The sequence below is a fragment of the Pseudoalteromonas sp. SR45-6 genome (assembly GCF_014163545.1).
Classification (GTDB): Bacteria; Pseudomonadota; Gammaproteobacteria; order Enterobacterales; family Alteromonadaceae; genus Pseudoalteromonas; species Pseudoalteromonas rhizosphaerae.
This window is the reverse complement of sequence record NZ_JACJDM010000009.1, coordinates 57,672-115,342: the sequence shown is the minus strand read 5'-3', so window position 1 is coordinate 115,342 and position 57,671 is coordinate 57,672. Positions and strand designations below refer to the sequence as shown.

Here is a 57,671-nt window from a genome sequence, read left to right as displayed (position 1 = left end):
AGCGATTAATCTACGAATACGATTTTCATAAATTTGTGCTTTTAATAGTTGCGCAGGCATACAAGCTTTAATATCTTGCGATTTTAATAACTCAAGTTTAAGTACAAGGTGTTCAAATTCACTCTTAACAACGTCCTCGGGCTGAGTGAAGTTTTCATCGTACTGCTCATCGGCTAATGGATAGTTTTGATACTTTTCAGCTAAGCCACCTTGGCCGTCATCAGGCCAAGAAGCACAGCCGCCTAAAAACATTATAATAACAATTACTATGCGTGCCTTCATTGTACTCTCCCTGATACCTTTTATATTGAGTCAATAAATGGAATGGTTTTATCGACTCTTAATAAGTTCATTAGCTTAAACGGCTGCCCCGTTACATTAAGTAAAGATAGCTTATTACTTTGTTTTTCAATTCTTTTGTATAGAAAAACAATAGCACCTATTCCTGAAGAGTCGATAAATTCGGTCTTAGTAAAATCGAGAATCACGAAGTGTGTGCCTTGCTCGACTAGCTGTTCAAACTGATCTTTTAACTCATCGACAGCAAAGCCGGAGAAATCATTAGGAAGTACGACAACTGTTTGTTCTACTTTATTGGCTAAATTTTTCATCTGAATCACCTATTAAAATATAAATACAAATAGACTATTACAAGAAGAATGCCAGAATTAACAAACTGATATTTAAGGGTTTTAAATTATTTGATACTATTTTTTAGAGGAGGGATGCATAATGCAATTGCTTTTTGAGTGCACAATTGCATTATGCGAAACAACGTTACTGACCTTTACCAGTGAATATAACAGCCAACGTTTTAAAGAAAATAGTAAACTCCATATAACACCAACTGCGTGCAGATGAAGTACTTAGCATATAGGCGTAATCCCAGCCTATTTTGTTGCGCGCATCGTCAATGCTCTCATCGTAACCATTCATTACCTGCGCGAGTCCCGATATACCGGGCTTGATCCCATAAGTACGCTGACAAAAGTACGGGATGTCTTTCTCAAGCTTTGAATAAAACACTGGTCGCTCAGGCCGTGGGCCAATAAGAGACATTTCACCGATCAATACATTCCAAAGTTGTGGTAATTCGTCCAAGCGTGTTTTGCGAATAAATCGTCCAACTGCAGTTATACGAGGATCATCTTTACTTGCCCACACCGCGCCATTTTTTGCTTCTGCATCAACAACCATAGAGCGAAATTTTAAAACATTGAATAAAGCGACAAAATCATCATCACTTTGTCCCACTCTCAGCTGTTTAAATAACACAGGGCCCTTTGAAGTCAGTTTAATCACTAATGCAACAGCTAACATAACTGGTGAAAGTAATATTAATCCAACCGCAGAGCCAACTACATCAATAGTGCGCTTAATGGTTTTGATGAATATTTTGTTTGATTCTTGGGTTTGATGAACGCGCTGCCAATGCTGGTTATAATCACCACGCTCAAACTTAACAATCCCCCACAGAGCCATAAAATAAGCGCTGATAATATAATTTACACTATCTACAATTGGTAACTTAGCCCTGATATTAAAAGCTTTTTTTGCTACTCCTAAGCCATGAGTACAGACTATCGCAACACATACCACTTTAGGTATTAACAAGCTTGAAGATAGTGCAAGTGAAAAAAGTAACGCGTAAATCAGCAGCAGAATAATTGGCATGACCCCACGCAATACTTTATGTGAAAAATAGTTAAAACTTACCCAGCCTAATTTCGGATTTAATAATTCAAACAACATTTTTATTTGCTGCCAGTTACCCGCACCTAATCTTACTCTTCTGGCATAATCATGACTTTGTTCATCACATTCACGCTCAACGATATTTATTTCACTGTTTACAACGGCTTTCCCACCTTGGTTTAACGCTTTCATAGAGATAATAAAATCGTCATTTATGGTGTTTTCATCTAATAAAGCCGCATGAGCTGAGCGTATCGCAAACATAGCACCTGGCACGCCAATAACAGCCCCTAAAGACGACTCCATACTCTTCACTTTGTTTTGATATTGCCAGTACTGTTGCTGCTCAGCAGTGGCTAAATCATCTAAAATATATACGCCGGTGATAACATTAATATTAGGATCTTTAAAATCGGCATCAATTTTATTGAGCACATCAATACTCAGTAGCGCACTAACATCGGTAAAGAGTAAAACATCATAATTTGGCTTACTCAGCTTTATCAGTTCATTGATGCCAAATGATTTGCCTTTATTCACTTTACTAAAATGCAAATGACAAACTACATTTTGCTTTGCAAGATGCGACTGCGCTAGCATCGCTTCGTCATAAGTTTTATCGGTGCAGCCATCAAGATAAACATGAATGGTGTATAGCTCAGTGCTATATAACATTGAGCCTAAGTTATAAAGCTTCTCTGCTATGTGTTCTTGTTCGTTATAAGCACACATTAAAATACCAAAGTGAGTACTGGGTTGAGTATTTTCAGTCATCTCAATCGGTTTACTGTTACTAAATAGCTTTAATAACAGTAAGTAACCAACATGATGATATAAAGCCAGTGTAATTAAAACAGCCAATGTGATCAGTAGAAAAGTCATTGCATTCCCCTTATGAAGCTAAGCCATTATAGAAGTGGTCATACGCTTCACTCATTTTGTTTGCATCTGCAATTGAGAGAATATGCTCTCGAATACACAGCCCATATTTCATGTCTAATGCTTTCAATAGCGCAATTTTTAGGCCAAAAGAGTCATTTGGCTTGACTAATATGCCTTGCTCTTCTGTAACGACCTCGCTGATACCGCCAACATCAGTCGCCACAATTACTTTGCCACACGCCATTGACTCTAAAATTGATAAGGGCAGTCCTTCTCTTTGTGAATAAAGACACATAACGTTAATAGCTGAGTAAAATAGCTGCATATGCTGTACATTTCCTAAAAAATGCACTCGTTCTACCACCCCAAGCGATACTGCCGCACTGAGTAACGAAAAGCGTAAGCTACCATTACCAGCAAACACTAATTCGATGTCTTTAGGCAGCAAAGGCAGTAGTTTAATGAGATCCAAATGCCCTTTCCCCGGCTCTAATCGTGCAGAGCAACCAATTAACTTTTTATCAGCAGGAAGATCAAGTTTGAGCCTTGCGGTTGCTTCATTGATGTGATTAAACTGCTGTAAGTCGATACCGTTCAGAATGGTTTTATCTGCCGTGATCGCTGTTTCATTATAAAATTCATTCGCGACCACTTGTGCATCTGCAACCCAGTGAATTTTAGTTAACTTATTAAGTGTTTTGGTAATTAAACGCTGTTTAAAGCTCTTTAAATACCAAGCATCATGAATAGTTGAGACATGCTTTACCTGAGTATTTGTAAGACAAGCTAGACTCGCGTACAACATGGGACCAATGTGATGACTATGAATCACTTTAATCTCGTGTGTTTTAATTATTTCAGTGAGCTTTTTGATAATACTTAGATCAAACCTAGGCGCTTTATCTAAGCTAATCAGTTTTTGTTCAAATAAAGCTAAAGCAGGCCACTCACTAACTGCTTCTTGCTCATTGCCCTCTAGCGAAACAATAATACTGGTGCTTGCGAATTGGCTTTTTTGCATTAAGGTCACAGCCATTTTTTCAAGGCCACCTATTTTAAAGTGCTGAACTAAATGTAGGACGTTCATGCTAACTCCCCTTATTAATAAAGTGCATTGATGGGCTAGCAGGAACATGTAATGAACCTTTGCCAACAATAGGTAAAATAGTAACTACTTCCAAAGCAGATAGTTTTTCAATGGTTTGAATATCTTTTAAGTGACTATCAAATAATGTCGCTACAAATACACAGGTGGTGCTTGTAAATATGCCTAAAACAATCCCCAAAATAATCGCCACTACTAAAGAGGTATTGATTGGCTGGGTTGGGCTGTAAGCTCGTTCTATGGTTTTTACTTTGTCAGGCCCTTCATATTTAACTAATTTACCCGTTACTTTTGCCATTTCGTAACGTCCCAGCATATCTTTATAAAGTGATTGCTTAACGTCGTAATCCCGCTCTAGCTTTCTTAATTGTTTCTCTATATCGCTTGTAACTAATAACCTTTCACTCACCGTATTAACTTGCTGCTCCAACATGGCAAACTCTTGTTGATGTTGGAGCACAGTGTTTTTTGCTTCTTCTAATGCAAGTATCTGTGAAACAAGCACATTACTTTCATTGTCTTTGCCATCAGGAAGTGTATTGGCCATTTGCCAAAGTTGATCTATGTTTGTTGCATCTAGATTTTTGCCACTTTCTATTAAAGCCTGTTGGCGAGCTCGAATACTCAGCAGTTCACGTTTTTTCGACACGACTTTACTGTGCTTTTCGGTATAACGGGTTTTTAAAAAGCTCAACTGTGATTCGGCATTAATGATTTTTTCTTCTATGCGTCCTAAAATTGGGTTTGCTTGGCCCATTTTTGTTGTTAGCGCTTCAAGCTTGGCTTTTGCACCTGATAAGACGATAGACTTTTGTTGTTGATCACTCAGTAACTTATCGAACGTTTGTCTATTGCTATGTAAAACAGCAGGTAAAGTGTTGCTATTTTTAGCTTTAAAATTAGCTAGCGACTCTTCAGAAACCTCGAGTTCTTCTCGTAAACTGACTAACTGTTGATAAAAAAATTGCTCAGACGTATCAAGCGAGGCCTTGGTTGGTGCTAATAAACTCTCTATAAATTTCTCAACCACTTTTTCTAATACTGCTTTCATTTGAGTTTGGTCATGCCAAGTAAAGTTAACTCGCACCAATTCATCACCAACCAGTGATAAAGAAAGCGCTTGTGAGAGTTCTTGATGAATTTTTTCAATAGCAGCAGGGCTTGCATCTTTAGCAACTAAGTTTGTTTCTTTAGCAACAGCTATCAACACTTTTCGACTTATTACAAGCGTGCGTAATGCAGCCATACGATTTGATAAATCAAACGAAAAAGACAAGTCATCTAAATATGGGTTTAGTAATGCAGATTCTTCTATTAAGATTGTTGCATGGTTTGTGTACTGCTTTTGCGCAGTTGCAGCGAGTAAAATAACCACAACAGGTACGATGAACAGAGGCAAAACAAATAGTTTCGCCCTTGTATAAACTGCATACAAAGCTAAATAAAGTAACCTTTTTATTTGCTCTCTAACTAACATAATCCCTACCTATTAATTTGCATATTGCAATGCGAAATTTAACGGCTATTTGCATAATAAAAATTTACACTGTAAATAGCCTAGTTTAATAAGGTAGTTGCACAGGGCGCGCCAAGATTACATTTTAATGCTCAATGTGGAGGATTTAGTCGCAGCAGGTCTTCGTTAACAATAAGCGCCTTTGCCTGCCAGCTGTGCGCTTTTGCTAGATTCTTTTGTACGCTGTTTAATAATGTTAATTGTGGCTGAGTTAACGAAAGCGCCTCATCGACCTTGTTAATAAAGTCATGACTAGAGTGAGCAATAAAAATATGCGGCGTATAATTACTAACTGCAGGAAAATCAGTTGCGACAATCGGTTTACCTGTCGCTAAATATTCTTTAAGTTTTAGCGGATCGCACGCTCTGATTTGCTCATTATTCACAAAAGGTAAAATCGACACATCCCAATGAGCAGAAAACGATACTAAACGGTCGTGGCTAACTGCGCCAATATGCGTAACATTTTTAAACTGCAATAGCTGTGTAACAGGAGTCACAATATCTCCGATAAGCACGAGTTGATAATGCGGCCTTGCAGCCACCAAGGCGGTTAATAACGCAATATCTAACCAAGCATTAATACTGCCGTAAAAGCCAATAATAGGTTCTTTTATAGTTTGTATTTCATCGGCTTTTTCAACGTCGCTTGTAAATAGCTCATAACTTACGCCGTGGGTCAGCATTTTTGTTTTTGTAGCGGGCATCTTTGCCAGCAATAACTCACTGATCACATAGATAAGATCTGCGCTATTAATAAGCTGCTGCTCAAAGGGGGCAACGAGTTTAGCATCAACCCCTGCCAACGCAGAAAAATCATCGCCGCAATAATAAATTAATTTATCAGTGGTTTTTTTATCAAATAAATAGTGTGCAGTTGGCACACTTAACCAATACATAATCGGCTCACTACAAGTTGAGGGTGCAAGGTAACGAGAAAAAATCCAGCGGTTAAAACATCGAATGAGTCGATTATCGTGCCAAGGTAATACAGGCAGCTTATAAATAGTCATATTGTTGGGTGTGGCTATTGCAGCAGTTTTAGACTGTCGAAATAACTGCTTTAACTTGCTGAGCATACGTTTAATATCATGAAATTTAGCGCTTGGTTTTCGCATACCAATGGAGTTTATCCAGTGTACTTCATGCTGCTTAGCAAGCTCTGAAAATAAATGTTGAGTACTGCTTGGATGACTCGCCCAGTCTTCACCAAATACAATAAATTTCATACACTTACCCCTTAATTTTTTTAACTACTTTGGCAGGGTTTCCCGCAGCAATAGTAAAATCAGGAATATCTTTAGTAACCACACTTCCCGCACCAATTATCGCCCCCTCACCGATTGTGACACCGCCCAGTACAGTCACTCCAGTGCCCAGCCAAGCACCGCGTTTTATTATAATGTCACCAATTTGAGATTCATCATCGCTTTCAGAGTTAGCGCGGCGATCACAGTCAATTGGATGCCCAGGAAAACCGGCTAAAAAAACTCGTCCTGCCAGCCTGACATCGTCTTCAAGAATAATGGTGCGCCCTACAGAAAAAGCATTTTGCCAACCAATGTCAACATTATTGCCAATACTTAGTAGCGGCTCTCGCTCATTACTCACCCGCCCACATAAGGTGCTGATCCCTGAAATTCTCACATCGTCTTTGCATTCAATTTTTAACTTGCCAAGTATTTGCGGCATACCTGAATATAAATATAAGCGCTTTTTACTGCCCTTAATTTGGCTTTTAAATAAAGGTGTATAATAAAAAATCCGAACTAGCTCATGGCATAACTCTTTTATAAAATAATGCAAATAGTAAAGTGAAGCATGTAGCACAGGGATTACGATGATTTGCGGATTGCGAAGCGACTTTGCAAATTGAAACAACCATGTCGCTAATGGATTATTACTATTTTTTAGCCAAAGTTTAAGCTGTATCAACATATTGTTATTCCTTATTACTTTCTATAGTAAGCTTTTCTAGTGCAATAGTCAGAGCCAGAATAATATACAGTGGCCATGTAAAAGCTTGAGTTAAAAAAGTGCCAGCAACCATAAAGCCAATTAAACCGGCCTTTAATGCGTTAGCGTTCACCATCACTTCAGGATTAAAACTACGTTTATTAATACAATAAACCCGCGACAGACTTCGATAAATACTGGCTATCACGAGTAAAAAAATACAAAAGCCAACAAAGCCAGTTTCACCTAACACCTGAAACCATGTGCTATGTACTGCATGATTCTTGCCATCCCAATGAGGACTGTAAAAATAGTAATTTACAAAAAAATTATTAACTCCAACGCCAGTTAATGGATTAGACAACGCCATATTGATTGCAGCCTGCCAAGCATAGAGCCTACCCATAGCTGATTCATCGACACCTCCTTCTGCCGCACCACCACTTTGTCGGTCAGAAATACCAGCAAAAATCATCATGGCAAGCATAGCGACACCACCGCACATAGCCACTACGAAGGGATTTTTGACTTTTTGATATAAAAAGAAACTTAAAATAGCGGCTATTCCTAATAAACCACCACGACTTTGAGTGGCAATAACACCGGAAATAGCCAAGATCAAACCAACTCCGGCAAAAGTACGTCGATACTTATTACTATTTGTATCAAAAAGTTCAGCTGCTAAAAATGAAACAGGAAACATCAACACCAAAGATAAATCATTGGGATCACCTAATTGCGAGCGATATTCCCGTGAAATAGTCACTCTAGTTCCTTCAACTAACCCCACACCATTTATTTTGTTATTCAACGCCACTAAAGCGATAGTGACACCTGAGATCATAATACCCAGCCTAATGTAACTAAAATGCGAAAACCGCGTTAACCACCAGCTAATAGCAAATACCATAATAAATACTTTAACCAACACACCAGACCAATACTCAATAGCAACGCCTCTATTTGAAGCTGAAAATACGCATACCGTGAGCCAAGCGAACCAAATTACAAAAATAAGATGCGTAGAGCTCCAATGTGGTTTTAAAGTTTTAGATACAAATAAATGCCATGCAATGGCCAGTAAAGATGCTAAAGCAAGTAATTTAGGAATTTTAAGCGGCATTAGAAAAACAAACGCCTCGTGGATTCTAAAATAGCTAAACAAAATAAATAATATAATAAACACGGTGCTAATACGTATCGCCAAAAAACCCGCAAACGGTAATAGCAACAAGGCAAAAGCGGCTATGGGGCCAAATAGCGAATACAAACCTAAAATGAGCACAGTAATCACCAAGCCATTTATTAAATGGCAATGCGCTTTATACCAATTAACCATGTGCTTTCCTTGTTACATACTGATTCAGTATTGCCATTATTCTGTTTTGATACTTATTAAATAAAACGCCTATTAGGCAAACTAAAGCCGCGATTTGCCAAATTACATAATGAATAATTTCACTTACGCTCAGGGCAAAAACACTAATAAAACAGAGCCAGCTAGGTACTAATCGCTGAATACTAAATGCCAGATTTTCGAGCTTTTGGCTAACAACAACAAACAACACTGTTTTAAGAGTTTGTGCAAATACTAAGCTGACCACTGCACCAAGCACTCCCCATTTAGGCACTAGAATACCCAATGCTATTAGTACGCAAGCTGCACTAACAGCATTAATAATAGTGACAAATAGTGCGTTAAAATGAATATAACAACCAATATTGAGTAGATCGCTGTGATGCCTAAGTACAACAATAAATATTAAACTGGGTAAAAGCCAAGAATTTAGTAAGTAACCTTGTGGTAAAACCAAGATAAATAAATGAGGCGCAACAATAAGCATTACTGCACACAACGCAATTGCGATTTCTAAACTTAGCTCACATAAAGAAACATAACGAGTGCGACAAGAAGTTAATTCATTAAAACGACGAGAAAACCACCACATTCTGATCGGTTCAAAGGTAAACGAAGTCATAACTGCAAATTGCATTGCCACATAATATTGGGCAAGCTTTTCTTTTCCGACACTGGCTGCAATAAACCAGTTTTCAGCGCCATTATTTGCATACACAAACAGCGATGAAGCAATAATACTTAATAAAAACAAACTATTTTTATAACTTATATTCCAAGGAACATAGTTAAAACTAATCGTAATTGTGCGGCCAATGACGCATAACGAAATCATCAGCACAATAAAGCTCGACACAGCACCCGACACCATAACCCCCGTTACTCCATAGCCAAGGTAAAGTAATATAATGGTGAGTAGCGTTTGCCCCACTCCTTGTAAAATAGCTAAAAAGCAGAACTGCTTAGCCATTTCGTAATATCTTAAAAAGCAAAACACAATGGTCAGCACAGCAGAAAATGCTAAATTAACCGCTAATAACTGCAGATCAAGTTTATTAATGGAGATGGGTAATAACACACTAAATGAGCTGGTAAATAACACCATGATAACAACAAACAACGCACTCAAAACGCTACATAAAATAATCGCGTCTCTAAACAAAGCTTGTTTATAAACCGCATTTTTCATTTGTTGCTTGAACAATAATTCGGGTAACCCTAAACACAACAACAAAGACATAATAGCGGAAATAGAAACTAAAAAGTTTAGTTCACCAAATTGAGCTTGGCTTAAAAGACGAGTAGATATAGGCAACAAAGCAAAGCCAAGCCCCTTAAGTAACAAGGTTGATAGTCCAAAATAGGCGATTTGCTTTAATCCATTCATCTTTATTCCTTAAGAGTTTTGCACCCAAGATGACAATTTTTTAGCTTGTGAGCTGGCGTTAAACTTATTTGCAACTAAGCGTTTGGCGTTAATTCCTTTGGCGTATCTCTCATAGGGATTTAATTCACAAAACTCCGTTAAAATTTTCTCCAACCCTGAAATACTCGACGGCTCACACTTAAAGCCCACCGAGTCATTAACAATTTCTTTGGCTCCCATTAATTGAGTTGTGAGCACTGGAATACCACTAGCCATAGCCTCTTTTAAAACCACCGGACCAGTATCTCTATCTCCGTTACTTGAAATGCAAAATGGCGCAACTAACGCAGAGTAATTACTGGTGTTTTTTGATAGCCACAGTGGCGTTTGCTTGCCTAAAAATCTAACTTCTTTTTCAATGCCTAACTTTTCACATAAAAACTTTAGGTCGTTCATCAAAGGGCCTTCACCAACAACATCTAAAAATATTGAGTATTTTTTATTTAATTTTTTTATTGCGGGTAGTAAAAATTGTAGTCCCTTTTTTTCAACTAAACGGCCAATAAATAATAGTTTCACAGACTCATTAAGTCGGTTAGGCGTTGCGTTAAATAAACTTAGATCAACTCCACAATGCAGCAACTCAACTTTACCCGCTTTGTATTTACCTAACTGTTCAGCCATATCTTTGCACACGGCCACGGAGAAATTACACAATGAGAGTTTCAGCCTAAGATCAGTATCATTAACGTATACGTCATGCCCGTGGCCAATCGAGGAGATACTAATGCCTGCAATTTTGCTGGCTATAATTGAGTACGCCAGAGGCGCATGCATAAAGTGGCAGTGTATGTGGGAAATACCATGTTGTTTGATTATGTCAGCAATATTTAATCCGTAGCCAAGCAGTGAAGTGACCGAGATTGAGGTAAACCTTGTTGCTGTTAATGCCGCTTTAAATGCTGCCAGCGGTTTTTTCATGGCAAACTTGGCCGCATATAACAACGATTTTTCAATAGTAATGACGTTTACACTGCTATCAAGATTGGTACAACTATTTAAATTTGCAAAGGTGATAACACTGACCTTGTGCCCAGCTCTTACTAATGCGTTTATCTCAGTTACCACAAAGGTTTCTGAGGGGATATGGAAACTCGGTACCACAATGCCAATATGTTTCATGCTCAACACTCCAAATATAACTTATGGTTATTTCGCAAGAAGCATGCCCAGTTAAAACACACCAAAAACATGATTAAAAAGTCAATTTGCGAACATCTGTTGCAAAATGCAAAGCATTAGACAAAAACCCCCTCGCAAACCTATTAAAATAATTGGCGCTGAACTTGCGTAGTACTTAGTTAGTTAATTTATAAAACTAGGATGCGGATCATGAGTATAGAAATAAGCGTTATTATCCCTAACTACAATTGTAAACAATATTTAGCCAAAGCCATTAGTAGTGTTGTTAAACAAAAAAACGTGAATTTAGAAATTATTGTGGTTGATGATGGTTCAACAGATGGTAGTGTTGAGTGGTTAAAAACCGCCCAAACAACAATTCCCCAGTTAATTGTTATAGAGCAAGAAAACACTGGCGTTGTCAATGTAAGAAATCGCGCTATTGCCGCAGCAAAAGGTGATTACATTGCTTTTTTAGACGCTGATGATTACTGGAGTGATGATAAGTTATACGAACAATTAAGCTATATGAAAGAGCACTCAGAGTGCGTTTTAAGTTTCACAAACTATATGCATATTAACGAAGAATATGAACCCATTGTCGATTGTTTTTCTTTTTGGCCTGAATTTTCAAAATTTGTTGATAAAAATAATATGGGTTATCAAAATTTAAAATGCCCAATTGATTTACTGATTTTTGCTAATGTAATTGGCACATCTTCGGTTGTGGTTAAGCGTTCAGCGATTAATTATATTGGCCGATTTGATAACCAATTAAATAGCGCTAGCGACTGGGATTGCTGGTTAAAACTTGCAAGGATCGGTGATGTTGCGTTTTCACCGCGTATCGCAATGGATTACTTGATGAGAGCGGGTTCTATTACTGCAAACCGTAAAAACAGACTCAATGCAATGAAAGAAATTGTCTCGCGTTGTAAACATGATGCTGGCGTTATGGCAAAAATAAAAGCACAAGCACGCATTTTAGAATGCTATGGTGAGTACTATCGAGAAATAGGTTCTAAATTTAAAGCCCTATCGATTGCAACTGCTGCATTCACACTTTTTCCACATAAGCGAAACCTACGTCATTTACTACATGACTTAAAAATGACCTTTGCCATTACAGTAAAATAAATCCGCATTGGTTTATTTAATCAAATAGCATGTGGTTAATCCTGCATGCTATTTTTATTAACTAACTAAGCTGAACTTTGGTTAATCATGAAGGCTCAAACTGTAACTAAGCATCTTATGATCACTTCCTGCAAAATTACTCACTATTAAGCTGTTTAACGTAAATTGCTCGTCAAAAACACAGTGATCTATGGGTAACCCGGTTAGCAGTGTCGGCTTAATATTTAAGGGCATAAAACTGCTATAAGGATTTGCTCCATAACAACTTTGTGTACTTTGCCAACTAAAATAACGTGACCAAGGGACAATATTTAAATCACCTGCAATTAGCCATAGTGTTTGCTCTTGTATTGTTGCTGCATGCAGCGCCGCGAGTAAAATATTTCTATTTTCCCAGTGCTGCTTGGTTCTTGGTGATGGTGGGTGGGCAATATACGTAGTGATAACTTCATTATTAAATAACAAGCGCAGTTTAATGTAACCTAACCTATCCCCTTGAAGTTTTACTTGTTGTCTATAAATTATAGGGAAACGCGAAATAACAACGATGCCGTAAGGGATCCCCTCTACTTCACGATAACCAAATAAACTAGCCTTGGTTAAAAAACGAGAGAGCAAATGCCGATTTAAATCACTAAACTCTTGCAGAATTAATACATCCCAAGATTGTTTTTGTAAGCTAACTAAGTGCGATTCAATAAACGGGTTACTATAATTTAAGTTTATTTGTTTTATCAAAATCGCATTTTTGGTTTGCTCACTTGGTAACGAATGCAATGGTAATAATGAACTCAAACTTATCAAGCATATAATTGATAGCGCCCCACCTAAATATGTTGCTTTTATAATTAAAAGCAACATGGCAAAGCATAAGGCAATAACTAGTAATGGCATACGCAATGATACTAAAAGATCAGCGTAATAATATTGCGAAGGATTATAGGCAATCGCAATTAGCATAAACGCAGCTGCTGCGACAAAAAATTTTACTAGCCTCTTTTTTTGCAAAAGATCGCCATTGTTATCATTAAGAAACTTCAACATAAATCACTACCCTAACTAGTATAAAGAATATACCTAGGTGTATTCTTTAGCTTGATCACTTTACCGTTACTGCTTGCCTTTGACTTTTACTACCTTATTTCAAACATCTGATGTTCTGCTTGTGTATCAAACTGCCATGCAAATGAAAGGGGTTGAGTGCTGGTATCGTAAAACCAAATTTCTGCAATCAGTTCGATATCTTGTCTACTCATTGCAAGCGTAGTTTTTATAGAGCCTTGCGATAAAGGAGCTCTAACTAAGCAGTTTCCATAATCAGCACGTAGGCTATTGGCCTTTTTTTGGCAAATATTTAAGTAAGCTCTTACGTCACCTATAGAGAGATCTACATCAATCTTTAGTTTAAATTTCGTTGATAAATCAAAACGATCATCTATCACTAAACTGGCCATTCCGGCTGAGTCGGTGGTGATAGGAACGACACTCGATGGTAGTGATTCAACAGCTGCAGGTACTGCCGCAGTACTTTCGCTTTCACCACCACCACACGCAACTAAAAATGATGATAAGCATAAAATTACAGTTAATTTTTTCATTACTGTTCCCCTCTAACTGCCACATTATTGCTGTTGTAGCGATTGAACCATTGTGGATTTTGCTTTCCTGACGACTGAGCAAAATTAGCAAAGCTATCGTAGGCATCGGTTATATCTACACCTTCAAGTGGATGTAACCATTGCACTCCTACTTCAATCGCCCATGGTAGGCCGTTTTCAGTTAAGAAAAACAAACCACTTTCTTGCTGGCTCACATCATCTGCACCACTGAGATCAAACAAAGTCGCGTCAAATACTTCTGTGGGCGCTTGATTTTTCATGTGTACTTCCCAGCTGCGCGCATTTTTACCAACTAAAAAATCGCCATGATAAAAGCCCTCTGTAGCAAAAATAAAAGGGTCTAATAATGTTCCGGGGGATAATATTTTCGCTTTAGGGACTTTTAATGGGATAGTCATACTAAAAGTTACTTTGCTGTTAACGTCGCAACTGCTTTCCGTTCTAAAATACTCGCACCCTGATTGCTTATTCACATGCAGCCAAGTGTCTTGCATAAAAATTAAAATAGCCTGCTCTGTGTTTGCTTCCAAAAATGAGCCTGTTTGTAGTTCGCCATTAATCACAAACCGAATATTATCGGCATCGACTTCTCTACTTAAAATTGAGTAAGTTGTATTATTTACCGTCTCTTTAAGGCTTACCGCAAAGCCATTATGATAGGTTGCTCCTACACCAATTAACTGGCCATCAATTTTATAACCAACAACATTAGTGCCCTCAATGAGCTGAGTAGTACGGTAATTTACGACCACGTCATTAAAGTCATAATCACCTGCAAACGGCCATTTATCTTCATAAGCAAGTGTCACCCAATCGTTTTCTCCTGGGTATACAGCACTAGCAAATGTTGTTATTTCATAATCTTCCACCTCACCACCTAAAACACCGCCAGTGGCAGTAATAAGCGAAGCTTCCGAGCCATCAGTTACCCTAAAACGAGCCCATGTCTGCCCAGCTTTAACATTACTAGGTACATTAATTAAAATACTGTTATCGCCTTGATTAAGTTGATATTTAGTTATTATGCGCTCACTTTCACTAAAGCCGCCATTTTGATCCCAATCAAACCATGCATATAAAAAGCTACTCGCAGAGGCGTTTACAATAATTTGGCTATCTTGACCCGCCGATATTGCCGTCACAAAGCTCACCCCATCATCTGATGCATCAACTGGGTTGTTGATTAAGTCGGCATCAGTATTGATATTTTCACCATCGACTGTATCGCCTAAATAAATCAGGTTACTGCCAGTGCTGTTAGGATCGAATAAATGCCTGGCTCCGCTTTGCTCTAAACTGGTGTTATAAGGTAGAGGAGCATCACCAAAATCAATCGAACTATCTGTTACCTCAACTTCGGCAATAGCACAACGAGCCCCATCGTTCTGACTTGACTTAGGGCCCGATGTAAACACATTCGCAACAGGCGTATAACCAACAACAGGACTAATACTTAAATCAACTTTGTGAATTTTTCCGCTTTTATTATTACTAAAATAAAACTGACCATTGATATCAAAATAGGCAGCACCAAATGCGCCCGTATCATCACCAATATCAACTTGAGTAATAAACTTGGTAGTATTTTCTGCAACGTTAATTTCATGCAAATCACCATTTGATTCAACTGCGTATAACAGATTACTTTGCGGATGAAATGCAAAATCAAATATACCTAAGTTCCATGTCTCGGTTGCAGGTAGTAGCCGAGCAGTTATGGGGGCATCTAGATCACCCTCTAGATTGATTTCATATAAACCAAAATTGGGAGTATATACATAATACATCGCACTTTGATTTGCTTGCTCACCAGTCACTTGAATATCACCTACATAAAAATTAGTATCGGGTAGGCCAGTAACATTTAACCGCTTCATTTCGTAGTTGCTACCAATTTGCACCACGCTTTTAGGCGATTGTCGGCTAAAACCGTATAAGTATTGGTCTTTGTAATTAAAACCGACGGCATTCACACTTTCATTATTTGCCTCGCTAGCAAACGTCAAAGCCGATGATAAAATCGTAGGTTTAGCCGACACTAAATCTATACCGTAAAGCTGTGCCTTTGCATCCTGCATCAAAAATGCCTGACTAGGGCAATTATCGAATGGCTGGCTAAATACAGCACAAGGAAGTGAAACTAAACACGCTATGGCTAAATGGGTTAATCTCATTAGTAAGCCCTCAATCATTAAGTAACTGTACCAATGCAGGCATCATTCCAAAAAATAAAGCATTGAAATAAAACAAAATAAAATAAAGTTGAAGATGAAAGATGCAACTTGCAACGACCATTTTTGCATTATGCAACTAAGTACAAATAATCGTTAAAATGCGGGAGTTTTTTAAACAGTCATCATTGCCGTAACAAAAATACGGTTATTAATACGTTAAAATTTAATCACCTCACTAGGATACTTTCGGCAGTTGAGTAAACTTCACTAAATAAAGTACAATACCAAAATTAAGGCGGAGCTTATTAGCAGCTCTAGTCGGTTTATTTTAGGTAAAAACCCATGGCACACTCTCGCGGAAACTTATTTATTTTATCGGCACCATCTGGTGCGGGTAAATCCAGCTTAATCAATGCATTGTTAACTAAGTATAATGATATGAAAGTATCTGTATCGCATACTACTCGCTCGCCTCGTCCGGGCGAAGCAAATGGCGTGCATTACCACTTTGTAAATGTTGATGAATTCAAATCATTAATTGAAAAGAATGATTTTTTTGAATGGGCGCAAGTGTTCGATAATTACTACGGTACATCAAAGCAAGCAATTGAAGAGCAGCTTGCAGCAGGTATTGATGTATTTTTAGATATTGATTGGCAAGGTGCACGTCAAGTTCGTGATCTGGTCGCTGATGTTGAAACCATTTTTATCCTACCACCGTCAAAATTTGAGCTTGAAGCGCGCTTAAATAATCGCGGCCAAGATTCACAAGAAATCATTGCTGGTCGCATGGCAAAAGCACAATCTGAAACGTCTCATTACAATGAATATGACTATGTCGTGGTTAACGATGATTTTGCAACTGCGCTGAAGGAAATTGAGACGATCGTATTGGCAAAACGCTTATCGCTACAAAGCCAAGCTATTCGCCATCAAGATTTACTCGTAGACTTACTGCGTTAAATCCTAATTTGGGTTCAGTAAGTATTTTATTTGTTTAAATTAACCACAAGCTATTGGCGAATCTGACTCGGTGCAGTAAACTACGTCTTTGCTTAAAAATTTATTTGGAGTGCTAAGATGGCTCGCGTAACTGTTGAAGATGCAGTAGATGCAATTGGTAATCGTTTTGATTTAATTTTAGTTGCGGCCCGTCGTGCCCGTCAAATCGCGGTCGGTGGTAAAAAGCCACTGGTTGATCCTGAAAACGATAAACCAACGGTTGTTGCTTTACGTGAAATTGAACTTGGTTTAGTAGATAGCTCATCAATGGATCTTATTGATCGTGAAGAGCAACAACATCAAGAGGCGGCTGAAATGGCTGCAGTTGCAGCTATTGTAGGCGGCAACCAATAATCTGACTTCCTTGTCTGATTTAGCCAACGGTATAGTATTTCTATTCTAGCCGTTGGCAATCCCTTCTTTTCATCGTATATTCTTAACATACCGTTACCTATTTGCTTCACGAGAACATTGGAGTGTGAATGTATCTTTTTGAAGGTCTAAAAAAGAAAATATCAGAATACTTACCTGCTGCTGATGTAGAGCTGGTACAAAAAGCCTATGTGGTAGCCCGAGAGGCCCATGAGGGTCAAACTCGCTCAAGTGGCGAACCTTACATTACTCACCCTGTTGAAGTAAGCCAAATTCTGGCTGGTATGCATTTAGATCACGAAACGTTAATGGCTGCATTAATGCATGATGTGATTGAAGACACCGACTTTAGCCAACAAGATTTAGCCGAAATTTTTGGCGAGACAGTCGCAGAATTAGTTGAGGGCGTAAGCAAACTTGATAAGCTCAGCTTTAAAGATAAAAAAGAATTCCAAGCTGAAAACTATCGAAAAATGATTATGGCAATGACACAAGATATTCGTGTTATTTTAATCAAACTTGCTGATCGTACTCATAATATGCGCACTCTTGGAGCATTACGTCCTGACAAACGTCGACGTATTGCCCGCGAAACGTTAGAGATTTATGCGCCGATTGCTAATCGTTTAGGTATTCACGATATTAAAAATGAGTTAGAGGATTTAGGTTTTCAAGCCCTCTACCCGATGCGTCATCGCGCTTTAAAGTCAGAAGTTGCCAAAGCGCGCGGCAATCGCAAAGAAGTCATTTCAAATATCCAAACCGAGATAACAGCACGCCTTGAAGAAGCTGGCATTACAGCCACTGTTTCTGGGCGCGAAAAACATTTATATAGTATTTATAAAAAAATGCTTAATAAAGAGTTACTGTTTAATGAAGTCATGGATATCTACGCATTTAGAATTGCAGTTGATTCAATGGATATCTGCTATCGGGTACTTGGCGTTGCCCATAATTTATATAAACCAATCGAAACTCGCTTTAAAGATTATATAGCAGTACCTAAAACTAATGGTTATCAATCGTTGCATACCTCATTAGTTGGTCCTCATGGGATCCCTGTTGAGATCCAGATCCGTACTCACGATATGGATCACATGGCAGATAAAGGAGTTGCTGCTCATTGGATGTATAAAAAATCCGGTGATAACGCAGGCCACACTGCACAACAACGGGCACGTCAGTGGATGCAAAGTTTGTTGGAATTACAACAAAGCGCAGGCTCATCATTTGAATTTGTTGAAAACGTTAAAACAGAGCTATTCCCAGAAGAAATTTACGTGTTCACTCCTGATGGTCGCATAGTCGAGTTACCTATGGGTGCAACCGCCGTTGATTTTGCATACGCGGTCCATACCGATGTTGGTAATACCTGTGTGGGTGCACGCGTTAACCGTAAACCTCATCCGTTAAGTAAAGCATTAGATACGGGTCAAACAGTTGAAGTGATTACCAGCTCAGGTGCGCACCCTAACGCAACGTGGTTAAACTTTATTGTTACCGGTAAAGCACGTTTAGGAATTCGCAATTACCTGAGGAGCCAACATCATGAAGAAGCTTTATTACTTGGCCGTCGCTTACTCGACTCTGCTTTAGGTGAAACGAAGTTCGATGATCTGCCTGACGAAAATATTAGTCGCGTATTAGCAGAACATGAACTCAATACTGTATTAGAGCTATTAGTTGAAATTGGCTGCGGTAATTTAATGAGCATGCTGATCGCACGCCGCTTACTGCAAAATGACAATGATGATTTAGGCGATATGACTAAAAATGCTAAAGCGACCATTATTGGTACTGAAGGCATGCTAGTTAATTATTCTAAATGTTGTCGACCAGTGCCAGGGGATGCTATCACCGCACATATAAGCCAAGGTAAAGGCATCACGGTTCACCGCCAAGAATGTAAAAATATTCGTGGCTGGGAAACTGAACGCTCCAAGTACTTGGTTGTTAAATGGGATGATAATCCAGAAAAAGAATATATTGCAGCACTGCGTGTAGAAATCATAAACCACCAAGGCGCACTCGCAAAACTAACCAATGTAATTGCTACAACCCAAGCAAACATAGTGGAAATTGCCACAGATGAAAAAGAAAGTAATTTATACGTGATAGATTTAGGGATCACCGTGAAAAACCGTGTCCATGTTGCAAATATCATGCGCCGCATTCGCGTAATGCCTGATGTGCAAAAAGTCTATCGTAAAAAATAACATAGGATAATCATGAATAAAGCATTTATTTCTACGGATCTAGCACCTGCTGCCATCGGCACTTATAGCCAAGCAGTAAAAGTTGGTACAGCAGTTTACTTATCGGGTCAAATTCCATTAGTTCCCGCAACGATGGAAGTGATCTCTGAAGATTTCGCAGAACAAACACATCAAGTATTTAAAAATATTAGTGCGGTATGTGAAGAAGCCGGTGGCAACATCCAAGACTTGGTAAAAGTTAATATCTATTTAACTGATCTATCTAACTTTGCGACGGTAAATGAAGTAATGAGCCAATACTTCAAAGCACCTTATCCTGCCCGAGCAGCAATTGGCGTGCGCGCATTACCAAAAAACGTGCAAGTTGAAATTGACGGTATTATGGAATTGCCTTCAACAAATTAAGCTTACAGCAATACACCTAAGTATTTATACTTAGGTGTATTAACTCATCAGTCCCCTTTTCCTCGATCTTCTTGACAGTTATTCAAATCTCTAGCACTCTATCTTTATATAATTATAAAAACCTTTAACTTAAGTGTTGTAAAAGGATGATCCGTGTTTAAGCTTGCTCATAACGGTAATGTACTACTCGATGTTATAGAACATTCGCCGCCTAGTGCCGCTTTTGTTATTGAGGCTCTAGAAAAATCAACATTCTGTGAATGTCGCATAGACTATGATGCTATCAATGCTTTTTTTAAAGAGCCTAGTAGCGAACGTAGTTTAGTGGTTGCCAGTAAGCATGACGCCACACTAACTGTTACACTCAGTGATGATAAAATGTTAGCAACAGGCGAACTCACACTCGCACAAGGTGGCAAAGTTTTGGCCCTTGATCAAGCGAAACAGCAGCTGATCAAAGCTGGGGTTGCTCGGGGCTACAAACAAGCATTTTTAGAGCAGCTGCTACAAAAACAATTTGAATTACCCGCTGGCACTACCGTTAAAGGTATCCTCGCTAAAGGTCGCTTACCAGAAGACGGCAAATCATCAAAATTACTCCCTCAAGTATTAACTTTAAAAGAGCGTTTGCATACCCCGAAACTGCGCGAAGATGGCACTGTCGATATGCGCGACTTTGGCAAGTTAGCAAGTGTTGAACCCGGTACATTATTAGTTCGACAGCAACCCGCAACCCCTGGTAAAGAAGGTTTTACCGTAAAAGGCGATGTCCTTCCGGCAAAAGCAGGAGAAAGTAGCCCGCTAGTTGCTGGTGAGGGCAGTGAAATATCAAAAACTAATCCTCTTGAATTAATCTCAAGTATTGCGGGCGTACCAGTCGAAATTCAAAATGGTATGCGCGTTGATGATATTTTTACGATTGGCGATGTCACAGTTAAAAGCGGCCATATAAACTTTGATGGCAGCATTATTGTCACTCATAATATAGAGCCTGGCATGAAAGTAACCGCGAAAGGCGATATAACTGTGATGGGCACGGTTGAATCCGGAGAGCTGACAGCGCAAGGTAATATCACCATTAAACAAGGTGTGATTGGCCACCAGCTAGATGATAAAACGCTTTCGTGCAAAATTATTTGTAACGGTGATATTCATTTATCTCACTCCCAATATAGCTACCTTGAAGGTAATAATATTTTTATTGAGCGCCAAGCTAGCCACTGCGCAATGAAAGCGACTAAGCTTTTACAGATAGGCCAAGCAGACAATCCACAAGGGAAGTTATTTGGTGGCGAGATCCTGGATGCCGGAATGATTATCGCTGGTGAAATTGGTAATGAATCTGGCGCTAAAATGCTCATAAACATGGTTGCCTCAGGAAAGTCTGTTACTACTGAAACCGATGAATGCCTTAAAGAATTAGCTAAAACCGATGAGCAATTAGACACCCTGCAAGCAACGCTAGAAAAGGCCGATTTAGTAAAAGATTTAGATAAGAAAAAACTATTGCTCGCTAAAATAGGAGCTACTCAGCAACATTATTGCCAACAAGCAGAGCAGCTAGAAAAACGCCTAACAACGCTAGAACAAAGTCTATATGAACTACTTGATAATGCTAATTTAGCGGTCAATAAAAAATTGCATTCTGGGGTAGAAATCCACATTTTCGATAAAGTATTAAGAACAAATCGCAGCTATCCTCCTTGTAACGTAAAACTGCAAGAAGGAAAAATAGAGATTGAATTTAAAACCAGTTGATCGCAAGCAGATAGAGACTAACAGCAGATAATCTCTATTCTCTCGTCTACGTTATAAAATACCAGCCACTTGTTGTTTTAACTCCTCCGGCCATACACTTACTTGTACTTGACCGATGTGAGGTTTTTGTAATAACAACATCGCCAATCGAGATTGACCAATGCCACCACCTATTGTCTGTGGTAATTGTTTAGCTAGTAGTTGCTTATGCCAATCAAATTCTAAACGAGCTTGGTCACCGGTAATTGCAAGCTGTGCAACTAATGCTTCTGGTGATACGCGAATACCCATTGATGAAATTTCAAAAGCATCTTCAAGCACAGGGTTCCACAGTAAAATATCACCATTTAAGCCACTGTATTGCTCGCAAGTCTGAGTCGACCAATCATCGTAGTCAGGTGCGCGTACATCATGAATCTTACCATCGGCTAATGCCCCACCAATGCCTATCAAAAACACCGCACCATATTCTTGTGTAATCGCTTTTTCGCGCTGCTTGGCGGTAAAATCAGGGTACATTTGACGTAACTGTTCACTGTGTACAAAAGTAATATCAGCGGGTAAAAATGGTGATATACCAAATTCATCAGCAACAAATTGCTCGGTTGCTTTTAAGCCTTTATACAAGGCTTGTACTGTTTCTTTTAACTTATCAAGAGAGCGCTCAGAACTGGCACAAATTACTTTCTCCCAATCCCACTGATCAACATAAACAGAATGGATGGGGCTTAATGACTCTTCATCCGGGCGCAACGCTTTCATATGTGTGTATAAACCTTCACCAATTGCAAAGCCGTGCTCAGCTAGTGTTTTTCGCTTCCATTTTGCCAAAGAGTGAACCACTTCAAATTGACTCGCTGGAATAGTTTTAACTTTTACCGCAACCGCATTTTCAGTGCCACTTAGGTTATCTTGGATACCATCGCCTACTTTAGCCAAAATAGGCGCTTGTACTTCAATTAACCCTAGCTGTTGTTCTAGCTGGTGTGAAAAATACTGTTTAACTTTACTAATTTGCAGCTGTTGCTGGACAAAGTGTGAACTCATAATAATTGGCCTCATTCCCAGTTATTGTTACTTGCATAAATGCATGATTGCACTATGAGCAACCATGTCGTTAAAGCAATCCTCAATCATTTTGCACTTTAATTCAATAACCAATAACAGAAACACCTTTACCATATTAATTTGATTAATTTAGTGGTATAAAAAATGATGATTCAACAATTTAAAGATGATATTTATATGGAAAATTATCAAATCGATAATCTTGATAAACAGATCCTCCACGCATTAATGGATAATGCCCGCACAGCCTATGCAGAATTAGCCAAACGGTTCGCCGTTAGCGCAGGTACAATTCATGTACGGATTGAAAAAATGAAACAAGCCGGGATCATTACAGGCACCCAAGTTAGCGTCAATGCCAAGCAGTTAGGCTACGATGTATGTTGTTTTATTGGCATCAACCTCAATAATGCTCGAGACTACCCACAAACCTTATTGCACCTAAAGGAACTTGAAGAAGTCGTTGAGGCTTATTACACAACCGGTAACTACAGTATTTTTATTAAGGTAATGACCCGTTCAATTGATCATTTACAAGATGTATTGATCAATAAGATTCAAGCTATCGAAGCTATTCAGTCAACCGAAACGCTAATATCACTGCAAAACCCAATTAGCCGCTCAGTAATGCCTTAAGACGGTAATTCCCGTATAATAGCGGCAATTTTATGAGTTAAGACAAGGCTAAAAATGGAAAACACCCGCTATCATCGCATTAAACACGTACTAGATCGTCGTCAAACCGATTTAACCGTGTGCTTAGAAGATGTGCACAAACACCATAACTTGTCTGCAATTGTTCGCAGCGCTGATGCTGTGGGTTGCCATAATGTTCATGCAGTATGGCCACAAAACCAAAAATGGCTCACCAATAATACCTCTGGGGGCAGTAAAAATTGGATCGCAACTCACTTACATAAAGATATCGACAGCGCTGTGGCTATGATGCGCCTGCATAATCCGCAAGTACAAATACTCGCTACTAACTTATGCCCTGATGCTGTTGACTACCGTGAGATTGATTATACTCTGCCAACAGCCATTATTGTCGGCCAAGAAAAAACCGGGATCTCTCCACAAGCACTTGCCCACGCAGATAAAAACATTATTATTCCAATGCAAGGTATGGCGCAGTCTCTGAATGTGTCTGTGGCCGCTGCACTGATATTATTTGAGGCACAAAACCAACGTCTGCAAGCCGGCTTATATGAGCGCACTATGCTGGATGAGAGCATAAAACATAAGATGCTATTTGAAGGTTGCCATCCAATCATTGCACAAAAATGCAAAGAAAAATCGCAACCCTATCCAGCCCTCGATGAAAATGGTGAAATCATCGCTGATGATGAGTTTTGGCACAAATTAAAACATGCTTGATGACAAGCCTGTTCGCACGTAAACTAAAAAGTATCTAAAAATGAAAGATTTGAGCGTATTGTGTCAAAGCCAACTTTAAGCCGCTACCCAATCACTGACCTCAAAGGCGTTGGTCCAAAGATGGCCGAGCGGCTAAAAAAACTCGGCATTAGCACAGTGCAAGATATGCTCTTTCATCTACCGCTTCGATATGAAGACCGCACCCGTATTTATGCTATCAGTGATTTAGCTGTGCATAGTCATGTCAGTATTGAAGCCACCATAGAAACCAGCCAAATTACCTTTGGTAAACGTAAAATGCTCGTTTGCCAAGTTAACGATGGTACTGGACGACTCACCCTGCGATTTTTTAATTTTACTGCAGCACAAAAGAATACCTTAAGTAGCGGTAAGGTGATCCGCTGTTTTGGCGAGGTACGACGTGGCAGAGTGGGTTATGAAATGACTCATCCTGAATACAGCCTCAGCGATACACCGAGCGAACAACCAACAGCGACCACACTAACGCCTGTTTACTCGACAACGGAAGGGTTAAAACAACTGTCGATCCGTGCATTAAGTGATCAGGCGATTGCATTACTTGAAAAATATCAGGTAGAAGAGTTATTGCCAGTGCAATTCCAACACGCTGGTATGGATTTAACTCAAGCACTGCTACTTTTACATCGCCCCGCTAATGATGTAGATATCACCGCATTAGAGCAAGGCCTGCACCCGGCTCAACAACGTTTAGTGTTTGAAGAGTTACTGGCGCAAAATTTGAGCTTATTAAAATTACGTCAACAAGGACAGCAAGTAAAAGCAGTTGCTCTGAACCCTATTAATCATCTGGAGCATGATTTTTTAGCGCAGCTCCCCTTTGCTCCAACCAACGCGCAAAACAAAGTCGTCGCTGAAATAAAAAACGATTTGCAGTCTCCTTATCCAATGATGCGCTTAGTACAAGGCGATGTTGGCTCAGGTAAAACCCTCGTTGCGGCACTGAGCGCCTTAACAGCTATCGCACAGGGCTATCAGGTGGCATTAATGGCACCCACCGAAATTCTGTCAGAACAACATGGCATTACTTTCGAAAATTGGTTTACGGCTTTAGGTATAACTACAGCATGGCTCGGTGGTAAAACCAAAGGAAAAGAACGCAGCGCAACGCTTGAAAAAATAGCATCAGGTGAAGCGCAAATGATTGTTGGGACTCATGCGTTATTTCAAGAACAAGTAACATTTAATAACCTAGTGCTTATTATTATTGACGAACAACACCGCTTTGGCGTCCATCAGCGCTTATCGCTACGAGAAAAAGGCCGTTTTGGTGATTGCTATCCCCATCAACTGGTTATGACAGCAACACCGATCCCACGTACACTGGCGATGACAGCTTATGCCGATTTAGAAACGTCCGTGATTGATGAGTTGCCACCAGGACGTACCCCAATTAAAACCATTGCACTACCTGATACGCGTCGTGATGAAATTATTGCTCGTGTAAAAACAGCCTGTACCGAGCAAGGTCGTCAAGTATATTGGGTATGCACCTTAATTGATGAATCGGAAGCATTGCAATGCCAAGCAGCAGAAGATAGCGCACTGCAATTAACTCATGCACTGCCAGAGTTAACTATAGGATTAGTTCATGGCCGTATGAAAGCAGCAGAAAAGCAAGCTATTATGAGCGAGTTCAAAGCTGGAAAGATTCATATATTAGTGGCGACAACGGTCATTGAAGTCGGTGTAGATGTGCCGAATGCCAGTTTGATCATCATTGAGAATCCTGAACGGCTTGGCCTTGCACAATTACATCAGTTACGTGGGCGAGTTGGTCGTGGTGCAATCGCATCCCATTGTGTGCTTTTATACCACGCACCGCTGTCTCATACTGCACAAAAACGTTTGGCTGTTCTAAGAGATAGCAATGATGGTTTTGTAATTGCAGAACGTGATTTGGAAATTCGTGGTCCAGGTGAAGTGCTCGGCACTAAACAAACAGGCTTAGCGGAATTTAAAATTGCTGACTTAACCAGAGATAAGCACACACTCAACTTAGTCAGACCTATCGCACTACAAATGCTCCGCCAGTATCCTGAACAAGTAGAACAACTAATCAATCGCTGGCTTGCGGGTAAATCAGTGTATGCACAAGCTTAATAGTAAAAAACCTTACAGCAATAAGTAAGGCTTTTTCAACGGTCTAAAGACTAAAACTTGTATTCCATGCCAACACCTAAGTAATCTTGATCAACATTGCTGTCCATATCAAAATTAGTGTAGAAGGCAAATAACGTGGTGTTTTTGCTCAAGGAGTGATCAACACCTGCAGAGATGGCAGACTTTTTATCACCCGCATCAAAATCCATTACTTGGTATTGAACTTTAAATGTATTGCTATCAAGAGTGTAAGCCGCATTAACTAAATAACCATCGGCATCACCGCTACCATCCACTTTTTCTTGGCTTTGGTACATTGCACCTAATTTAAAATCAGCTACCTTCCCTTGCACGGTAGCGCGTACAACATCATAACCATTAACTTCACTGTCGGCAGCAACTGATGCATAAACATTGCTTTTCTTCAGTCCAGCATCGCCATAAGTAAGTGCTAATGAATAACCGCTATCGCCATCACTGTCTTTTTCTGCAACGTAAGTTGCAAGCACTTTAAAGCCACTTAAATCCTTTGATGAATAAGTAACTGTATCACTAAGACGGTTTTCACCTTTAAATAAATTTTTGATATCACCTTCAAGGTTATCAAATAAATCCAACTTTCCTTGTGATTGCTTTAAAGCAGTATCATTACGGCCAATCACTAATTGACCAAATCCACCTTTTAAACCAACGTATTGATTACGTGATGTAACCGTGTCTTTTGAATCATCAGAAACATTAACTTGAAATTCGAACTTATAAATAGCTTCTAAGCCATCACTGATGTTTTCAGAACCTTTAAAACCAATTCGCGATGCATTGCTTTTAATTTCGCTGAATGACCCTTCACCGTCATCCGAAGATTGCACAGATACATTCGCTTTACCATACACATCAACATCAGCAAACGCAGAAAAAGATAAACCACTTAACACAGCTAGTAATAAGCTCGACTTTGCAAATTTCATATTATTTCCTCAATAAACGCAACAGACTAATTTTTAATTCGCTGCATTTTGCCTGTGGTAAATGACAGAAATATTACAACAGAAACATTTATGACTCATATTATTCATAAAAAGGAACAACAAAAGACATCAAATCAACATAAAACTGTCATATATAGCTTACTTAGCACTAAATTCACTGCTTATTGTTGGTGTTAATTCCAGTAATAAATTAACCAACGTCTCAAGCAAGGGTTTTTGTTCATTATCTCTGTGATAAGCGACAAAAATATCCCGAGAAGTATGTTCCACATCAGACACTCGATGTAGCTCCCCTTTATCTATATGGCTTTTCGCTAAAACTTCAGGAATAAATGCACTACCTCCACATTGTAGTATCAAATCTAATGCAATGCGTCCTGTGCTGGTGCGAAAATATGGTGGAGTGTGACCAGTAAATTGCCGTGCATGCCAAAGAGAGAAGGTAGTTCCCCAGTCAACATAGACATATTGATTATCAAAAAAGTTTTCATTCGCAGCTCCTTCAAATGCACTGATAGGTATAATTGGCAAGGTGCAAATACGCTCAACTACTAATTCATCCACTTTTGGTGGATCAAATAAAATAGCTAGGTCTAAGGTGCGCTCTAATAATAACCGTGTGCTTTCTTGTTGTGCTTTAACTTCAGCCACCAGCGATACCCCTGGCATTGCAGAAACAATATTAGTGATACCAAACTGTAAAAAAGCATCCCAAATATTAGGCGTCCCTGCTAAACTCACTTGCTTATGCATATTATCCGCAAGAGCAACATCGACTTTAGCCCGTTGCATACCAGTAATAATCATTTGCGCATGGGGTAATAAGCGCTCCCCTGGTGCAGTCAATTGGATGTTATTACGTTGGCGGATAAATAAATTAACCCCTAGTCCTTGTTCTAATTGACGAATTCGAAAACTCACCGCAGACTGCGTAATGTAAAGGTTTTCAGCCGCTTTACCAAAGTGACGAGTACGTACCACTTCGACAAAGGTTTTCAATAAATCTATATCCAATTATTTATCCTCACGATAAAAATTTTTTGTTTAATAAATTGCGCAACTTGATCCATACTCCAGCTTGAAAATAGGGTATGAGGAAACAGCCATGAGCAATGATATTTCACTACTTCGCCAAGCATTTGTAAGCCAACGTCAGTTTTATGATGATCAAAACTTTCCGCGCGGATTCGGCCGCAGCGGTAATTTTACCTTACTAGAAGCCAGTATCCTTGAACAACACGGTGTTGTTCTAAAAGGGTTATATAATAAAACCCTTGAACCACAAAATGAAATCCAAGAACAATTTTTTGCCGTTGTCTCTGGTAATCAAGAACCAACCAACGCAATTGAACGTGCGTGGATTAAATACCTAAAGCTAACGACGTGTAAAGCAAAGTTTCATACTCTGTTTGGGCGTTCTAAAATTTCAAGTCCTGCACCACAAAATCCAGACTACTATTCGGAGTCTGATAGTTTATAAAAGTAATGGTGTTATTTGCTTTTTCGTGTTTTAACAGTTACAACTTGTATAACTGAACAAACTTGGCCATGCCAAAAACAAGGTGTTACGTGACACGAAAAATACTCATCATTGAAGATACGCCAACTATAGCGCGAGTGCAAAAGCACATTGCAATTAAAGTTGGCTATGATGCAGATATAGCCTGTTCCTTAGCGCAAGCAAAAGAGTTAATTAGTAAAAATAACTATTTTTGCGCTGTAGTAGACTTTATTCTACCTGACGCACCACAAGGCGAGGCTGTACCCTGCACTATTGAAGCTCAAATTCCTACTATAGTAATGACCGGCAATATAGATGCAAAGACCCGTGATACCGTCGAAAAATATCCAATAATTGATTACATCACTAAAGAGAACAAGCAAGCCTACCATTATTTAGAAAAGCAACTACAGCGCTTACCTCGCAACGAAAACGTTAAAGTCTTAGTCGTCGATGACTCACCATCAGCACGACTACATATATGCAGCTTGCTTAAACGTCATAAATATCAAATATTACAAGCCTGTGATGGCATTGAAGCACTTGCAGTGCTCGAACAAACACCTGATATAGCAGTTATAATTGCAGATAACGAAATGCCTAACATGAATGGTGATGAGTTATGTGGTGAAATTCGTCGCTTATACAGTAATGATGAAAAAGCAATAATCGGTATTTCCGGCTCAAATGCAGCGCATCTTTCGGCGCGTTTTTTGAAAAATGGCGCAAACGACTATTTACGTAAACCATTTAATAACGAGGAATTTTATTGCCGTTTGAGCCAGAACGTTGACATGCTGGAACAAATTGCCACCATTCGCTTACAAGCGAACACTGACTATTTAACTAAACTACCTAATCGTCGCTACTTCTTTGAAGAGACCACAAAATCATTAAAACAACTGCAGAAAAAAGAGTTAATTCCCTCTTTGGCGATGCTCGATATTGACCATTTCAAAGCAATCAATGATACCTATGGCCACGATGCTGGTGATGAAGTACTAAAAGGACTTTCAATTTGTTTTGCAAAATACTTTACAAAAGACTTGGCGGCTCGTTTAGGCGGTGAAGAGTTTGCTGTGTATTTTAATGACACAAATAAAGATGAAATATTAAAACGTCTGGATAATTTTCGTCACTTTGTTGAGCTCAATAGCCCTGAATTTAGCAAAGAAAAAATTCAATTTACGCTCTCTATTGGTTACGCACACGGGCCTGTTTATCAAATTGATGAATTATTAAAACAGGCCGATATTAAGCTTTATGAAGCCAAAGAAACTGGCCGCAATAAAGTCATTGCTTAAACAGGCTTAGTGGGTGCAGGGATATTTTCACGTTTACGCTTTTGTGATTGTCGATAGGAATCCCAACTAAAGATAGCCAGCGCACTCCAAATACAAGCAAATGTTACTATTCGTTCAGGACTAAATACTTCACCATAAAATACCACCGCCAACACAAACATTAAACTTGGCCCAATATATTGGAAAAACCCTAAGGTAGTATACTGCAATCGCTTGGCAGCACCTGTAAAGCAAAGTAGTGGCAGTGTGGTAATAACGCCTGCACTGATCAACAATACATTAGTATGCCAATCATTCGCTACGAAATCAGAGCTATTCGATGGCGCCATTAACCACCAATATACTAAAGCAACTGGCAATAATATTAATGCCTCTAGTAGTAACCCCGGCAATGATTCGATAGGTAACTTTTTACGAAGTAAGCCATACACCGCAAATGACCCTGCTAATGAAAGTGCGACCACCGGAAATGAGCCAAAACTAATAACTTGGATCACCACACCAAATAACGCCAGAGCAACCGCTAGCGCTTGCCATTTGCGTAGTTTTTCACTTAAAAAAAGCATACCTAGCAGTACGTTTAATAACGGATTGATATAATAACCAAGACTTGCATCAAGCATATGATCATTATTAACCGCCCAAATAAATAGCCCCCAGTTAAAGCCAAGTAAGGTGGCCGTAATAACCAGCATAGCAATGAGTTTAGGGTGTTTAAGTACATGCTGTACTTTATGCCATTGATTCATTACTGCAACAATGATGACGATGAATAATACCGACCAAACCACACGATGCATCAGTATTTCAAAAGCTGATATATGCTGTAGTAATTTAAAATAAATAGGTGCTAAGCCCCACATAAAAAAAGCCATACAGGCTAAGATAACACCTTTACGCTGTTCAGGATTAGTTGGCATAGATTGTTTCTGATGTAGTTTAATGGCGGCTAGTTTACCTGCCAGCTACGCTTTATCCAACTAAATAAGTTGCCGTACCAAAAGCTATTTGAATGCCTTGTTCATTATGGAGCTCCATCCGGCATACACATACTTTATTACCGGAGCGAATTAGCTTAGCACTAGCGGTAAATTCAAGCCCTTTGCCTGGACGCAAGTAATCAGTGCGCAAATCGATGGTGCCGAGTGTCGCTAGCTTGGTTTGAATACTAACTATATTAAGCTCAGTGAGCTTATCTATCATCGCCGCCGCCGCTAGCATCCCCCCCACATTATCAAGCACCGCAGAGATCACCCCACCGTGGAGAATTTTTTGAGCAGGATTACCAATAAAGACATCCTGCCAAGGAAAGCTTATTTGCGCTTGTTCCGCATCTAGTGATTTAACTTTTATTTGTAAAAACTGGTTAAACGGCATTTGCTCTACAAAAACTTTAGCAACTTGGTCAATTAATTGGGCTTTATTCATTATTATTATCCGCGACTTTATAACTGGTAAGATGAGTAAAGCACAACTAAAAAGAAAGTGCGATAAAAAGCACCTATGCAAGGTCGTCTAAAAGCTCTAAAATGTCCGCGATGAATACACCAAATCCCACAGCAAGCACCGTAGTGCGCAGTCCCGCAGCTATACTCAAACAAGTGTTTGGTTATAGCGAATTTCGTGATGGCCAAGAAACGGTGATCAATGCAGCCCTTAACGGCCAAGATTCGCTAGTATTGCTGCCAACTGGCGGCGGCAAATCAGTATGCTACCAAGTGCCCGCGCTTGCCTTAAGCGGTCTGACAGTCGTTATTTCGCCATTAATTTCCCTTATGCAAGATCAAGTATCACAATTGCAAGCGCTCGGGGTGAAAGCGGCGTATATCAATAACAGTTTAAACCGCGACGAACAGCAGCAAATATATCAACAACTGCACAATGGTTTGCTTAAGCTACTGTATGTTGCACCTGAAAAAGTGCTGCAACATGAATTTAAAGAGCGCTTAAGTCACCTTAATATTAGTTTATTTGCGATTGACGAAGCTCACTGTGTATCACATTGGGGTCATGATTTTCGCCCTCACTACTGCCGCTTAAGCGAACTAAAACAACGCTTTGCAGATGTGCCTATGATGGCGCTCACAGCGACAGCTGATAAAGCCACGCGGTTTGATATCGTCCAGCAGCTTGGTTTAAATGCCCCCTATATACACACTGGTAGTTTCGATCGACCAAATATTCGTTACACCATTGAAGAAAAATTCAAACCGCTGGCGCAATTACTTCGCTACTTAAAAGAACAACAAAGTCAAAGTGGTATTATTTATTGCACCAGTCGAAAACGAGTTGATGAAATAGCTGAAAAGATCGCTGATGCTGGAATGAACGCAGCGGCTTACCATGCAGGTATGAGTAACGAGCAACGCCAATTTGTACAAACCGGTTTCGCCCGTGACGATATTCAAATAGTGGTGGCTACTGTTGCCTTTGGCATGGGCATTAATAAACCCAACGTCCGTTTTGTACTGCATTATGATATTCCCAAAAGTATCGAGTCTTACTATCAAGAAACTGGCCGTGCTGGCCGTGATGGCTTGGCCGCTGAAGCTATTATGTATTTTGATCCGGCCGATATTGGCCGTGTTAGGCGATTTTTTGAAGACATTGAAGATGAACAACGTCGTCGTGTCGAAGAGCAACGCTTTAACGCCATGGCCAGCTTCGCAGAAGCACAAACATGTCGTCGACAAATACTTCTTAACTACTTTAGTGAATATCAACGCGAACCTTGCGGCAACTGCGATATTTGCCTAAATCCACCAAAAAGTTTTGATGGTACTTTAGTGGCACAACAAGCCCTTTCGTGTGTGTATCGTGCCGAACAACGGTTTGGTTTAGGCTACATAGTTGAGCTACTGCGCGGAGCAAATACCAGCCGCATTAGGGATAACAATCACCACCAACTCAGCACTTATGGCATAGGTAAAGACCACAGTAGTGAATTTTGGCTCAGTATTTTACGCCAACTGATTCACCAAGGCTTACTGAGTCAAGATATCACCCAAGGCTCAGCACTGCGCTTAACCGAAGGTGCTCGCGCTATTTTGAAAGGTCAATACGCGCTGCAAATGGCTGAACCACGTCTGCAAGCGAAGCACGTATACCAAGACAAGCTCGCTCAGTTTAATTACGATAAAAAGCTATTTGCCAAACTACGTGCCTTACGTAAAGAGCTTGCCGATGCGGATGATGTGCCACCATATGTGGTGTTTAACGATAAAACCCTCGCAGAAATGGCGCAACTAATGCCAACCAATGACAGTGAATTTCTCAAAGTGTCAGGAGTTGGCTTTACTAAACTCAATAAGTACGGCAGCCCTTTTTTACACGCCATACGCGACTACTTAGCCCAGTCTTAAATAAAGAGAAAATTGATGACTCAGCTGCAACTAGATAATCAACATAATGCCATTATTATTATCCCCAGCGAAATGCCCAACGATGATGATTTCGAGCTTTGGGCGCAGTTATTTTTACATGGCCCAGAAATAGTAATTGGTGAATTTGCAGCGGGAGCGGATCGCCACCAATGTCGCTTTACGTATGCACAGCAAAGCTTTAATTTAAACTTTGAACACTACAGTAACAGTATTTGGGTTAATGGCGAAGGCATTGAAGCTGAGCATTTATTAGCAGCCTTAGCACACTATTTTCTTACACTATTGCAACAATGAGGTAGACTTATACACAAACTTAGTGTGTAGTGGGTTAACGGTAAAAACCCATAATAAAGGATTTCAATGGTTGTAAATAACGCTTATGCATTTTTATTGTTTAGCTGTTGCAGCACTTTGCTCTATTCATCCTATGGCTTAGCGCAATCATCTGGTGACGAACAGCAAAGTTGCAGTAATCAACGCACAATTACACCCACTGAAAAAAATCTCCGTCGCCAACTTGATGTCGATGAGACACTGCCAGAAAAAACCAACAAAGCCAAAATTGCCCAGGTCGAACTTGATCAACTCAACGTCTTCAATACCAATTTAGAAGCAGAAAATAACGCATTATTTCGCTTTGCCAATCGTGTTCATATGACCACTGAGCCAGACGTTATAAAAAATATTTTATTGTTCGAACCTGGTGATCACTATGAGCCGAAAAAACTCGCCGAATCAGAGCGCTTATTACGTCGTCAAGGTTATCTATACGATGCCAGAATAAAAGCAGAAACTAACTGCGATGGTGACATTAATGTAAAAGTGATCACCCGCGATTTATGGACGTTACTACCAGAAATTAGCTTCAGCCGCAGTGGTGGCGAAAATAAATCGAGCATTGGGTTTCGCGAATCCAATTTATTTGGCTGGGGTAAACGTTTGTCACTTGCTCGCACTACCGATGCAGAACGTAATGGTTACCTGTTTGTTTATGATGATCCTAATATACTTTCTAGCCGCTACCGTGGTCGTATAGAATACTCAGATAACGACGATGGTAAACGCCATTTACTCGAGCTTAGCTACCCTTTTTACTCTATTGATACGCCTTACAGCTATGGCTTATTAAGCTACTCTGATCAACGAATTGAATCTCTCTATAAACGTGGTGAAGTATTCAGTCAATTTATCCAGAAAACAGACTATAATCGTATTCACTTTGGCCACTCTAAACAGCTTGCTAATAATTGGACTCAACGTATTAGCGTCGGTTACACCCATGAACAACAAGCATTTGAAAGCACTGTAAATACCGTCACACCATTGGCAGAAAAGCGAGAGCTAAGTTATCCATATATCAGTGGTCATTGGTTTGAAGATCACTACATAAAAGTGCGTAATTTCGACAGTATTTATCGTACTGAAGATTTAAATCTTGGTTGGAATGTGCAAGGTTTATTAGGCTATGCAAGTGAAGAATTAAGCAATGACGATAGCCGCGCTATTTACTCTTTTGATGCGAAAAAAGCTCATTTTAGTGGCGATAATACCCTTTGGCGCTTTCATGCTAGCCTAGATGGTAATTGGAACGAACAACAAAGCAAAGTAGAGAACTTACTCGCGAGCACTCAAGTGCAGTATTATTTAAACACCAGTTTTGAACAATCGTGGTATGCCAAAATACGCTTAGACTATGCTAAAAACCTAACTCCCGACAAACAGCTAATCTTAGGCGGCGAAAATGGCCTACGTGGCTATCCGCTAGACTACCAACAAGGCGATCGTAGTTTTTTAGTTAATCTTGAAAAACGCTATTATTGGGAATACGACCTGCTTCAGCTGTTTAAAGTTGGTGGAGCTGCATTTTTTGATATTGGTCGCGCTTGGTTTAATGACCAAAATAACGGTAAAAATGGCCAAGTATTGAAAAATATAGGTATCGGGTTACGGCTCGCTCCAAGCAGAGCAAATGCAGGGACTGTGATCCATTTAGATATCGCCGCTCCACTTGATAAAAGTGATGATGTTGATTCTATTCAATGGCTAGTCACTGTAAAAAATTCCTTTTAAAGTGTGCTAAAAACGCTAAACTAGTTGCTCCTAAACCGCATTTGGATTGATTGTGGAACTGTTAGATATTCTTAGCACGCAGTATAAACTCATCGTCACTTTAGTCGCTCTGTTACTTTTTCCTGTACTATTAAAACTGACTAAAAAATTACTCGAAAAAACTATTAAGGGCAAAGTCGATATTCACCGTAAATATCGTGCCGAACTATTACTGAAAATTATTCTCGCATTTGTAATGCTGTGCTTAGTGTTAGTTTTTTGGGGTATTGAATTACGGGGTTTACTGGTACTTGGCTCATCCTTGTTTGCCATGCTAGGTGTTGCACTATTTGCAGCTTGGTCGCTATTGAGCAATCTGACCTCGTTTTTGCTAATGTTTATTCAAAATGACTGTCGTGTTGGTTATTGGGTTAGAGTTATTGACGGCGCGAACTTTGTTGAGGGGCGTATTGTCGAGATGGGCTTGATGAATGTGGTATTAGAACATGTTGATGGGCACCGAGTTATTTATCCTAATAACCTATTTGTTACTCGTCCGGTGATGGTTTTAAATAAAGAGCCGAAACCTACTAAAGCAATCGCGGTTAAGCGCGCTATTGGACCTAAAAAGCTGCAATAAACGAAAAGCACATAACAAAAAGCCGTTTAAGAATATCCTTAAACGGCTTTTTTGATCAGTTACAATCAGCAATTAATTATTTAATTCCGCTGTTTTTAACTCATCTTCAATATCACTTATTTCATCAATAAAGGTTTCAAGCTGTTGTTCTACCAAGCTGTTTGCGTGAGCAAAATATGCTAAATGAAACACTGCATCACCTTCATTAACCAGTGGCATAGTTTGTTGACCAATCACTATACCACTTCTTGGCGCTAATAATTCCAGCTCAGAATCACCGAGCGGGCTACTGATATAAGCTAATATTTGCCCTTTCATTACTCGCTCACCCAATGATACTTGCGCACGCACAATGCCATCGACTTCAGCACGCACCCAACTGGTAGAGCTGGCAATAATTGGCTCAGGTAACTTCTTAGCGCGCTTGCCACGGATCATTTTTAAATGACGCATGACATAATCAACGCCTTGCATACCAGCCGCTATTGCAATTGGATCAAACCGCAGCGCTTCTCCAGCTTCGTATGTAATCACCGGAATACCTAAGTTCGCGGCCTCACTTCGCAGTGAACCATTACGAAGTGACGCATCAATAACGGCTGGTGTACCAAATGCATTCGCCATTTGTGCCGTTGCTTCATCACTCAAATCTGCGCGAATTTGCGGTAAATTGGTGCGATGTATTGCGCCAGTATGTAAATCAATAATATGCGTACAATGAATGGCCACTTGCGAAAAGAACATATGTGCCATACGTCCAGCAAGCGATCCACGAATAGAACCTGGAAAGCTGCGATTCATATCACGGCGATCAGGTAAATAACGTGACTTATGAATAAAACCAAATACGTTAACAATCGGCACAGCAATCAGCGTACCACGCAGCTGGTTAGCATCTATTTTTGCTAATAATTGGCGTACGACCTCTACGCCATTGAGTTCATCACCATGAATAGCCGCACAGACCATTAAAACAGGCCCTGCTTGAACTCCATTCACTACCTCTATTGGGATATTCAACGGCGAATGGGTGTACAGTTTAGCTGCTTCTAGAGCCAGCGTCTTACGCTCACCGACACCCACCGTTTCACCTAATAAAGTAAACGCACTATTGATTCTAACCTTTGCCACGCGTTGCGGTCCTTTTGGTTGCAGCGGTTTTTTCGATAAATTCGATCACCATACCTGCAATATCTTTTCCTGTTGCTACTTCGATACCTTCAAGACCTGGTGAAGAGTTAACTTCCATTACCAAAGGTCCGCGAGATGAACGAAGTAAATCAACCCCAGCTACGTTCAAGCCCATTGCTTTAGCTGCAGCTACTGCTGTTCTACGTTCTTCTGGCGTAATACGCACTAATGTTGCACTGCCACCGCGGTGTAAATTAGAACGGAACTCACCATCTTGTGCTTGACGCTTCATTGCGGCAATCACTTTGTCACCAAGTACGAAACAGCGGATATCTGCACCACCAGCTTCTTTAATATACTCTTGTACCATGATATTAGCTTTTAAGCCCATAAAGGCTTCAATAACACTCTCAGCTGCTTTACGTGTTTCAGCTAACACTACACCAATGCCTTGAGTACCCTCTAACAGCTTAATAACTACAGGTGCACCGCCAACCATTTCTAGTAAGTCTTTAACGTCATCTGGCTTGCTGGCAAAACCGGTTACCGGCATACCAACGCCTTTACGTGATAACAACTGTAACGAACGTAATTTATCTCGCGAACGTGAAATAGCAACTGATTCATTAACAGGAAATACATTCATCATTTCAAACTGACGCAGTACTGCACAACCATAAAAAGTAACTGAAGCACCAATACGCGGGATTATGGTATCAAAATCTTTTAAATTTTCACCGCGATAATGGATCTCTGGTTGCTCAGAGTTAATGTTCATGTAACAACGTAATGCATCGATCACTTTTACTTCATGACCACGCATCTCAGCTGCTTCAATTAAACGACGCGTTGAATATAAATTCTTGTTACGAGATAAAATACCAATTTTCATAGTTAAAACCTTAACTATCTAATAAATGAGATAAAGCCGGATCAACGACTATACGATTTTCCATGGCTGTGCGCCCTAATAACATTCTAAACTTCATACTCGCTCGGCTGGTCAAAGTGACTTCTATTGGCCAACTTTTATCACCAGCGCAGAGCTTAGTCTCAATAAAATACCGCAACTCACGCTGCCCACTTGAGCTGGTTACATATTTCATCTTTTTTACTTTAGCATCACACTCAATTTGAGTGTGCTCATCTTCTTGCAAAGGCTGAGCAATAAATTTAACCCACTTTTCGCCTTCTCGCTCATATTCTTCAATATTAAGAGCATGAATACATGACGTACGGGCGCCCGTATCAATCTTAGCCTTAATTTGATTAATGCCAAGCTCAGGTAAACTTAACCACTCACGCCAACCAACAATTATCTTTGCCGTCATAAATGTGCCCTTTAATAAAAAACTGTCTTATACGCTACACGGATAAAAACACAAATGAAATAATTTTATCCAAATGATAAGCTAATTTAATTGACCTAAGTCACTCAATAGTCAACTATATTAACATACAGGATTAATGAGAATTTACTATGTTCAATGGTTTACTACACGCACTTATACTTGATGAACAAGGCGGCGCACGCACAATTGATAATAGTGCAGACCTACATAACTGGCAGCCTGAGCAAGGTAAATTGTGGGTTCATCTTGATTATAGCCAAAGTGAAGCCATAGATTGGTTACAAAACAGTGAATTGTTGACTGATTATGAACTTGCATCATTAACAGCCGATGAAACACGCCCTCGTATCACCAAAGTAACTAACGGTTGTATGTTGTTTTTACGAGGCGTGAATTTAAATCCTGCGCAGAGCCCTGAAGACATGGTCTCAATTCGTTTATTTATCAATGAAAATGTAGTGGTCACTACCCGAAAACGCCGTTTACTTTCAGTCCAAGATATTTTAGCTGCACTGGAAGAAAAAACTGGGCCAGTTAGCATTTCTGAATTAGTTTGCCAACTGACACAAAATCTTACCTCACGTATGCAAGGGGTAATTGATGGCTTAGATGACACTCTCGATATTTTTGAAGATGAAATTGACGAGCCGACAAAGCGCTTTGATAACCAAGGACTGTCGCAGTTACGCCGTCAATCAATTGGTTTAAAACGCTACTTAAGGCCACAAAAAGAAGCGCTCAGTACTTTAATGGCAAACAAATACAGCTGGCTTAGTGAAAACGACAAAGCCAAGTTAAACGAAACCACCAATCTACTGATCCGCTTTATTGAAGAATTAGACAGCTCTATTGAACGTGCGCAAATTATTCAACAAACCATTACTAATCAGGTTTCTGAACAATTAAATCAGCGTATGTATGTGATGTCGGTGGTTGCGGCACTGTTTTTACCGCTAGGATTTTTAACCGGTTTACTAGGCGTAAATGTAGGCGGTATCCCTGGTACAGAGAGCCCTTACGCATTTAGTTTTTTTGTTATATTTTTAGTCGTGATCACCGGTGCCATCGGCGTTTACTTCAAAAATAAAAAATGGCTTTAAAAATACTCACGGTTGTTCAACTACATTGATTGGTATAGTAATGATAAAAGTAGTGCCAGCACCTAATTGACTCTGGCACTCTATCGTACCGGCTAGTTTATGTATTACTAAATTATAAACAATGTGCAACCCCAAACCTAAACTCAGTTGTGCGTTATTCGTAGAAAAGAACGAGTCAAATACTTGCTTGCGGACATCTTCTGGCATGCCTTTACCATTATCGCTGATTATCAGCTGAAGTTGTTCATCATGTTTACTCACTGTAATGTTCACCTCCCCAGGCGTTGAATCATCAAAAGCGTAAACTAAGGCATTTTCCACTAGCTGCCCTAAAATTTGCGAGAATGCACTTGGTGAGGCAAAAAAACGAATTTCTTGCTGGTATTGGCATTTAACTTTATGAGGCGTTTGGTCAACACGTGAGTGGATTGACAGCAGAATATTATCGATATACTCACCTAAGTTAAACCAGCGATTTTCCTGTGTATCGTTGTCTACCGCAACTTGTTTAAAGTTATTGATTAGATTGGTAGCTCTGTGGAGATTAACGCTCAATAACTCTGTGCTTTGTATTATATGATCATAGGCCTGATTAAACTCCTCTCTCGACATGTTACCCGCAGCCGCTTTGCCATGAATAGTTTTCGAGGTGCTTTCCAGTACTGATGCAGCCGTGACGCAAATGCCCAATGGGGTATTTATTTGATGAGCAACTCCAGCAACTAATCGTCCTAACGACGCATGCTTTTCATTTTCAATTAACTGTTGCTGAGTACGTTTTAGCTGTTCCAGCGATAATGTTGCTTCTTTGGTCTTAGTCTCAAGCTCAGCAGTACGCAGAGCCACTTTACGCTCAAGTACCGCATTTAACTGTTTTACTTGTTTCTGTGAAGACATCAACTTGGTATTCGCATCTTCAATCTCACTGACGTAGCTTTTTACTTGTAAGTACACATCATTTAAAGCAGTAATAATTGGGGTAAACTCATTGCGTTTAGCATACTCAACTGGCAGTAGATTAACTTGCTTATTACTACCATAACGAATAGAGCTTTTTATGATATTTAATACCTGATCAAAAGGGCTAAACAAAGCTTTGAGGATAAAAATCATCAGTATAATAAAGCACAGCCCTATGCCACTGCCTGTGATTAAAGCCCAAGAAGACACTTTATCAACTTGTTTACTTAAATCATTTTTAGGAACTAATGAGCCAAAGATAAAACCGCTCTCACTAAGCTGATAAAAAATATACTTATCTTCAATTGCTAGCTGCTCAAACCCAAAGCTATTGACCTTACTTAACCGACTTTGAGCTACTAATGTTGCCGCCCAAGGAAAGTCATCGGTCAACTGCTGTACTGTTTGAGGCTTGTCTGTAAAGCCAATAATTAACTCAGAATCCCGGTGAAATAAAAATGATTGTGCATTTTCGGTCACTTTAATGCTGACTAAAAACTCACTTAACTCAGCTAAAGACCAGTCGAGCGTCGCCATACCAATCGGACTGCGGTTATCGTCAAGCATCACCGCATCTATAGTCATCATCAACGAGAATGAGCCTGCATCATCGTAATAAGGGTTAGTCCAAAATATTGGACGATAGCTGGATTGGTTTAATCCCCACCCTTGCTGTTCAGCAAGCTGGTACCAATCCTGAGAAAAATAATCGTACTGTGGTTTATTGAGATCCCACGTAAATTGCAGCTGTTTATTTTCTTTATATACATATGGGCCAAAATAACGATACTGCTCATCCAGTACCTGGGGTTGATACCAAAGCCCTCCTCCCATGGCTTGTTCAAAACTGGCAAACTTATTTTGTAACGTGCGCTGAGCCAGTTCCTTGATATCAGCCATGGGAGTAGATTTTTGATGACGCAGAAAGTATAACTGTTCACCGCTTAGAGCCAGATCGATCGCATGCCCTTGCATTTGTTCTGTAAGATGATTGATTCGGGAAATAGTGCCATTGAACACAGCTTGAATTTCATTTTGCTTAAATTCATCCAAAGATTCTTTGTAAATTAGCGTGTTGAATAACTGTAGGGTTGAATAAGCCAATATCTCAAACAAAATGACAAACACCAGAATACGGGTTTTAATATTCATTCAATCTCCAGAGTACTCTTTGCTAAAGAGCTCATTTAACACAACACTCACAGGCATTGCCTAATAACAACTGTGCTCGACTTACTTAGTATACAAAATGACATGAAACGGTAATCCCACCATTTTTATTGGAGGCGAGCTGTAGTGCATAATACAATTCCCTAAGATAATGAATTATGAGTATAGTCCAGTTGTCAGTTTTACCACTTGTGCAATTTAATTAATTCTAAATATTGGTAGGGGTTTATTTACATCATGAGTACTAAAAGAGTGTGATTGAGGGCAAACACTGTGGAGTAAGATAGAGAGTTATTATTGATTGCCTTTGATGAAAGGCTGGGCATTATTGCAAATGGCGCTCTCGGTAGGGATCGAACCTACAACTCAGCCTCCGGAGGGCCACGTGATATCCATTTCACCACGAGAGCACATTTGTGCCACCACACCAACTCGCGATATCAGTGCTTAGGCCGAGCAATAATAAAGGCATATGCAATTAAATGCTAGCTTCTATCGCTTAGATGCTTATTAATTCAGCAAATTATAATAAATTACTTCACAAGCAAGCAAAAAACAGCTATTAAATTATACTTAATAAAAATCACTAACCATTTTGCAACATATAAATGCCCGTTTAACGACTTTTAAGGCGCTTGTAAAAGGTTTAACATGAGGAAGTATCTATGAGTTTAATGTCAACCGAGCAAGTAGCGGAGTTTTTAGGGGTTAAAGTTGAACGTGTAAAGCGTCTTGCCCGGGAAAGTTTATTAATATCGAAATCTGTTGATGAAAACGGCGAACCACTATTTGATGCAGATGAAGTTGCAAAATACAAAGAACTTGCGGCGCGTTTTGGTGGTCTTTAACGATACTCCATTGAGCTAATCAAACAATCCAACTGCGTACGCAACTCAGTCACTTTATTATCGACTGAGCGTGCGCTATACCAACAAATACACAACACTAAAAACACCAACTGATAGCATTCAAGCTTTTGCAGTGAATTGTGAAATTTTTGAATAGCAGGCAATTGCTGTTGGTAGTTTGAAAGTAAGCTATTTTTTTGCTTATCATTCAACGCAAAACTAACAGTCAGTGCTGCTAAATCGAAGTATACGTCATTACTTTTAGCGTACTCAAAATCAATTAAAAACATGCCTTGGCTATTCACAATAATGTTTTCTTTTACTAAATCATTATGGCAAAAACCTTCATCACGGGGTAATAACGCGATTTGCTTTAATGCATCCTCAACGCTTGCTTGATATTGCTGATATAAGCGAGTTTTTTTATAAAAATCCAGCTCATACTTTATATCCATCGCCTCAGTAACAACATCATGGCAATGAAAAGCAATCAACTTTTGCAGCAACTCTAAAGTGTAATCCCCTTGTGCAATATCCCCCTCTAGGTATTCAAAAATCGCCAGCTTGTTAACTTCATCAGTCCACAGTGGTTTAGGGCATACCTGCTGCTGCGCAAATACAGTTTGTGCTGCCAAGCCCTGCACTGGCCAATGCTCGCGATAGCACTTTAATAAAAAAGCCTGCTGTGCAGTACGCACTAAAAAGTTATCGTTACTTAAACCGCTAAATAGCCGCTCATTGCTCAATACCTTTAGTTGTGGATCAAAAGCGGCAAAAATGCCGCTAATTTCTTTACCTGTCATACTGCTTCTTATAATTGCGCCAAAGGCTTAGCTTGATTTTGCTCGTACTCTTCATACCAGGTTTTAAACCCCCATGCTGCCATTATGGTGTAAAAAATAAACAGCGCTAATGTTGGGTAGTAGCCTTTCTCGTAATACAAGTACATCGAAGCCGCATCAATAACAATCCAATACAGCCAATTTTCCAGTACTTTTTTTGCGACTAAATACGTTGTAACAACAGCAAAACAGGTTGTAAAACTATCTAAATAAGCAAAGTCTGCATGGGTATGATTGTTCATCACATAACCAAATATTAATGCCACAATCGAAGTCGCAATAATGATGAATAAGTGTTGATGCAAGCGCCATGAGGTGATCACTAATTGATGTTTATTAGCGTCGCCTTTTCGCCATATTACCCATCCATAAACCGCCATATACATATAGTAAAAATGCAATAGCGATTCCATTAATAAAGCACCATTCCAATACATTATGGTATAAATAAGGGTGCTAAAAAATGCTGCAGGCCAACACCACAGGTTTTCTTTTATTGCTAATAGCAAATATGCCATAGAGAGCGCCACTGCGATATATTCCCAGTGCGACATTGCAGTAAACCCTGCGAGAGTTTCTGTAATAAATTCCATAATTGATCCACTAAGGCTTTAGCTGCTATTGGGGAGAGAGATCACCATTGAGGAATTTACAAACAAAAATAGCTTTGCCAAACTCTTCGTATGAACGCTTTATCTCAGTACTAAGCACAGACATTACTAAATCGTAATCACCAAAAATTTGCGTCGACAAGGTATTTGTTATTACTTTTAAATCGTCATATTCATTTAAGCGATCAATAAACCCCTTAATAAATGGGATATAATCTTGATGAAGTGGGTACTTACTGATCTCTACAGATAATTTCATGACAATTCCTTGGTTTATTTAAAAATATGGCCGTTATTGTAACTTGAGCTAAGCTACAAGTCATTCAAAGGTAGAGCGGATGTCGAAGAAGGTGTAAAATTAACGCAATTAAATTATTTTATGAGTGACTCATGGCACGACGCATTACGTACAAATTTAAAAATCAGCCTCGCGAAATTAATTTTGCAAAAGATAAATATCGCGATATGTATCAGGCTATTGCTGCGGCTGAAGGGATTGATTTAACAAATTATTTAAAGATGGAACAGCAAATTGCTATGACTTCAAAAGGCTCTGCGGCAGTGCGTAATTTTCGTGATGAAGAGTTTGCTCGCATGGGTTTTAGCGATGTGTATTTTATCAAAGAGTAACGCTTAGCATTACTCTAAATATTCATAGCTTACCCGTGGGGTAATATTACAGACTAACTCGTAAGGGATTGTGGTGGCACATTGGGCGATTTCTTCAACGGGTAATTCTGGGCCCCACATCACCACCTCATCGCCTACTTTGATGTCATCAGCATTTTCACCAATATCAACACTGATCATATCCATAGAGATGTTGCCAGCAATACCATAACGTTTGCCAGCAATCACTACAGGTGTGCCATGTCTAGCATGGCGCGGATAACCATCACCATAGCCCATGGCAACCACTGCAAGCTTAGTCGGCTGAGCACTTTGCCAACAGCCACCATAACCAACACCTTGCGCGGCATCAACATCGCGAATTGCAATGACCTTAGTGGTTAAGCGCATCACCGGCTTCAGCTGATGGTCTTTGCCAGAAGTGTTAAGCATTGGTGATACACCATACATCATCAAGCCTGGACGCACCCAGTCGCCATGACCTGCAGGCCAAGCTATAATACCAGCCGAATTTGCTAAACAATGTGCTTGTTGTTTGCCTTGCACTAATGAATCAAACAAAGCAATTTGCTCAGCTGTTTTGGGATCATTAACATCATCGGCACTGGAAAAGTGCGTCATTAAATTGATTGTATCTTTAGCGTTATTAGTCGCTTGCAAGCGCTGATAAAAATCATTCAATTGCGTTGGTGCAACCCCTAAACGATGCATACCCGTATTGATTTTTAACCAGCAACTGATTGGTTCATCGAGCTTTGCATTTTCAAGTGCCCTGAGCTGATTTTCATCATGGATTATGGTTTGAAAGTTATTGGCTAATAAAATCGGCAAATCATCTTGATGGAAAAAACCTTCCAGCAACACAATAGGCTTGGTCAGCCCACCCGCCCGCAGTGCGAGCGCTTCATCTATTCGTGCCACTGCAAATGCGTCGGCATCATTAAGGTGCTGCGCTATTTTTACTAAACCATGACCATAAGCATTGGCTTTTAATACCGCCATAACTTTACTATTAGGCGCAAACTGTCGCACTTGCGCTAAATTATGAGCAAGTGCTTGTAAGTTAATTTCGGCAATAGCTAAACGCATTAGTAATCATCATCTACAGCAGGTCCGGCGTAATTATCAAAACGCGAGAACTGACCTTGGAAAGTTAAACGTACTTTACCAATTGGACCATTACGTTGTTTACCTATGATAATTTCAGCAATCCCTTTCTCAGTACTGTCTTCGTTATATACTTCGTCGCGGTAGATAAACATGATTAAATCGGCATCCTGCTCGATAGAGCCTGATTCACGTAAGTCGGAGTTAATTGGGCGTTTATCGGCACGCTGCTCTAGAGTACGGTTTAGCTGCGACAGTGCTACGACTGGGCATTGGAGTTCTTTTGCTAATGATTTAAGTGACCGTGAGATTTCAGCAATTTCTAAAGTACGGTTATCAGAGAGGCTGGGAACGCGCATTAGCTGCAAGTAATCGACCATGATCATACTTATCCCACCGTGATCACGAGCAATACGACGCGCACGTGAGCGAACATCTGTTGGAGTTAGACCTGATGCATCATCAACATACATCTTTCCTTTTTCCATCAGTAGCCCCATGGTTGATGAAAGACGCGCCCAATCGTCATCATCCAATTGACCGGTGCGCACTTTGGTCTGATTAATTCGACCAAGGGATGCCAACATCCTCATCATAATCTGCTCCGAGGGCATTTCTAATGAGTAAATAAGCACAGGCTTATCTTGTGTCATTGCGGCATGTTCAGCTAAGTTCATCGCAAATGTGGTTTTACCCATCGACGGACGGGCGGCCACAATGATTAAATCTGATGGCTGCAAACCAGTGGTCATTTTATCTAGATCGGCATAACCGGTACTTACCCCCGTCACACCATCTTGTGGCGACTGATACAACTCTTCGATTTTATCGACTGTTTTTTCTAAGATGCTGTGAATACTTTGCGGACCATCGTTACTTTTTGTCCGCTGCTCAGCAATTTTAAACACTTTACTCTCTGCAAAGTCGAGTAAATCGTGGCTGGTGCGCCCTTCCGGATTGAAACCTGCTTCGGCTATTTCATTGGCAACGCCAATCATTTCACGTACCACAGCACGTTCGCGTACGATATTCGCATAGGCGTCGATGTTCGCCGCACTTGGCGTATTTTTAGCAATTTCAGCTAAATAAGCAAAACCACCGATACCACTGAGTAAATTCTTTTTCTCTAAGCTCTCTGATATGGTGATCAAATCGATTGGATCGCCTATTTCAGCAAGCTCGACCATGGCTTCAAAAATAAGCTTATGGGTACGTGTATAGAAATCTTGCGAAACGACCAACTCGGCAACACGGTCAAAGGCTTGATTATCAAGCATTAAGCCACCTAAAACAGATTGCTCTGCTTCAATGGAATGAGGAGGAACTTTAAGAGTGTCGACTTGTTTATCTGGTTTAGCCATAACTTCGCAATACTAACAATGAATGGCCTCTATTCTATCTACTTGGCTACGTTGTGCAAAGAGCAAAGCAGGATTTCTTTTCCTACTTTGCTACGGGAGATTACTTTTGCTTACGTAATTCTATGCGCCCACTGATAGTGTCTATTTCAATATCAGCATCACCACCATTAACCGCAAACTCCAATTCACTTGATGGCCCATATTTCGCTTTTTTAACTTTATCGTCACTCAACTCATTAATAATTTTACCATTGGCATGCGCTTCAATTTCAAACCGCGCAGAAACATCCGTCGGGAAGTAAAAATCGGCATCGCCACTAACAGATTCATAAGTAATTTGCGCACCTTTTAGTAACTCATTAATATGTATTTCACTCTCACCATTTACCGTGCTAATACGTAAGCTTTTTAATGCCTGAAAAGCAAAGTCGATATCGCCATTAACATTCTCTAAGCGAACTTCTTGAGCTGCTGTTTTGGATTTAATATCACCATTGACAGCAGTAAAGCGCAGCGTGCCTTGTGAGTCTTTGTCATTAATTTCGCCGTTTACGGTTTCATAGCGTATATCACCTTTTAAGCCTATCGCACTGACATCACCATTAACGGTATCCACAGTAATATTGCCACTGATGTTTTGTAAGTTAATATCACCATTAACGACATCAATATCAGCCCCGGCGATCAAATTTTTAGCACTGATAGTGGCGTTAACACCGGTAAATTCAAGTTCGCTGCTATTTGGCATATAAATAACTAACTGAGAACCATCGCCACTATTCCAACCGTTATTATTGTTACGCGGCATTTTAACGATAAATTCGATACGGTCCCCTGCCACTTCTAAACGATATCCTTGTGCTTTATCATCAAGCTCACCGGTGATCTGTAATTGTGATTTATCCCAGCCCTCAATACGTACATCACCGCGTTGGTTATCTATAAAAATACGCTTATTAGCGGGCACCTCAATTTGTTCATTGATTTTCTCACCAGCAGAGGCGAAAAACGGCAATAAAGTTAGTGCTAATAGTAATGTTTTCATGGTTGATACTCCTAAATTTGTTGCCACTTCGGTGCATGCACCTTATTGATTAGATCTAATTGCTGCTGATAAACCTGTGCGAGCATTTTTAATAACGCTGGATTCTCAGGCTCATTGTCGAGGGCTTGCTTTATTGCCCGCTCAGCGTCCTCTAATTCTGTTAATTGCTGTTGCCAGTTATCTGTCAATGCAGGCTGATTTTGATATTGCACCAACAAGGTTTGTTTTTGCTGGGTAAAATAGTCACTCATCACCACACTTGTCGCAGGCTCAGAGCCGGAAAACAGCAACTGCACGGTTAATAAAGCCGCCACTGAGCATGCTGCCACACCCGCTAATTTAGGCCACAGCGCAGCTTTACCTTGCGCCTGAGGAGCATGCGTTAATGCTTTTTCGATACCTGGCCATAAATCTTTTTGTGGTGAGATCTCTAACTCAGTGTTATTGATTGACTCAGCTAAAAATGTTTCAAAATTAGGCTTACTCATTTTCATACCACTCTTTTAATAACTGACGGGCGCGATGAAATTGCGACTTACTAGAACCCACTGCCATTCCTAACATAGTGGCAATCTCTTCATGGCGATAACCTTCAATGGCGTGCAGCACAAATACCATACGAGCTCGCTCAGGTAGTCGTAATACTAACTTGTCGAGTCCATTTAGACCTTGGCAATCTGTTGCGCTTTGTTCATCCATACCACTTTGCTCGAAGCTCACTACTTTTTGCAACCAATTCTTATGTTTACGTAAATAGCTAATCGCAATATTACTGGTGACACTGTGCAGCCAAGTTGAAAACTGTGACTGCCCTTCAAAGCTAGCGATTTTATGCCACAGCTGCACAAATACTTCTTGAGTTGCATCTTCGGCATGTTCGCGATCTGCGAGTAACCGTAAGCACAATCCATAAACCCGCTTTACATGTAATTCATAAAGTGCAGCATAAGCATTTTGATCACCGCTTTTTACACGGGTAATAAGTGCATCTTCGCTTAGCTGTGTAAAAGCATGTTTTGCATCTATCAACATCGTTGATGTTGTCCCTTTATGATTATTATTATGAAATGAGTATACCTAAGCACTCAGGAAATACGATCTTTCAGAATTTTAAGTTTCTTGAATAGTTAGACGTGAGATGTAAGTGAAAAGGTTTAAATGACATGAAATTATTTTTAACAAAAAACGGCTAACTTATCAGCTAGCCGTTTTATCAAGTGGTTTTATAACGTTGCTTCTGGGGGATCTTCTTCGGGCCCTTCAGTGGTTTTTTCCGGTACTTTATATGACCAGCCTAAAAAGGTAATTTTAGATCCACCATTAGAGCCACCACCTGAAGTCATGTTTTTTAATGCAACATCGTATCTCGTTTCACCATTACCGCAATTTGATACGCTGCCTCCGCGGATAGAACCGGTATAACGAGCTCCAGCATCAACTCTAACATCAGTTAAGGGAGAATAAATTGTCGCGAACATATCAGCGTTAGAGGCGATATAAATACCAAATTTATCACTTGCGCCATCTTTCTTTTTACATGACAAAGCACCATCGCCAGATTTATACCCTGAAAAAATATTCAACGCATATGCATCTGAAGGTGTTAACTTTACAACAGTTTGTTCAACAACGGGGCTCTTTCGAATATGTATTTTCCCCATTACATAAAGGCTTAGACTCACCCCTTTATGTATTTTAAAATGAGACTCTCCACTGCCAGTAATTGAAAAATCACCTGCAATATAAATGCCGATTTTCTGATTGCTATCGCCAGCTAACAATGCATCTAAGCTGCCACCATTTATAGTTAAATCATTAAAAAAGTACATATTTTCTTGTTTAGCACCTAACACGTTAGCGTCTTTTGCAAGGTATTCAGTAACCGTTCCATTATTAGTAAAAATAGCTTTATCTTCGTTAATTTGAATTTTTTTCGTATTTTTAGTTAAAAGTAAATCAGGGAAAGGTCCAAATGCATTTAATTCGCTTAAAGTACTAATATTCAATGGATCGCATTTATCTTTCGCATATGTAGGTATGCTATCTGGATCATCGGGATCTAAACCTGCAACATTAGGTACTTTCAAACCTTCAACATAAGCGCTGCTTGATAAAGTTTTTACTACAGAATTATTAGTATAACTAGCAGAGCTTAGTAAGCTGCCACCATAAAGGATATCAGCAAGCTCAGCATTACTCTGGTTTACATGAACACCATGATTTAAGGTTAAGTCTTTTTCAGTGCGAACATAGCCGTTCACCGTCATATCTTTAAGTTGGATGTTTCCATTGGCAAAAATATTACCATTGATTTTTGTATTCCATGCACTTGTTCCTGACGGGAAGCGAATATCTTTATTTGCCCATAAATCCCCTTCAACAGATTGTGAAGAACTTACAACAATAGAACCTGTAGAGGCTACGCTTCCTTTAATTGTTCCTGTACCACTTAATGTTACATCTGCATTGTGAACTGTAGTTCTCACATCAGCATCATTACCAACATACGTTGCATCAGTAGAGTCATAGCTAGTTATTTTCCCCGCCCCCCCCAATGACACACCGCGACAACCAATGATTGCATCTGAGTAAGGAGTCAGACTATTTCCTGGCGTAAATCCAAACCGTGCGACTAAATTACTTTGTGCATCACCACCATAACGCTCACCCAAGCTGATGATTTCTAGCTCTCCAGCAGCATTTTTACTAATAGTGGCATTATAAGTTGCATCTTCGCCAATCAAACCGCGCCCTGATGCTGTGCCTGTCGCTGCGATCAAGCCATCGATATCTAAGCTTTTATCATCTGAAAAAGCTTGCTGTAATAACTTTGCTTCTTCGAAAATACCTTTTTCAGCGAGTAACCGGCTATTTATTTTCTTTTGAAAATTGCCACTCATACGCTCTTGAATAATATTTTCACGCAATGAATTAAGTACCGCAATACTCGCCATACTGGTGAGGATAAGTACTGTTACAAGCGTAAAACCACTTTGTTTTTTAGCCATTACACACCACCAAAAGCATTGTTTAAAATAACATTAGAAACCGCAATATCAATGGCAATAGTGTCTTCAAATTGCGCAGGTAAGTTCTCTGGGCCAACATAAATAGTGACAATGTTATTATCAATTGCAAAACTCAACCGGGCGACTCCCGTCAATAACCGCTCTGCTGGAGCAGCTCCTAATGTACACATTAAATTATTGCCTACTAGGCTATAAACTTCATTTATATCAGCTGTTGATACACTGCCATTACAGGTGATAACCCCAGCTGGCTGAGTAACAGTAATTGCCGAGCCATCTGCTGCAACCAAAGGTGCGCTTGGTGTTTGTTTAATGCTACGCGTAAAAACCTTACTTGTGTAACGTATTACTTCTTGCGCATTTTCAAGCTCTTTACTAACTGAAATAGTGCCTTTAATAGCTGAGTATGAAAGGCTAACTCCAGCTAGTAGGAATGAACCAGCGGCTAGAGCCACCATCAGTTCTACAAGGGTATAACCTCGCGGACGATAAATTGCCATCATCAAATACACCCAACTGGTAGCTCAGGGTGACTAGCATTTAAGGTAATTTGATTTTCTAATTGAGCAGGGTCTTGTTGCTTGATCCGCTCATCAGCCCATGAAACTGTGATTTGCATATCATGCGCATACGCCGCAGGTAAGCTCAGCTGATAATCATCGATTTGCGGGTCTAAAGAGGCACGAAAGTTAGCATCCGTGAATAAAGCCGGATTCGTCGTTTGTAACTCACACAAGCGAGGCCAAATACGCTCTAACGTATTTTGCCCTTGCACCAACGATACAGTGTAATTAAAACTGTTAGTGGCATATTGTAGCGATTTGAGCTGAGCTGCTGCCAACCCTAATAAAGCAATACCGGCGATAACAACCGACAGCATCACTTCTAATAATGAAAAGCCACTTTGTTTAATCATTATGCACATGCTACTGATTTTTCAGCTAACCAATTTTGGCCACTTTTTAAAATGCACAAGTAATAATCTACTGTTTTATCATTGTCATCTTTAATTAAAATCTCGCTCGCCGCAGATATTTCGCCACTTGACCACACGGTACGATCAACTAAACCAACCGTTACACCATGATGTTGGATGACGAATTCTTTTAATACTGTATCAACACCATCAACAGCTGCTGTTACCTGCCATTTATCGCCACTTACCACTAGCTTAATCTCACGATCACGTTTTACCGCCTCACTGCGCGCATATTTATACACACTATTGAGCTGATTTGCGGTGGTAATAACCCGATCTTGCATGATTTGCTGGCTAAAAGAAGGAAACGCTAATACCGCCATAATCGCAACGATCCCAACCACAATCATCAACTCCACTAATGTAAAACCGGCTGTTCTAGTCATTGTTACTCCCAGCAACTATTAGCATCAGCTGATTGTGTGCCATCATGCTTAATCACTAATGCACCACAGCGATCTCCTGCTTGGGCAGAACCGATTTTTGGGGTTGCAGTTAATGTAAATGCACGACTTTTAAAATTAGCATCAGCTGCAGCGCCACTAACACGGTTTAGCGCTTTATAAGTAAAAGTATAAAAATCTGTATTTGTTGCCGTATCAAAAGCGTTTGGATAACCACCATTACGTGAATAAATACGCTCTAATACTGCACCATGTTGCAACATAACTTGTTGAATATCGGCACGGCGACTACGCTCCATATGCTCAATATATGAAGGCATAGCTACACTGTATAAAATACCTAGAATAGCTACGACTATTAATAACTCGATTAATGTGAAACCAGAAAAAAACTTCGTACTTCTCATCATCTGCTCTTTCAATTTTTACATCCTTAACACTATGCTCAGCGCACAAACAATATACAGTGACAGCGCTGTCACTGTCAACAATCTGTAATCTAATTACAATGTCGCTACATTTTAATAGGTATAAATAATTAATTTTTACTTTAGATCAAACAATACCAGATAAAAAACCTAAAAAAGGGACTTTAATCAATATTTATGTTGAAAATGATATGCTAGCTAGTGATATGGATGATAATAATAAACAAAAAAGCCGTGCTTTTCAGCACGGCTTTTTTCGCTTAATTAAAAATTAAGCTTCAGCGATTACGATTACTTTGATAGTAGCCGTTACTTCTGAATGAACTGCGATTGATACGTCAAATTCGCCAGTCTCACGGATAGTACCTAGAGGTAAACGAACTTCTGACTTAGCAACTTCAACACCAACAGCTGAGATAGCGTCAGCGATGTCGCGAGTACCGATAGAACCGAATAACTTACCTTCGTCACCGGCTTTAGATACTAATGTAACTTCAGCTAATGCTTCAAGCTTATCAGCGCGTGCTTGTGCAGCAACAAGCTGGTCAGCGATTTTCGCTTCAAGCTCAGCACGACGTGCGTCAAAAGTTTCAACGTTAGCTTTAGTTGCAGGAACTGCCTTACCTTGTGGGAAAAGGAAGTTACGTGCGAAGCCAGATTTAACTACAACCTGGTCACCTAGGCCACCTAGGTTAGCGATCTTATCTAGTAGAATAACTTGCATGTTTCTACACCTTTTAAAAACGTGTTAATCCGCTGCTTACTTATGTAAGTCAGTGTATGGAAGAAGGGCTAAGTAGCGAGCACGCTTAATAGCAGTTGCTAGCTGGCGCTGGTATTTAGCGCTAGTACCTGTAATACGGCTAGGTACGATTTTGCCACTTTCTGTAACATAGTTTCTAAGAGTAGCTAGATCTTTATAATCGATTTGTTGTACGCCTTCCGCTTTAAAGCGGCAGAACTTACGACGTCTGAAATAACGTGCCATGAGATAAATTCCTCAAATAATTCTTTCTATATGCTGAGCATGCAAAACCAATTGGCTAAGGCCGTTACGACCTTCGTGACGATTTAAAAAACCGCTCACTTGCAATGCCTGCCCAACGTGCAAATGTTGAGTCTGTTGTTGCATTTGCTTACCACTAGCAACCACTTGAAGCCGAACATAACTATTACGGTTAAGGTCTGCTTCAACTTGCATTGATTTGTGTTCTACAACAAAAATACAATGCGGGATACCAGCAGGGCTTTGGCTAAACTTAGGTGTTTTACAAACAACCCCAGAAATAACCAGCTGATTCATAAAAGGACTGACCATATGGTTTACCTTAAAATTCTCGCTGATCAAGCGCCATGCTTGGACTCAAAACAATTAAGCAGCTGGTGCTTCTTTCTTCTCTTCTCTTACAAGAGGAGATGCTTCAGTTACAGCGTCTTTAGTACGCATAACTAAGTTACGAAGCACTGCATCGTTGTAGCGGAAAGTAGTTTCTAGCTCGCTGATTACTTCAGTAGGTGCTTCAACGTTCATAAGAACATAATGAGCTTTATGAAGCTTGTTGATTGGGTATGCCAGTTGACGGCGGCCCCAGTCTTCAAGACGGTGGATAACACCACCAGCTTCAGTGATAGAACCAGTATAACGTTCGATCATACCAGAAACTTGCTCACTCTGATCTGGGTGAACCATGAATACGATTTCGTAATGACGCATGGATATTCCTTACGGTTAATAGAGCCTTCTACCGTTTCAGCCGGTCGGTTTAAGGCAAGGAATTAATATTAAATAGGCCGAAATGAGCGCGCATTTTACGCTTAGTCGGAAAATTAAGCAAGTAGGTTTTATAAGTTCGGTAATAAACAAATTTGCTTATTCAACTAAACAGTTTTTAATAGCTAAAAAACATTTACATGTTATAAGTTCTTTTGCAGAAAAGAGCTTACTTCTGAGAACAATATTTTTTGGCTTTCTAAATCATCAAAAAAATGCGTGCCATCTTTAATTTCTACATATTTGACGTCAACGTGGTTTTTAGCCTTACTATAAAAAATGCTCGATTGCCTATAGTCAACTCGGGTATCGTTATCACCATGAATAAGTAGTACCGGGGCTTTAATTTTGTCAACCATATTAATGACTGATACATCAGCTAACGCCTTTACGGCATTACTATCTGTCATATCAACAATATTACCTAAATAAGACCCTTGCCTACTTTCATCTTCAACAAAAGTTTCAAGATCAGATACGCCTGAAGCACTAATTATACACTTAAAACGATAAGGTTCTTGAGCTGCCGCCGTTAATGCCACATAACCTCCATAACTTGAGCCATAAATACACGCATTGCCTTTTTTAGCTAAACCAGAATCAATTGCCCAATCCATCGCATCGTAAACATCTTGTTGCATACGCTTACCCCACTGATAATAACCAGCAGTTTCAAATTGACTACCAAAACCCGCGGAACCTCTAAAGTTAACTTGTAGCACCCCATAACCCAAACTAACTAGATACTGTAACTCTTTATTAAAATACTTATAGTCCCTTGCATTAGGCCCACCATGAGGCATAACAATTAATGGTGGCTGTTTAGCACCTTTTGGCTGGGTATAATAGCCTGAAACATCCATACCATCACTGGCTTTAAAATTATAGTTTTGGACAGAACTGAATTCTTTTGATGCCAAATATGGATATTGAGAGAGCCAAACACCACCTTTTTTAGTTTTTAAATCAAAGTAGTAATAGACTGGTGTACTACTGTCACTTACCACATATGCTAATAACCGATTATGGTCACGATTTCGACTGGCAATTGTTACTTGTTTATCTTTAAATAAGTTACCGACTGCTTGCTCTTGTTGAGCATCTTTTTCTGAAAAATAAAAGGTTTGATAAAAGTCATCATAGTAACCAACTCCAATCAAATCACCTTCGCTATTTCTTATAGTATTACTTAAATCATAACTTTCATGACTATAAACTAGTGATTCAAATTCTCCTGAAGCGATATCATATAACCACAGCGCTTCACGGCCTAGCTCTCTGTCTGACATTACATAGGCTTTAGTACCGTCAGTCGTAAGTGCCTCTATACTAAATGTGTTATCTTCACCCCAAGTGTGAGTATGTATTTTTTCTAACTCATCTTCTTTTTTTGCACGATACCATACTGAGGCTGTAAATTTATCGTCTTTTTCTTCTACAGCAATGCCTAAGCGTACCACTCCTTTATTATCAGCATACCAGCTACTAATGCCGTCTTTATTGCGCTGTATTTTTTCAAATTGAGAATCACCTAAATTAACTCGAAAAACAGAATATGCACTATCGTTTTCATCGTAAGTAGACACCAGTGCATAATCGGTTTCGTGTTTCAGTGATGATACTAATCTAAAACTTTGATATTTATAAAAACGACTTTCTGAAAAGCGTTTCGTAGTCAGTACTTTGTGTTCACCTGTTGTCACATCAAAAGCATATAATCGAGAAATACGTAAAAACTGACCATAACTATATTCAGGGTAGCTGGTTGAAACAATTACATACTTGTCACCAGACCAACGTATAAAATCAATACGATCTCGTTTTTTTTTCATACGAGCAAGAATATTTAATTCAATACTTGGAAATTTTGTAATGCTAACGGTTGGCCCATCATCAGTATTATAAACCGTTGCTATCATCTCTCCATTTGGCGATATTTGTGGTTGCTCGACTATTGGCAAGTGAGCATAAGCGTCCCATGGATTTTCTTTTGCGTAAGTTAATGTAGAGATAAAAGCAAAGCATATGAATATAGCTCTAAACATGATTAATCCTTAATTTATATTATTTTAATTATTACGACATTAACATTAACAATAACAACAACACTAACACTATAACAATTTACATTTAAAGATTTGAATTAATAAAGCTTTAACGTTGGACTCTTTAAAATAGGAAAAATAAAGGAAAATAAAAAAGCTGCTATGTAAAAAGCAGCGTTTAAACTTTTATTTTGAACAATTATTACTAAGCTTGTGTCGCATTTCTCTGACGCAGTACTTCAAACAAACAAATACCTGTGGCAACCGATACATTTAAACTTGATACAGTACCTGCCATTGGGATTTTAACTAACACATCACAATGTTCGCGCGTTAAGCGGCGCATACCTTCGCCTTCAGCGCCCATAACAATCGCCATAGGCCCGGTCAGATTGGCATCAAATACATGAACATCGGTTTCGCCAGCAGTACCAACAACCCAAACACCGGCATCTTTAATTTCACGTAAAGTACGGGCAAGATTGGTGACTTGGATCAGCGGTACTGTCTCTGCTGCACCACAGGCAACTTTACGTGCTGTGCCATTTAGTTTTGCTGATTTATCTTTTGGCACAATAATGGCATGAACACCGGCAGCGTCTGCACTACGTAAGCAAGCACCTAAATTATGCGGATCTGTTATGCCATCGAGAACCAGTAAAA

General features: G+C 39.7%; 59 protein-coding genes and 1 tRNA gene (2 of these 60 cut by a window edge). 18 read left to right on the top strand and 42 right to left on the bottom strand.

From position 1 onward, the window contains the following. The 10 genes from H5158_RS06845 to H5158_RS06800 all read right to left on the bottom strand — a co-directional run. A protein-coding gene (locus tag H5158_RS06845; protein ID WP_182718095.1) for an OmpA family protein crosses the window boundary here: on the bottom strand, window positions 1–282 show its 5' portion. It extends 573 nt beyond the left edge of the window; the window shows 282 of its 855 coding nt (coding positions 1–282); the start codon lies at window positions 280–282; its stop codon lies beyond the left edge, outside the window. A 20-nt stretch (window positions 283–302) separates the two neighbouring features. Continuing rightward, on the bottom strand, window positions 303–611 hold the full coding sequence (locus H5158_RS06840) for an STAS domain-containing protein (protein WP_149980667.1): 309 nt from the start codon (window positions 609–611) through the stop codon (window positions 303–305). 166 nt (window positions 612–777) lie between these two features. Further along, window positions 778–2,577, bottom strand: a complete 1,800-nt coding sequence (locus H5158_RS06835) for a sugar transferase (RefSeq protein WP_182718094.1) — start codon at window positions 2,575–2,577, stop codon at window positions 778–780. A 10-nt stretch (window positions 2,578–2,587) separates the two neighbouring features. Next, window positions 2,588–3,664 carry a glycosyltransferase gene (locus H5158_RS06830; protein ID WP_182732252.1) on the bottom strand — a complete coding sequence of 359 codons (1,077 nt, stop codon included), beginning with the start codon at window positions 3,662–3,664 and terminating at the stop codon, window positions 2,588–2,590. 1 nt (window position 3,665) lies between these two features. Further along, window positions 3,666–5,159, bottom strand: coding sequence for a GNVR domain-containing protein (locus tag H5158_RS06825; protein ID WP_182718092.1), 1,494 nt, complete (start codon window positions 5,157–5,159; stop codon window positions 3,666–3,668). A gap of 131 nt (window positions 5,160–5,290) precedes the next feature. Beyond that, window positions 5,291–6,427, bottom strand: coding sequence for a glycosyltransferase (locus H5158_RS06820; protein WP_182739709.1), 1,137 nt, complete (start codon window positions 6,425–6,427; stop codon window positions 5,291–5,293). 4 nt (window positions 6,428–6,431) lie between these two features. Further along, window positions 6,432–7,136 (bottom strand): acyltransferase, encoded by a 705-nt coding sequence (locus tag H5158_RS06815; protein WP_149980662.1) that lies wholly within the window; start codon window positions 7,134–7,136, stop codon window positions 6,432–6,434. Between the two features lie 4 nt (window positions 7,137–7,140). Further along, complete coding sequence (locus H5158_RS06810) at window positions 7,141–8,493, bottom strand: O-antigen ligase (RefSeq protein WP_182718089.1); 1,353 nt, start codon at window positions 8,491–8,493, stop codon at window positions 7,141–7,143. Continuing rightward, on the bottom strand, window positions 8,486–9,898 hold the full coding sequence (locus H5158_RS06805) for a lipopolysaccharide biosynthesis protein (RefSeq protein WP_182739708.1): 1,413 nt from the start codon (window positions 9,896–9,898) through the stop codon (window positions 8,486–8,488). Before H5158_RS06805 ends, H5158_RS06810 begins: the two co-directional genes overlap by 8 nt. A 9-nt stretch (window positions 9,899–9,907) precedes the next feature. Further along, window positions 9,908–11,059: a glycosyltransferase gene (locus H5158_RS06800; RefSeq protein ID WP_182739707.1), complete on the bottom strand. Its 1,152-nt coding sequence runs from the start codon at window positions 11,057–11,059 to the stop codon at window positions 9,908–9,910. A 210-nt stretch (window positions 11,060–11,269) separates the two neighbouring features. Here H5158_RS06800 and H5158_RS06795 point away from each other — a divergent pair, with 210 nt between their 5' ends. Beyond that, a complete protein-coding gene (locus H5158_RS06795) occupies window positions 11,270–12,196 on the top strand; it encodes a glycosyltransferase family 2 protein (RefSeq protein ID WP_182739706.1) in 927 nt (308 codons plus the stop codon). An 81-nt stretch (window positions 12,197–12,277) separates the two neighbouring features. Here the strand turns inward: H5158_RS06795 and H5158_RS06790 are convergent, their stop codons facing one another. From H5158_RS06790 to H5158_RS06780, 3 genes are all read right to left on the bottom strand, one after another. Then, window positions 12,278–13,240: an endonuclease/exonuclease/phosphatase family protein gene (locus H5158_RS06790; protein WP_259398782.1), complete on the bottom strand. Its 963-nt coding sequence runs from the start codon at window positions 13,238–13,240 to the stop codon at window positions 12,278–12,280. 89 nt (window positions 13,241–13,329) lie between these two features. After that, complete coding sequence (locus H5158_RS06785) at window positions 13,330–13,794, bottom strand: hypothetical protein (protein WP_182739705.1); 465 nt, start codon at window positions 13,792–13,794, stop codon at window positions 13,330–13,332. Next, a complete protein-coding gene (locus H5158_RS06780; protein WP_182739704.1) occupies window positions 13,794–15,989 on the bottom strand; it encodes an LruC domain-containing protein in 2,196 nt (731 codons plus the stop codon). The genes H5158_RS06785 and H5158_RS06780 overlap by 1 nt, the downstream gene beginning before the upstream one ends. Window positions 15,990–16,331: 342 nt before the next feature. Between H5158_RS06780 and gmk the strand changes: the two genes are divergently transcribed. The 5 genes from gmk to H5158_RS06755 all read left to right on the top strand — a co-directional run bounded on the left by gmk (window position 16,332) and on the right by H5158_RS06755 (window position 21,742). After that, window positions 16,332–16,952, top strand: coding sequence for a guanylate kinase (gene gmk, locus H5158_RS06775; protein ID WP_182739703.1), 621 nt, complete (start codon window positions 16,332–16,334; stop codon window positions 16,950–16,952). 117 nt (window positions 16,953–17,069) lie between these two features. Next, window positions 17,070–17,345, top strand: coding sequence for a DNA-directed RNA polymerase subunit omega (rpoZ, locus tag H5158_RS06770; RefSeq protein ID WP_064667923.1), 276 nt, complete (start codon window positions 17,070–17,072; stop codon window positions 17,343–17,345). Window positions 17,346–17,473: 128 nt separating this feature from the next. Next, the gene (gene spoT, locus H5158_RS06765; protein WP_182718083.1) at window positions 17,474–19,579 is read left to right on the top strand and encodes a bifunctional GTP diphosphokinase/guanosine-3',5'-bis pyrophosphate 3'-pyrophosphohydrolase; all 2,106 of its coding nucleotides are present in this window, start codon (window positions 17,474–17,476) and stop codon (window positions 19,577–19,579) included. 12 nt (window positions 19,580–19,591) lie between these two features. Then, on the top strand, window positions 19,592–19,984 hold the full coding sequence (locus tag H5158_RS06760) for a RidA family protein (protein WP_145237101.1): 393 nt from the start codon (window positions 19,592–19,594) through the stop codon (window positions 19,982–19,984). Window positions 19,985–20,137: 153 nt separating this feature from the next. Further along, window positions 20,138–21,742: a DUF342 domain-containing protein gene (locus tag H5158_RS06755; RefSeq protein WP_149980653.1), complete on the top strand. Its 1,605-nt coding sequence runs from the start codon at window positions 20,138–20,140 to the stop codon at window positions 21,740–21,742. Window positions 21,743–21,793: 51 nt separating this feature from the next. Here H5158_RS06755 and asnA read toward each other — a convergent pair whose 3' ends face one another. Further along, entirely contained in the window at window positions 21,794–22,789 is a 996-nt protein-coding gene (gene asnA, locus H5158_RS06750; RefSeq protein WP_145237095.1) for an aspartate--ammonia ligase, read from the bottom strand. Window positions 22,790–22,987: 198 nt separating this feature from the next. On the opposite strand from asnA, the gene asnC reads away from it, so the two are divergent. Genes asnC through recG form a run of 3 tightly spaced genes read left to right on the top strand, consistent with a single transcriptional unit; the run spans window position 22,988 to window position 26,329 of the window. Then, window positions 22,988–23,446, top strand: coding sequence for a transcriptional regulator AsnC (gene asnC, locus H5158_RS06745; protein ID WP_145237092.1), 459 nt, complete (start codon window positions 22,988–22,990; stop codon window positions 23,444–23,446). A 54-nt stretch (window positions 23,447–23,500) separates the two neighbouring features. Continuing rightward, a complete protein-coding gene (trmH, locus tag H5158_RS06740; protein WP_182732244.1) occupies window positions 23,501–24,187 on the top strand; it encodes a tRNA (guanosine(18)-2'-O)-methyltransferase TrmH in 687 nt (228 codons plus the stop codon). A gap of 60 nt (window positions 24,188–24,247) precedes the next feature. Further along, window positions 24,248–26,329 carry an ATP-dependent DNA helicase RecG gene (gene recG, locus H5158_RS06735; protein ID WP_182718081.1) on the top strand — a complete coding sequence of 694 codons (2,082 nt, stop codon included), beginning with the start codon at window positions 24,248–24,250 and terminating at the stop codon, window positions 26,327–26,329. A gap of 50 nt (window positions 26,330–26,379) precedes the next feature. Here the strand turns inward: recG and H5158_RS06730 are convergent, their stop codons facing one another. Both H5158_RS06730 and H5158_RS06725 read right to left on the bottom strand, forming a co-directional pair. Next, window positions 26,380–27,297, bottom strand: a complete 918-nt coding sequence (locus tag H5158_RS06730; RefSeq protein ID WP_149980650.1) for a porin — start codon at window positions 27,295–27,297, stop codon at window positions 26,380–26,382. Between the two features lie 159 nt (window positions 27,298–27,456). Then, complete coding sequence (locus H5158_RS06725; RefSeq protein WP_149980649.1) at window positions 27,457–28,332, bottom strand: LysR family transcriptional regulator; 876 nt, start codon at window positions 28,330–28,332, stop codon at window positions 27,457–27,459. Between the two features lie 91 nt (window positions 28,333–28,423). On the opposite strand from H5158_RS06725, the gene H5158_RS06720 reads away from it, so the two are divergent. Beyond that, window positions 28,424–28,798: a DUF413 domain-containing protein gene (locus H5158_RS06720; protein ID WP_145237075.1), complete on the top strand. Its 375-nt coding sequence runs from the start codon at window positions 28,424–28,426 to the stop codon at window positions 28,796–28,798. An 89-nt stretch (window positions 28,799–28,887) separates the two neighbouring features. Then, window positions 28,888–30,123 (top strand): response regulator, encoded by a 1,236-nt coding sequence (locus tag H5158_RS06715; RefSeq protein ID WP_182718079.1) that lies wholly within the window; start codon window positions 28,888–28,890, stop codon window positions 30,121–30,123. On the opposite strand, the gene rarD is transcribed toward H5158_RS06715, so the two are convergent. Next, window positions 30,120–31,043 (bottom strand): EamA family transporter RarD, encoded by a 924-nt coding sequence (gene rarD, locus H5158_RS06710; RefSeq protein WP_182718078.1) that lies wholly within the window; start codon window positions 31,041–31,043, stop codon window positions 30,120–30,122. The genes H5158_RS06715 and rarD overlap by 4 nt on opposite strands. A gap of 52 nt (window positions 31,044–31,095) precedes the next feature. Further along, window positions 31,096–31,551 (bottom strand): thioesterase family protein, encoded by a 456-nt coding sequence (locus tag H5158_RS06705; protein ID WP_149980646.1) that lies wholly within the window; start codon window positions 31,549–31,551, stop codon window positions 31,096–31,098. A gap of 110 nt (window positions 31,552–31,661) precedes the next feature. Here H5158_RS06705 and recQ point away from each other — a divergent pair, with 110 nt between their 5' ends. The 4 genes from recQ to H5158_RS06685 all read left to right on the top strand — a co-directional run bounded on the left by recQ (window position 31,662) and on the right by H5158_RS06685 (window position 36,195). After that, window positions 31,662–33,485 (top strand): DNA helicase RecQ, encoded by a 1,824-nt coding sequence (gene recQ, locus H5158_RS06700; protein ID WP_182718107.1) that lies wholly within the window; start codon window positions 31,662–31,664, stop codon window positions 33,483–33,485. A 15-nt stretch (window positions 33,486–33,500) separates the two neighbouring features. Further along, entirely contained in the window at window positions 33,501–33,800 is a 300-nt protein-coding gene (locus tag H5158_RS06695; RefSeq protein WP_182718077.1) for a DUF3630 family protein, read from the top strand. A 66-nt stretch (window positions 33,801–33,866) separates the two neighbouring features. Further along, window positions 33,867–35,576, top strand: coding sequence for a POTRA domain-containing protein (locus H5158_RS06690; protein WP_182718076.1), 1,710 nt, complete (start codon window positions 33,867–33,869; stop codon window positions 35,574–35,576). A gap of 52 nt (window positions 35,577–35,628) precedes the next feature. Next, window positions 35,629–36,195 carry a mechanosensitive ion channel domain-containing protein gene (locus H5158_RS06685; RefSeq protein ID WP_149980644.1) on the top strand — a complete coding sequence of 189 codons (567 nt, stop codon included), beginning with the start codon at window positions 35,629–35,631 and terminating at the stop codon, window positions 36,193–36,195. Window positions 36,196–36,267: 72 nt separating this feature from the next. On the opposite strand, the gene H5158_RS06680 is transcribed toward H5158_RS06685, so the two are convergent. The 3 genes from H5158_RS06680 to H5158_RS06670 are packed head-to-tail and all read right to left on the bottom strand — an operon-like array spanning window position 36,268 to window position 38,657. Continuing rightward, the gene (locus tag H5158_RS06680) at window positions 36,268–37,326 is read right to left on the bottom strand and encodes a succinylglutamate desuccinylase/aspartoacylase family protein (RefSeq protein ID WP_145237048.1); all 1,059 of its coding nucleotides are present in this window, start codon (window positions 37,324–37,326) and stop codon (window positions 36,268–36,270) included. After that, window positions 37,313–38,218, bottom strand: coding sequence for a 30S ribosomal protein S6--L-glutamate ligase (rimK, locus tag H5158_RS06675; protein WP_145237045.1), 906 nt, complete (start codon window positions 38,216–38,218; stop codon window positions 37,313–37,315). Before rimK ends, H5158_RS06680 begins: the two co-directional genes overlap by 14 nt. 10 nt (window positions 38,219–38,228) lie before the next feature. Next, window positions 38,229–38,657 (bottom strand): ATP-dependent zinc protease, encoded by a 429-nt coding sequence (locus H5158_RS06670; protein WP_145237042.1) that lies wholly within the window; start codon window positions 38,655–38,657, stop codon window positions 38,229–38,231. Between the two features lie 149 nt (window positions 38,658–38,806). On the opposite strand from H5158_RS06670, the gene H5158_RS06665 reads away from it, so the two are divergent. Next, window positions 38,807–39,778, top strand: coding sequence for a zinc transporter ZntB (locus H5158_RS06665; RefSeq protein WP_145237039.1), 972 nt, complete (start codon window positions 38,807–38,809; stop codon window positions 39,776–39,778). A gap of 6 nt (window positions 39,779–39,784) precedes the next feature. Here H5158_RS06665 and H5158_RS06660 read toward each other — a convergent pair whose 3' ends face one another. After that, window positions 39,785–41,890, bottom strand: a complete 2,106-nt coding sequence (locus H5158_RS06660) for an ATP-binding protein (protein WP_182739702.1) — start codon at window positions 41,888–41,890, stop codon at window positions 39,785–39,787. Window positions 41,891–42,243: 353 nt separating this feature from the next. Next, window positions 42,244–42,318: transfer RNA gene (locus H5158_RS06655), tRNA-Arg, on the bottom strand. A 255-nt stretch (window positions 42,319–42,573) separates the two neighbouring features. On the opposite strand from H5158_RS06655, the gene H5158_RS06650 reads away from it, so the two are divergent. After that, complete coding sequence (locus H5158_RS06650) at window positions 42,574–42,756, top strand: helix-turn-helix domain-containing protein (RefSeq protein ID WP_145237033.1); 183 nt, start codon at window positions 42,574–42,576, stop codon at window positions 42,754–42,756. On the opposite strand, the gene H5158_RS06645 is transcribed toward H5158_RS06650, so the two are convergent. Genes H5158_RS06645 through H5158_RS06635 form a run of 3 tightly spaced genes read right to left on the bottom strand, consistent with a single transcriptional unit; the run spans window position 42,753 to window position 44,468 of the window. Next, window positions 42,753–43,559, bottom strand: coding sequence for a phosphotransferase (locus H5158_RS06645; RefSeq protein WP_182718073.1), 807 nt, complete (start codon window positions 43,557–43,559; stop codon window positions 42,753–42,755). The two genes, H5158_RS06650 and H5158_RS06645, sit on opposite strands and share 4 nt — an antisense overlap. An 8-nt stretch (window positions 43,560–43,567) precedes the next feature. After that, complete coding sequence (gene pnuC / locus H5158_RS06640) at window positions 43,568–44,191, bottom strand: nicotinamide riboside transporter PnuC (RefSeq protein WP_149980641.1); 624 nt, start codon at window positions 44,189–44,191, stop codon at window positions 43,568–43,570. A gap of 25 nt (window positions 44,192–44,216) precedes the next feature. Continuing rightward, entirely contained in the window at window positions 44,217–44,468 is a 252-nt protein-coding gene (locus H5158_RS06635; RefSeq protein ID WP_145237024.1) for a hypothetical protein, read from the bottom strand. Window positions 44,469–44,599: 131 nt separating this feature from the next. Between H5158_RS06635 and H5158_RS06630 the strand changes: the two genes are divergently transcribed. Next, window positions 44,600–44,839: a DUF2960 domain-containing protein gene (locus H5158_RS06630; RefSeq protein ID WP_145237021.1), complete on the top strand. Its 240-nt coding sequence runs from the start codon at window positions 44,600–44,602 to the stop codon at window positions 44,837–44,839. 9 nt (window positions 44,840–44,848) lie between these two features. Here the strand turns inward: H5158_RS06630 and alr are convergent, their stop codons facing one another. The 16 genes from alr to rlmB form a co-directional block, all read right to left on the bottom strand. Continuing rightward, window positions 44,849–45,928 (bottom strand): alanine racemase, encoded by a 1,080-nt coding sequence (gene alr, locus H5158_RS06625; RefSeq protein WP_182739701.1) that lies wholly within the window; start codon window positions 45,926–45,928, stop codon window positions 44,849–44,851. Further along, window positions 45,928–47,307, bottom strand: coding sequence for a replicative DNA helicase (gene dnaB / locus H5158_RS06620; protein WP_145237015.1), 1,380 nt, complete (start codon window positions 47,305–47,307; stop codon window positions 45,928–45,930). Before dnaB ends, alr begins: the two co-directional genes overlap by 1 nt. Before the next feature lie 100 nt (window positions 47,308–47,407). Continuing rightward, entirely contained in the window at window positions 47,408–48,352 is a 945-nt protein-coding gene (locus H5158_RS06615) for a DUF4097 family beta strand repeat-containing protein (protein ID WP_182718071.1), read from the bottom strand. Window positions 48,353–48,363: 11 nt separating this feature from the next. Continuing rightward, the gene (locus tag H5158_RS06610; RefSeq protein ID WP_182718070.1) at window positions 48,364–48,846 is read right to left on the bottom strand and encodes a hypothetical protein; all 483 of its coding nucleotides are present in this window, start codon (window positions 48,844–48,846) and stop codon (window positions 48,364–48,366) included. Then, window positions 48,833–49,384 (bottom strand): RNA polymerase sigma factor, encoded by a 552-nt coding sequence (locus H5158_RS06605; protein WP_182718069.1) that lies wholly within the window; start codon window positions 49,382–49,384, stop codon window positions 48,833–48,835. Before H5158_RS06605 ends, H5158_RS06610 begins: the two co-directional genes overlap by 14 nt. A gap of 191 nt (window positions 49,385–49,575) precedes the next feature. Beyond that, the gene (locus H5158_RS06600) at window positions 49,576–51,360 is read right to left on the bottom strand and encodes a hypothetical protein (RefSeq protein ID WP_182739700.1); all 1,785 of its coding nucleotides are present in this window, start codon (window positions 51,358–51,360) and stop codon (window positions 49,576–49,578) included. Further along, complete coding sequence (locus H5158_RS06595) at window positions 51,360–51,884, bottom strand: PilW family protein (protein WP_182718067.1); 525 nt, start codon at window positions 51,882–51,884, stop codon at window positions 51,360–51,362. The genes H5158_RS06600 and H5158_RS06595 overlap by 1 nt, the downstream gene beginning before the upstream one ends. Further along, window positions 51,884–52,297 (bottom strand): prepilin-type N-terminal cleavage/methylation domain-containing protein, encoded by a 414-nt coding sequence (locus H5158_RS06590; RefSeq protein ID WP_182739699.1) that lies wholly within the window; start codon window positions 52,295–52,297, stop codon window positions 51,884–51,886. Before H5158_RS06590 ends, H5158_RS06595 begins: the two co-directional genes overlap by 1 nt. Further along, entirely contained in the window at window positions 52,297–52,746 is a 450-nt protein-coding gene (locus H5158_RS06585) for a GspH/FimT family pseudopilin (protein ID WP_145236992.1), read from the bottom strand. The genes H5158_RS06590 and H5158_RS06585 overlap by 1 nt, the downstream gene beginning before the upstream one ends. A 2-nt stretch (window positions 52,747–52,748) precedes the next feature. Continuing rightward, the gene (locus H5158_RS06580; protein ID WP_182739718.1) at window positions 52,749–53,174 is read right to left on the bottom strand and encodes a type IV pilin protein; all 426 of its coding nucleotides are present in this window, start codon (window positions 53,172–53,174) and stop codon (window positions 52,749–52,751) included. Window positions 53,175–53,463: 289 nt separating this feature from the next. Next, a complete protein-coding gene (gene rplI, locus H5158_RS06575; protein ID WP_145236982.1) occupies window positions 53,464–53,916 on the bottom strand; it encodes a 50S ribosomal protein L9 in 453 nt (150 codons plus the stop codon). 36 nt (window positions 53,917–53,952) lie between these two features. Continuing rightward, entirely contained in the window at window positions 53,953–54,180 is a 228-nt protein-coding gene (gene rpsR / locus H5158_RS06570) for a 30S ribosomal protein S18 (RefSeq protein ID WP_002962753.1), read from the bottom strand. Window positions 54,181–54,192: 12 nt separating this feature from the next. Next, a complete protein-coding gene (priB, locus tag H5158_RS06565) occupies window positions 54,193–54,510 on the bottom strand; it encodes a primosomal replication protein N (protein ID WP_145236977.1) in 318 nt (105 codons plus the stop codon). A gap of 54 nt (window positions 54,511–54,564) precedes the next feature. Then, a complete protein-coding gene (rpsF, locus tag H5158_RS06560) occupies window positions 54,565–54,906 on the bottom strand; it encodes a 30S ribosomal protein S6 (RefSeq protein ID WP_145236974.1) in 342 nt (113 codons plus the stop codon). Between the two features lie 200 nt (window positions 54,907–55,106). Beyond that, window positions 55,107–57,008, bottom strand: coding sequence for a S9 family peptidase (locus H5158_RS06555; RefSeq protein WP_259398482.1), 1,902 nt, complete (start codon window positions 57,006–57,008; stop codon window positions 55,107–55,109). A gap of 205 nt (window positions 57,009–57,213) precedes the next feature. Next, window positions 57,214–57,671, bottom strand: the 3' portion of a protein-coding gene (gene rlmB, locus H5158_RS06550; protein WP_064667888.1) for a 23S rRNA (guanosine(2251)-2'-O)-methyltransferase RlmB. Its footprint extends 289 nt past the window's final position; 458 of the gene's 747 nt are visible here — the last part of the coding sequence; its start codon lies beyond the right edge, outside the window; the stop codon is at window positions 57,214–57,216.

What these genes read in the sequence shown, in the direction of transcription:
- H5158_RS06840 (WP_149980667.1), bottom strand. Translation starts at nt 611, where the DNA reads ATGAAAAATTTAGCCAATAAAGTAGAACAAACAGTTGTCGTACTTCCT.
- H5158_RS06835 (WP_182718094.1), bottom strand. Translation starts at nt 2,577, where the DNA reads ATGACTTTTCTACTGATCACATTGGCTGTTTTAATTACACTGGCTTTA.
- H5158_RS06830 (WP_182732252.1), bottom strand. Translation starts at nt 3,664, where the DNA reads ATGAACGTCCTACATTTAGTTCAGCACTTTAAAATAGGTGGCCTTGAA.
- H5158_RS06825 (WP_182718092.1), bottom strand. Translation starts at nt 5,159, where the DNA reads ATGTTAGTTAGAGAGCAAATAAAAAGGTTACTTTATTTAGCTTTGTAT.
- H5158_RS06820 (WP_182739709.1), bottom strand. Translation starts at nt 6,427, where the DNA reads ATGAAATTTATTGTATTTGGTGAAGACTGGGCGAGTCATCCAAGCAGT.
- H5158_RS06815 (WP_149980662.1), bottom strand. Translation starts at nt 7,136, where the DNA reads ATGTTGATACAGCTTAAACTTTGGCTAAAAAATAGTAATAATCCATTA.
- H5158_RS06810 (WP_182718089.1), bottom strand. Translation starts at nt 8,493, where the DNA reads ATGGTTAATTGGTATAAAGCGCATTGCCATTTAATAAATGGCTTGGTG.
- H5158_RS06805 (WP_182739708.1), bottom strand. Translation starts at nt 9,898, where the DNA reads ATGAATGGATTAAAGCAAATCGCCTATTTTGGACTATCAACCTTGTTA.
- H5158_RS06800 (WP_182739707.1), bottom strand. Translation starts at nt 11,059, where the DNA reads ATGAAACATATTGGCATTGTGGTACCGAGTTTCCATATCCCCTCAGAA.
- H5158_RS06795 (WP_182739706.1), top strand. Translation starts at nt 11,270, where the DNA reads ATGAGTATAGAAATAAGCGTTATTATCCCTAACTACAATTGTAAACAA.
- H5158_RS06790 (WP_259398782.1), bottom strand. Translation starts at nt 13,240, where the DNA reads ATGTTGAAGTTTCTTAATGATAACAATGGCGATCTTTTGCAAAAAAAG.
- H5158_RS06785 (WP_182739705.1), bottom strand. Translation starts at nt 13,794, where the DNA reads ATGAAAAAATTAACTGTAATTTTATGCTTATCATCATTTTTAGTTGCG.
- H5158_RS06780 (WP_182739704.1), bottom strand. Translation starts at nt 15,989, where the DNA reads ATGAGATTAACCCATTTAGCCATAGCGTGTTTAGTTTCACTTCCTTGT.
- gmk (WP_182739703.1), top strand. Translation starts at nt 16,332, where the DNA reads ATGGCACACTCTCGCGGAAACTTATTTATTTTATCGGCACCATCTGGT.
- rpoZ (WP_064667923.1), top strand. Translation starts at nt 17,070, where the DNA reads ATGGCTCGCGTAACTGTTGAAGATGCAGTAGATGCAATTGGTAATCGT.
- spoT (WP_182718083.1), top strand. Translation starts at nt 17,474, where the DNA reads ATGTATCTTTTTGAAGGTCTAAAAAAGAAAATATCAGAATACTTACCT.
- H5158_RS06760 (WP_145237101.1), top strand. Translation starts at nt 19,592, where the DNA reads ATGAATAAAGCATTTATTTCTACGGATCTAGCACCTGCTGCCATCGGC.
- asnA (WP_145237095.1), bottom strand. Translation starts at nt 22,789, where the DNA reads ATGAGTTCACACTTTGTCCAGCAACAGCTGCAAATTAGTAAAGTTAAA.
- asnC (WP_145237092.1), top strand. Translation starts at nt 22,988, where the DNA reads ATGGAAAATTATCAAATCGATAATCTTGATAAACAGATCCTCCACGCA.
- trmH (WP_182732244.1), top strand. Translation starts at nt 23,501, where the DNA reads ATGGAAAACACCCGCTATCATCGCATTAAACACGTACTAGATCGTCGT.
- H5158_RS06730 (WP_149980650.1), bottom strand. Translation starts at nt 27,297, where the DNA reads ATGAAATTTGCAAAGTCGAGCTTATTACTAGCTGTGTTAAGTGGTTTA.
- H5158_RS06720 (WP_145237075.1), top strand. Translation starts at nt 28,424, where the DNA reads ATGAGCAATGATATTTCACTACTTCGCCAAGCATTTGTAAGCCAACGT.
- rarD (WP_182718078.1), bottom strand. Translation starts at nt 31,043, where the DNA reads ATGCCAACTAATCCTGAACAGCGTAAAGGTGTTATCTTAGCCTGTATG.
- H5158_RS06705 (WP_149980646.1), bottom strand. Translation starts at nt 31,551, where the DNA reads ATGAATAAAGCCCAATTAATTGACCAAGTTGCTAAAGTTTTTGTAGAG.
- recQ (WP_182718107.1), top strand. Translation starts at nt 31,662, where the DNA reads ATGAATACACCAAATCCCACAGCAAGCACCGTAGTGCGCAGTCCCGCA.
- H5158_RS06695 (WP_182718077.1), top strand. Translation starts at nt 33,501, where the DNA reads ATGACTCAGCTGCAACTAGATAATCAACATAATGCCATTATTATTATC.
- H5158_RS06690 (WP_182718076.1), top strand. Translation starts at nt 33,867, where the DNA reads ATGGTTGTAAATAACGCTTATGCATTTTTATTGTTTAGCTGTTGCAGC.
- rimK (WP_145237045.1), bottom strand. Translation starts at nt 38,218, where the DNA reads ATGAAAATTGGTATTTTATCTCGTAACAAGAATTTATATTCAACGCGT.
- H5158_RS06670 (WP_145237042.1), bottom strand. Translation starts at nt 38,657, where the DNA reads ATGACGGCAAAGATAATTGTTGGTTGGCGTGAGTGGTTAAGTTTACCT.
- H5158_RS06665 (WP_145237039.1), top strand. Translation starts at nt 38,807, where the DNA reads ATGTTCAATGGTTTACTACACGCACTTATACTTGATGAACAAGGCGGC.
- H5158_RS06660 (WP_182739702.1), bottom strand. Translation starts at nt 41,890, where the DNA reads ATGAATATTAAAACCCGTATTCTGGTGTTTGTCATTTTGTTTGAGATA.
- H5158_RS06650 (WP_145237033.1), top strand. Translation starts at nt 42,574, where the DNA reads ATGAGTTTAATGTCAACCGAGCAAGTAGCGGAGTTTTTAGGGGTTAAA.
- H5158_RS06645 (WP_182718073.1), bottom strand. Translation starts at nt 43,559, where the DNA reads ATGACAGGTAAAGAAATTAGCGGCATTTTTGCCGCTTTTGATCCACAA.
- pnuC (WP_149980641.1), bottom strand. Translation starts at nt 44,191, where the DNA reads ATGGAATTTATTACAGAAACTCTCGCAGGGTTTACTGCAATGTCGCAC.
- H5158_RS06635 (WP_145237024.1), bottom strand. Translation starts at nt 44,468, where the DNA reads ATGAAATTATCTGTAGAGATCAGTAAGTACCCACTTCATCAAGATTAT.
- H5158_RS06630 (WP_145237021.1), top strand. Translation starts at nt 44,600, where the DNA reads ATGGCACGACGCATTACGTACAAATTTAAAAATCAGCCTCGCGAAATT.
- alr (WP_182739701.1), bottom strand. Translation starts at nt 45,928, where the DNA reads ATGCGTTTAGCTATTGCCGAAATTAACTTACAAGCACTTGCTCATAAT.
- dnaB (WP_145237015.1), bottom strand. Translation starts at nt 47,307, where the DNA reads ATGGCTAAACCAGATAAACAAGTCGACACTCTTAAAGTTCCTCCTCAT.
- H5158_RS06615 (WP_182718071.1), bottom strand. Translation starts at nt 48,352, where the DNA reads ATGAAAACATTACTATTAGCACTAACTTTATTGCCGTTTTTCGCCTCT.
- H5158_RS06610 (WP_182718070.1), bottom strand. Translation starts at nt 48,846, where the DNA reads ATGAAAATGAGTAAGCCTAATTTTGAAACATTTTTAGCTGAGTCAATC.
- H5158_RS06605 (WP_182718069.1), bottom strand. Translation starts at nt 49,384, where the DNA reads ATGTTGATAGATGCAAAACATGCTTTTACACAGCTAAGCGAAGATGCA.
- H5158_RS06600 (WP_182739700.1), bottom strand. Translation starts at nt 51,360, where the DNA reads ATGGCTAAAAAACAAAGTGGTTTTACGCTTGTAACAGTACTTATCCTC.
- H5158_RS06595 (WP_182718067.1), bottom strand. Translation starts at nt 51,884, where the DNA reads ATGATGGCAATTTATCGTCCGCGAGGTTATACCCTTGTAGAACTGATG.
- H5158_RS06590 (WP_182739699.1), bottom strand. Translation starts at nt 52,297, where the DNA reads ATGATTAAACAAAGTGGCTTTTCATTATTAGAAGTGATGCTGTCGGTT.
- H5158_RS06585 (WP_145236992.1), bottom strand. Translation starts at nt 52,746, where the DNA reads ATGACTAGAACAGCCGGTTTTACATTAGTGGAGTTGATGATTGTGGTT.
- H5158_RS06580 (WP_182739718.1), bottom strand. Translation starts at nt 53,174, where the DNA reads ATGATGAGAAGTACGAAGTTTTTTTCTGGTTTCACATTAATCGAGTTA.
- rplI (WP_145236982.1), bottom strand. Translation starts at nt 53,916, where the DNA reads ATGCAAGTTATTCTACTAGATAAGATCGCTAACCTAGGTGGCCTAGGT.
- rpsR (WP_002962753.1), bottom strand. Translation starts at nt 54,180, where the DNA reads ATGGCACGTTATTTCAGACGTCGTAAGTTCTGCCGCTTTAAAGCGGAA.
- priB (WP_145236977.1), bottom strand. Translation starts at nt 54,510, where the DNA reads ATGGTCAGTCCTTTTATGAATCAGCTGGTTATTTCTGGGGTTGTTTGT.
- rpsF (WP_145236974.1), bottom strand. Translation starts at nt 54,906, where the DNA reads ATGCGTCATTACGAAATCGTATTCATGGTTCACCCAGATCAGAGTGAG.
- H5158_RS06555 (WP_259398482.1), bottom strand. Translation starts at nt 57,008, where the DNA reads ATGTTTAGAGCTATATTCATATGCTTTGCTTTTATCTCTACATTAACT.